Origin of the sequence: Marinitoga sp. 1138 (genome assembly GCF_013363265.1) — a bacterium.
Taxonomy (GTDB): domain Bacteria; phylum Thermotogota; class Thermotogae; order Petrotogales; family Petrotogaceae; genus Marinitoga; species Marinitoga piezophila.
On the sequence record NZ_LBFA01000016.1, the window covers coordinates 1 to 57,671 of the forward strand.

Genomic DNA, 57,671 nt, shown 5'->3' on the forward strand with positions numbered 1-57,671 from the left:
TCTTCTGCACTTACTGGTGTTTTTACTAAATCCTCATATTCTATCTTTTTGCCTTTTATATACTCATACAAAAAACTCGGTGAGCCACTTTCAAACCAGAAGTTTTGGAATTCTTTTTCTGAAAAAAATCTCAATATTGAATATGGATTATATACTGTATGTTCTCCGTCAAATGAAAAACCATTATAATATCTCTTCATTTCTTCAAGCAATTCTTTTTCTGTTATTCCCATTTCTTCTGATAATTCTTTTATGTAATCTTTGAAATAATATTCCAATTCTTCCTGCGTATATCCAAACATCTGTCCATATTTCCTGTTTAAAGATATATCGCTTAAATTATTTAATGCTGAGAATACTCCTGTTTTTGTGAATTTTGTTATTCCGGTTATGAATACAAATTTTACATATGCATCCTTTGTTTTTATCTTTTTATAGAATTCCCTTAAAAATCCTCTAAACTTTTCAGCTTTTTTCTTATCGTTTATATGCTCTAATATTGGTGATTCATATTCATCTATTAAGATTACCACTTTTTCTTCATATTTTTTATTTAGTGCCCTTATCAAATTTCCAAATTTCGTTGGTAAATTATTTTCTATCTTTGGTATTTCATAATCTTCATATATATCCTCTATCATTTTATTTAATGATTCTATAAACTCTTCATATGTTGTAAGCGTATTATCAGACATATCCAGTTTTATTATTGGATATTCCTTAAAATCCCATTTGTCATATATATATGTTCCCTTAAATAATTCCTTCTCTCCTTTGAATAAGTAATAAAATGTTGATACTGTTAAACTTTTTCCGAATCTCCTAGGCCTTGACATAAAATAAAATTTTCCACTATTTATTAAATCATATAAATATTTGGTTTTATCCACATATATATAATTTTCTTCTATTATTTCCTTATAATCCGCTATCCCTACCGGCAGTTTTTTCATCACTTCCACCTCCACAATTGAATTATATCACAATTCAATTGTTGCTCCCCTTCCTTTCCAACAAAAAAACCAGGGCAAAAATTTGACCCCTCTACTTTAAAAATAATCTATCGTATTATTTTCAAAATTTGTGCATTTTTATTTTCCCATTTTTTATCATTTTTATGTTAACTTTTACAGTAACTCCCACAGACTAAGCTGCGGGAGTCACTAAAATAACATATTCTATTTAAGAATTTTTGAATATAACTCATTAAATTTATCAAGTTCTTCCCAACTTATTTGTTTCATTTTTTCTGTCAATTTATCAAGACTCCATTCTGGAGATAAAATCGATAAAATACATCCAAGTTTCGCTTTATCTTTAAGTCTTTCATTATAATCAAATTCATGACTTTTATTATTTATATTATCAACACAAAATTCTACATCATTTACAATATAGTCATATTTATCTTTTAAAGAGTCTATAACAAACCGCTCTATTGCCCCATTTGAATTTGGAGGAATACCGAGGATAAAAAAATCCACAAATACTTCTTCAAACATTTGATTAAAGATTTTAATTTTTTGCCAAGTGTTAATACTATCAATTTCATTATTAAATATACTCAACAAATCATTTTCCGAATCTTCATCTCTATCAAGCATAATGATTACTTTATTAATTAAACTTTCTTCACTTCTAATTTGGGATATATATTCTTTTATTTTTTCAAAAAAACTATAAATTCTTGTTTTTCCACCAACAGAAACTATTGTAATATTATTCCCTTCATTAGATAAATTAATTTGAAATTGATTATTTCCTAATTGAATATTAAAAAATTTAGATTTTCTTTGAATTTTATAATTTTCCTTTCTTTCTAAATAAAAACCTATAAGATGCATATCGGTATTTCCTTCGCAAATAATAAGTGTATTCATCATCTCAACTCCAGATGAAATTCTTTAATATTTCTAAGTGCCTCTATTCCATTTAATTTTAATATTTTCAACTTTCCTTTATACTCTTTTAAAGTAAAAACACGTATATTATTTTTCATCATTTCTTCTTCATCACTTATTGAAGATAAAAATATTTCAAGAAATTCTTGATTATGAGAGGTTATAAATATCTGATTATTATATTCCATACAATAATTATTAAGAGCCTTTGTTAAAATCGGTATGGATTCAGGATGAAACATTGAATCTATTTCTTCAATCAAATGTATAGAATTTTGAAACATTACCATATTTCCTAATAAATAATATAATCTTCTAAATCCATCTCCAAATAAAGATAATGGTATTTTTTCTTTACCTGTATCTATATATATTTTTGATGTTCCATCAGGTAAAGGAATATTATCAATATTTTTGATTTCTGGAAATATTTCCCTTATTTTTTCAACAAATTCAGAAAGTTTATCAAATCTTTTAAGAATGCCATATATTTTTACTTCATTAAATGGTTCCCTATGATTTAAAATATCATGAAATACCGCTGACTTTAAAGAAGGAACATTTTCATATTGGGGCGGAAGACCTACATTAAAACTTTTTTCTATTTTTCCATCATCATTAATCAATTCAACTTTAAATTCTCCAAAAAAAGGATTATTTAAAGTTTTTTCATCTAAATTCAGATTCTTCTCATCAAATTGTCCTCCAAAAAAAGGAGAAAGAAGCGTAGAATGCTTAAAACTAAAAATTGTTTTATTTCTTATTTCATTATTATCTACTGAAAACACTTCAAATTTTAAAATTTTATTTTTTTTAAACATTTCATGATAATTATGAAAGAGATTTAATATATTTTCTCCATAATCATAAGTGCCTGAAAAATTGCCACTTTGTCTTTTTGGTAAAATCACTCCTAAAAAAGCTCCCAGGTTTAATCCTGCAGAATGTGCAAATATCGCCTCAAGTATCGATGTCTTTCCTGAATTATTACTTCCAAATATTATATTAATATCACCTAAATCATCAATAATCAAATTATCTATACCTCTATAATTTTTTATTTCAATCTTTTTAAAGTTTTGAGTACTCAAATTACCCATCTCCTTTTAAATTTACATGTCTTTATTTTAATTATAGCATAAAAAATAGTTTTTCAATTTTATTTTAAAAAAACCAGGGCAAAAATTTGACCCCTCTATTTGAAAATAATCTATTGCATTATTCTCAAAATTTGTACATTTTTATTTTCCGTTTTAGACTCTTTTTCAATTTTATCCCTGGTTTACTTTTAGTATCCAATATACATTCTAGGGGAGCAATTTATTTTATCATAGACAAATTTCTATAACTCATCTAACATTTTACTAAATTCTTTTATGAAATTTTCAAAATTTCCTCTCTCTGTTTCATTCAAAACTTTAAGTTTAAAAAGGTTATCATATAAAGAAGATAAAATCTCTTTAACATTAATATATCTATATGTTTTTTCTTTAAAATACTTTATTATTCGATCTTTTTCTAAAATGTCATAATTTTTATATATAAATAGTAACAATATTTCGAGAGTGTAATCTTTAATATAATCAAGATATATTTTACCGGGAATCATATCTTCATTTGTGAGAGTTCTACTTTCGTATATACTATCTATTGGGCTAGTTCCATTTTCAATATAATCAAAAAAACTCTCTATAATAAAAATCTCATTTTCTATATTTTCTGAAATAATTACATCTACCACTTTAAATATATCGTCAATATTTAGATCATATTTTTCTATTGGAGATATTAAAACTAAATTTATAAACTTAGCTATAGATAAAAAAAATAATTTCTTGAAATACATCACACTACCTTTTTTTAAAACATGTGATATAAGATTATATACATGTTTATATAAACTCCCTTCAACATCTAATATATAATTATAAAAAATTTTTGTTCTTTTACTTTGATATAAATCAATAACAAAAATTGATATAGATTTTATATATTCATCTATCAAATTTTTCTGTTTTTTTTCTTCATAATTCTTAAATATTTTTTCAAATTTTGAAATTAGAAAATATTGATTTTCATAAAAAGTACGTATATAATGTTCTACTTCCATAAATATTATATTGTAATTTACAACTACTTCTAAAATAAATTTAATAGAATAATAACTTTCTATTTCGGTATTAATAAGAATTTTTCTAAACCTTCTTATTGCATTTTCTTTGTCTATTATTTCATCTTTAATCATCTTAATAATTTTTCTAACTATGCTGTCTAAGCTAATAAAAAAGTTAGCTATTTTATTTTCATCTTCTATATTTTGATTCTTCTCAAAAACATTTTTTAATATTTCCTCTATAAAGTCAAAATTCCATATTTTCATAAATTTTAAATTTTCGGAATATAAAAAAATATCCATAATTTTAGTTAAAAAATCATAATCATTTTTGAGAGATACTTCATAAAAAAATTTATACAAATTTTCCAAAAATATTCTATAAAACCGTCTATTTTCCGGATCTATTATTCGCAAAACTTCTTCAACAAAATTAATCATTTCTTTCTTAACTTTTTTGTTTTCAATTTCATCTATAAAAAATTCAAAAATTTGTTCTATTAAATTCTCCAAAATTTCAATTTCACCTTTTTCGTTTAATAAACTCATATATCTTACAAATTCATTGGTATTTATATACTCATTCATCTTCATCCCTCATTTTAATTGTTTTTATATACTCTTTATAGCTTTCAAGTACCTTTTCTGAAATAGTTTCCTGAACAATTACTATTTCTATGATATTCCATATTATCTCTCCTGAATACAAAATAAACAAAATACCTATTCCATATAATACAAAATAATACTTGTTTATATCATAAAAAATAAATATTGCTGATAAAGTATAGTATGCAACTATAAAAATTACAATATTTGTAATTTCCTTCTTTAAAATTTTAAACACTGAAAAGGGTAAATACAAAAATTTATCTATCAAAAGCAAAAAAATTGGAATAATAAACCCTATAATAGTGGCTATCATATCAAGTAATTCAAAAAATTTATATTTACCACCATCAAAAATTTTATGTATTTCATTATATGAAATTTCAGGATAAATATAATATACTTCAAAAGCTATTACTATAATACTTACAATTATTACTTTTATAGAAAAAGAATCAAAAAATTTATAATAAATTTTTTTCCACATTCAAATCCCCCATAACAATTTGATATATATTTTAGTATACAAAATTTCTTTTTATTTATATATTTCAAATAATTCCCCTTCGAAATTGCCTCTTAAAGATTCTGAATATTTTAACATTCCAATTTACATTTAGAAATTTCACTTATTAGTTTTTCAAAAAATTCTTTATAATCAAATTGTATCATTTTTAACTTTTCAAAACAAAAAGATTTATAAAATATTACAACTTAGAAATATAGGATTAATTAATCACTGATATATTAAAATAAAGAAATAATTCATAAATATTGATTGGAAAATTACATGAGGATTTTGTGGAACGAGATAGAGTATGTAGAGGCTTAGGAGATTATAATGAGTTGTGGATTAAGAGAGGGATTTTAAAGAAATGGCTACAACTTCTGATCATGAAAATTCTAATGACTAAAGAACATTTTCACAAATTTAATTTCAAATAACCCCACAGCAGAAGCTGTGGGAGCGATTTATATTAAAGTCTAACTTTTAAATAATTCCATAAATATTTACAATTAAATGTTTTGACTATTTTTTATTTGAAATAATGGTAGTTGGTCTACATAATTTTTTTCAAAATATGATTTGTCAAGTTTTTTTGTAATTGTTTTAATAAGAGCTTTCTGAGTTCGTGGATTATTGAGATTTTTTTCTGGATTTATCTTATATGAATTTAATAATATATCTATATCTCCAACTTTAATTGCCTTTTCTTCACATCTTTTCAGGTATTTTGATTTCACAAGAATTTCATCAACCTGCTTATCAATAAACCTCAAAAACTTCCCACTTTGATATGAAGCTTTTATTATTTCCCAAGATGGACTTCTATTTTCTTCTAAAACATCAACAATATTAAATTCTTTATTCTCATTCCACCAGCTTAATTTAAATAAATATCCTACCAGCAAAGAAAAAAAGATTGAGGCATTTTCTTTTTTATATGCATCAAACCCCATTTTAAAATTAAAATAACACATAGGGGTATAAAAAAATTTATTTTTTTTATCAAAAAACTCGTTAATAACTTCGTATTTTGATTCATTAAAAATTTCTAATTTGATCAAAGGATTATTATATTTATAATTTAATTTAAATACGCCAAAATTTTCATTTTCTTCCACTATATCGTTTATTTTATTTTTTATTTCTTCAAAGCTTAAATTACCACTTCTTATAATCAATAAAAATTCCCACTCTTCTACATTTTTCGTAATCCTTATTCCTGCACTTTTTAGTTTTTCATAACTAATAGAAAAATAACCATTAAGCTGTTCATTTTTAAATATATTTTCAATATTACCAGAGTCTTTATATTCAATTGGAAAAAGTATATATTTACCCTTTTCTTTAATTTTTAATGCTGCATCTGGATTTATCTTTGAAAATTTTGGTTCATATGCAAGAAAATATTTTATTCCTTTATTTTCTAAAAAAGAAGTTAGCTTTTTTAACATTGTATAAAAAGCATTCATACTCCTTAATTCTTTAAAAAATTTTTCTTCTTGAAAATCGTTATTCGTATTTATAATCATAATCTAAAATATTAAAAACCTCCTTTTCGCTAATATATAATTTACATAATGGATCATAATTTTTTCTAATAAAATTCAGTATTCGCTTAACAGTATTAGAACAAGTACCCGGCCTTATTAAAATTTGAAGACCAAATCTATAAACATTTATTGCTAAACTTCCACCAACATGCATATCTGAAAATACACCATATGCTTCGTCTTCATCAGAAAATATTTGAAAAGATACTACTTTTAATTCATTATTATCATTCAATCTTTTCAAAAAATTCTCCGGTTTTTCTTTTAATTTCTTTTCTTTGTCAAAAATTATATAAACTCCTTCATAGTTATACGCCAGCTTTTCTATTTCAAACAATTCATCCGAATATTTTTTCGTTTTAACTTTAAAAAATTCTTTAACTTCTTCAAAATCATTGCCATAAAAAGTTATCTTTCCATTATTATAAGCTATTATATGTGTTGATTCGGGATTTGAAAGAAAATATTTTATTTTAACCTTATTCAACGGTAATTGCTTAACAATCTTTTTGTAATTATTTATAAAAGCTTTGCTAGAATTTGATTCCAATGAAAAACTTACATTCTCTTCATTTGCAATTAGTTCTCCAGGAAAAGAACTGGATATCCCAACAATAAATTCATCATATTCATCATCAGATTCATTGAAATCAAGCCATTGATAATCAAAGAAAAATGACTTCTTTATTAAACTCCCAATAATGGAATCCGAAACTTGCGAATGCGCCAAAGTAAAAATCGGAACAAATCTAAACCTTGCATTTTCCAAATCATAAAACAAATATGGATCTGCATAAAAATACGTGTCTCCTATTTTTATTTCTATTAACTCATTATCATCAAAATAGCTTAAATTAGCATCCATTCTATTTACAAATTCTTTTTTCATATAATCAAAAAATATATTTTCATTTAAATTACTGCTTGTTTCCAATACATATACTTTTGGAATCGCCGATTCCAAATTTTCATATCTTCGCCCTTTTAAAGATTTTACCATCTTTTCATTTATTATTTCATAAAGTTGTTCTCTGGTATTTATTTCCAACTTCATATGTACACCTCTATTTGATTTATTCTTTTTTATTTATTATATCATAATAAATACTAAACCAAATATTTATAAAAATATTAAATTTACTTTACTATATACAGTCTTTTATAATGTTACATTTATCATTTGATAAATCGGTTTCTTCCTCATCAATAAATAATTTCAAAGACATATCCCCTTCAAACACACTAAACAAATCTAAAATATTATTATCAGATTCAACTTCAATTTTCTTTTCTTTACTTAAAAAAAGCAATTTCTTTCCCATAAAACCACTCCTATAATATTCACAAATTAAAGCTAATTTAGTCTCCATAAAACAATTTTTCATACATTAAAATTCTACCACCAAATTCAATAAAAAATTTACCTAAACTTAAAATTTAATTTTTTAGTTGCAGGAAATTAATTAATCACTGATATATTAAAATAAAGAAATAATTCACACATTTAATATAAATAATCCCCACAGCAATTACTGTGAGGATTATTTATACTTCAAAATTTTGATTTTTATAAATTTTATAAAATGTTAGGATCAAATGTTGGAAATTCACATAATTCCTCAAAAACTGTTGTATTTTCACCATTATCATTTTTACCACATCTAGGGCATTTAACATACCATGGATATTTTTTATCTGTATCTGGAGTATGATAATTAAACAAATGTTTAATTAATGAATGGCCTTCTTTTTCACAATGGTTTTTTACCCAAAACTCTCCACACGATTTACACGTATAATGATATTTATTAAATCCCCCCATTGTTTTTTCAACTTTTATTTCTATATTATCTATTTCTCCACAATTCCAACAATAATTATAAAGTTCTAAATGATATTCAAGAATCATTTTTATAAAATTTTTAAAATATTGAATATTATTAGGTGTAAATGCAAATATTCCAAACTTGTGTTCCGGTGGAATTCCTTCCATATCAAATTTTTTTTCTAATTTATTATCAAGATATCCACCATAAAAAGTCCATTCATTATTAGTATCTGGATGTACAATAAAAGATGCTATTGGTTCATTTTCAGTATCTCTAAATTTTTTTGTATATTTATCTATTGCAACATCTTTTATATCTTTAAACCATTGCTCTTTTCCTTGTTCTCTATAATTCCTATATTTTGCATCAAGATAAACAATACAATTCCTATTATCCTTTCTAAATTCAAAAGTAAAATCTGGTCTAAGTATTTTTCCATCATTACTTTTTATATTTTTATTAAAATATATTACAAGGTCTATTTTCTCATTGTTTTTTAAATCATGTTCTAATTTCGCTTTTAAATTTCCCTGAAAATAATCCCATTGTATATATTTATTTAAATTATTTAAAACTTCATTTTTATTTTTTAATCTCCATTTTAATTCAGAAATAAGCACATCTATCATTTTGAAAAAAGTCCAATATTCATAAATTTCATGAGTACTCTTTATTAAATAACTTTTTTCATTTAACAACATATTTGAATCAATAAAATTATGTATAAAATAAATCTTCTTGTTTAGTACATTAAAATATTGCCAAATTTTCTTATAATTATTATCATTCGTAAATATCTGTGTTGGTTTTAAAATTAATTTCTCTTCTTTTACTTCTTTAAATAAATCTAAATTCAATATCTCATCAAGACGACTTTTTGCTTTTTTTAATTCATTTATTTTATCATCATAACACCTAAGACTATTTTCTCTTTTCTTATACAATTCTAAAAATCTTTTATTTTCCACAATAGACTCATAATTATCATTTAAATATGGAGCTAATTTTTCTACTATTTCTTCTTCACTATATTCAGGCACTTCTTTCTCATTTAGAGAATATATTTTTTTTATATTAATATAATATTCTGAAGTATTTCTGTATTTATAATCTAAAGATCCCATACATAATGGGTCATTTATATCATGATCTTCTCGTTTAGCTAAAGCTTCTATTTTTATCAGATTTTCTAAATTATCACTTTCAATAACTTCCTCTATAAAGAAAATTAATTCATTCAAATTTGTTATTTCAATTTTCAACTTAAAAGTTTCAGCATTAAATTTTGAAAATTGAAAATTTTCAAATGGTGAAAATGCATAAAAATAAAATCCTCTCTCTAAGGAAATAAATCTATTTTCTCTTGTTGTAATAAAATCACAATCTAAAATTATTTTATTATCTTCTATCTTACCATTTATTCTACTCTTAGGAATGGAAGCTTTCTTATATATATCAAAAGATATTTTAATATCTTTATCCTTATCTATATTTTCCAAATTCTTATTATTTTTTATAATATTCAAAATATTTTTTTTGTTATCTATTAAAATTTTTTCAAGCTTCTCCAATTCACTATCAAAATCTATTTCTTGTTTATTTTGTTCTCTTATTATCTCAATTTCTCTCTTCTTTTGTTCCTTATAATTGTTCAACGACTGAATATATAATTCGATCTTTTTCTTTAATAAATTCAATAAATATTTAATAATTTTATTTTCATAAATGTCAACACTTTCTACTTTCATTTGACCTTTGAATTTATTTTTAAATGGATACATCTTCTTTTCTACTAAAATTTTTGGGCTTATTGCTTTCTTTGGATCATATTTAATCTTTGCAGGTATTGCCTTCAAAGACGCTGCAGGATTAACATTTATTTTTTCTAATACCTTTTTCATATCATCCAAGGTTTTTCCTATTTCCACTAAATTTTGTATCCCTTTACCTGCTAAAAAAACTTTTGACTTATTATCCTCTATCAAATGCTCATTTATTTGTATCAAATCATTTATCATTTCCAAGTAATCATTATAACTTAAAGAGGAAGGTAAAACATATATAGGAGGTGAAACATAAATCCTTTCCCCATTTTCAAAAACTCCCACATAAAAAACTCCAGATGCATTGCTTCCAACATCTGGGTCATTATTATCATTACTATCATAAAATATCTTAATTCCTTTACCAGATATTGATGTTAATTTATTAATAGGTTCTTTTTCTGAATCAAGAATATACACTTCATAATCTTTGTCGCTTAAATCTACAATACTAAATCCTAATCTATACCTCTTATTATTAACCCTATAATGGGTATAGGTCACCCAAAATTCTTTATTATCTTCCCCCAATATCGTCCCCTTTTTATAATTTCCCTTATCCAAAAATTCAATCCTTTTTAAATTTTTATCAACATTCATCATAAAACTTATTAACTTCATCTAATTACCTCCAGAAGGTAAGTATATACTCTGTTTCTGCAAATTCCTTCATCTCATCAAAAATAACTTTTGATACTTTAGTTTTTTCCAACAATTTAGATATTTCATCGATTATTTGTTCATTTCTTTCATTAATGCTTATATTTATTTTAGGTAAAATCATGCTTGAAATTATATAATCTAACAAATCATCTTTATCAATATAATCATTTCCTAAAATCTGTTTTACTTGACTATCAAATCTATTATTTAAATAAACCCTCATTTTTTTAAATATTAATTTTATTTCCTCCAACTCTTCTTTTATTTCGTCCGAAATATCTTTAGATTCCATTTTAAAATCTGATTCTTTTAAATATAACCGTTTTTGATAATCTTCCTTTTCTAATTTGGAAAATTCAGAAACTAAATTTTCATCGTATTTCTTAACTTCTATAACAAAACTTCTATCTATAACCTTAGGACTTAAACTCTTTGTAGTCTCATCCTTATTCACAGTTCCAACAAATCTTATATTATCAGGTATCTCTAATTGAGCTCTATATTTTATTAACAAATTATATCTTCTTTTAAGAGCTAAAAATTCATTGAATTCTTCATTTGAAAGTTCTTCCTTTAAAGATTCCTTATTTTCATATTTTAAATATTTTTCCCATTTCATATTTAACTCTTTCAAATTCTCATCATAAATCTTTTTACTATATAAATCCAATATTTTATCTGATTGAATTTTACTTAAAAATTCAGAAAAATAATACTCAACATGAGATAAATTCATTTCATCTAAACATAATATATACAATCTATCCTGATTTTCCTTAGCTTCAATAATAGCATCTAAAAAAGGTGTTGGAACATAAACATTTTCTATTGGATTATAAAACCCTAATAAATCCTGATTATCAGTCCAATTAGGCTGAACAGATATTATCTTATGTTTTGCAGAAATTGCTTCTGAAAATCCTCTAACTAAACTTGTTTTACCAGTTCCGGGCTCACCACTTAAAATTATTATTTGATTAGTATGAAGAGCCAAAAAGAAACGTTTTAAAATATGATCATCATAATACAATCCTTTATTTAACGCTAAATATTTTTGTATATAATCAATTTGTTCTTTTTTATCTTCAATATCTATATATTCTTCTTTAATAATCTCCTCTTTTTTTTCATTAACATTATCCTCATTCAAAATACCCAACTCAATATATTTATTTCTTAAAATTTCAAGCTCTTTAATTTCAAATTCTTTTTCAACAACTATATTTTCAAGTTCTTTTAATCTTTCTTCTTGAGTATAAATTTTATTTTTTATTTTTTCCAAATAATTATCTATATTTTTATTTACCAATAATATTCTCTCATTAATAATAGAATTTATTTTATTTCCAAAATCTTTCTCTCCTATTTGCTCTAGAAATTCTACTAAATTCACTGCGCTAAAAATTTCTTTTTCTTTAACGTTATTATCTATATTATCCAAAATCTCCATAATATTTGCAACCTTATAAACTGTCTTACTTTTTGCAATTATAAGTTTATTTTTATCTTCATGTTGAGAAAAAGGAATTGTAAATTTAAAAATTACTTCATCTCCAATCTTCAAATTTCTCTTTAATAAAAAACTATCTACATTTTCACACAAACAAATCGTATTTCTTAAAATCTCATTATTGAAAGGGTTAATAATAACATCATTTTCTATATTTCTCAAATTAGTTATCAAAAAATATTTTTCACTACTTGCAAGTTGGATAGTTCCTTTTAATATGCTATTATTAGTACCAAACTTTTCATTTAAAAAATTAATCTTATCCTTTTTTGCCCAATTTTTATAATCTTCATATTCTACAATCTCTTCAAACATCACTTCATTTTCCATAATCATCTACCTCCAAAAACAAAAAATTATCTTATTTATTTTCTTTATACATATTTCTATACAAACACCGCATATATTCTACCATCTTATTCAATAAAAAATTCATCTATCTTAAGAGTTAATTATCCCTTTACTCTGAATTAATTAATCAATGATATATTAAAATAAAGAAATAATTCACAAATATTGATTAGAAAATTACATGAGGATTTGGTGGAACGAGATAAAGTATGTAGAGATTTAGGAGATTATAATGAGTTGGTGGATTAGGAGAGAAAACTTTAAAGAAATGACTACAACTTCTGATTACGAAAATTCTAATGACTAAAGAATATTTTCACAAATTTGATTCTAGATAATCCCACAGACTAAGCTGTGGGAGGATTGACGGAGCAATTGATTTTATTTTAAATTATGTTTGAATTTTTTGTAGAGATTGATTGCGACGATGATTTCTAAAGTTCCGAAGATTAAAATTCTAGAAATTCGTTCAACTATTGAGAACATTCCAAAGTTTTTAGCAATAAAGTATTGAATAAGATTTAAAAAAATTATTAAAAAAGGCTAACCAAATATCTTTCAGATAATATTTTATCTTCTAATTATATTTTAATTTTATTATACAAAATACCGAAAATTTAACTTATTAAATTATTTAAACATTAATGGCTCACTTTAAAATACCTCCATAGATATAATTCAGAAAGAAGTGAAGAAATAACAAATACTCCAACTGTAGCAACAGCGGCACCTGTGGAACCATAATAATAAATTAATATAATATCCAATATAATATTAGCACTTCCGGAAATTATGGAAACAATTAGATTAACTTTAAGCTTTTTTATTGCAGCAATAAAATTACCATTTGGAATTCTAAAACTTCCAGCTATGAAATATCCAAAAGATAATATCTGAAACGGTAAAACAGAATCTGTATAATCACTTCTAAACATTATTTTTATAATAAATGGTGCAAATAATATCAAAAATAAACTTATTAGTGAATTAAGTAAAAGCAGATATTTTTTTAATTTAAAATAATATTTCTTTAAATATGCTTTATCTTTATTATTTTGAACAATATAAGGATATGCAAATGTCATTACAGAAAGTGGAATAAAATTTAAAGCAAAAGGAATCAATGTTGCCGCCTTATATGAGGCAGTAATTTCAGCATTTTTAATAATTAATCCAACAAGAAAAGTATCTATTAAATATAATATAGAGGATATAGAATTCGTTAAAGAAGAAACAAAAGAGTATTTAAAAAAATCAACTCTTAAATTTTTTTGTGGATATTTAATATAAAAAATATCTCTTATATCATCTTTTAAATACCATATAGAAAATAATATTGCAATAATATAAGCAAAATATCTCCCAAGAATAATACCATTAATCTTTAGATAATATGCTCCAATTATAGAAAGAATAAAATATAAAAATGTATTTAAAGAATATGTATAAGAATATATTTTATTTCTTAAGTTCACCCTATAATATGTTTGTATCAATTCATATATTATAGTTATTATTGGTATGAGAGACATGTATTTTAAAACAACAATACTGCCTTTGATTGGTAATGAAAAAAATTGTGAATATATAAAAATAGCAAAAGAGATAAGAAAATTAAAAAGTATTCCTACAGTTAAAGCATATTTAAAATATGATTTCTGCAAATTTTTATCTTTATACGATTCACTTCCAAATTGCAAAAAACCTGAAGTTACCCCTAAACCATTTAAAATTAAAAACAAGCTTAAAATATTCATCGCATATGAAAAAATACCATATTCTTCTTTGGTTAAAAACTTTACTATTACAATTGAAGTGAGAAACTGAATAATCTTATTAAAAACATTTGAGAAAAAAATATGAAAAAAACCTTTTTTAGAAAGTTTATTTATAAATGCTTTATTCATTTTGATATTCTCCCCAAAAATAATCATAAGCTTCTAATAAAGTTAATACCTGAGTTTTCTCAATAACTTTTCCACTTTCAAACATATTTTGAACATCTTTCTTTAATTCTTTGGAAACATCAAAAGTTTTAATTCTTTCATTAAATCGTTTTTCAAAAATTTTCTTTAACCTCGGATTTGTTTTATACCAATAGTTCATAGGATTCATATGTTTTCTGGTGTTTAGAGAATTTTTGTTTAAAAGTTTTGCTATAATTTTTTCAGGAATTTGGGTAATTGGTATTTTCCTTCCTAAAATAGTAATTCTTGGTGTGGTTATTTTTGTCTTTATTGATTCCCACTTATATTTTGCTGCATGAGGATATTTTTTTAAAATCCATTTTATGTAAATATTGTGATTTACTCTCAAATCAAGAGGGATTTTTAAACAATAATCAATGAATTCTTTATATAAAAATGGAGAAATTACTTCAGTATATTCTTGAAAAGGAAGATTTCCCAGAAGGATACCATTAAAACCTCTATTATATAATTTAAAAATTTCTTCATTCGGATAATCAAATTTCAATTTTATATTTTTAATCTTTTCGCTTAATTTTTCAGAATAGGCACCGGTTACTATATTAAATTCTTTATTATAAACAGATTTTTTCATATAACTTCCAATTATTACATCACCTAATTGCCCGGTATGAACAACACCAAATTTAGAAAAATTTATTACCTCAGCAAAAGATCTAACATGAGCATTTCCTGCATATAATACGTTTCCAAAATTAATTTCTATTTGTTTTTTTATTATGTTGTTTTTTATGAGATATATTCCATTATCTAAAGATTTAAACAAAAACTCATTTTTTAAATCTCTTGCTATTTCCTTTGAAATAGTTTCATCAAGATAATCAGATTCCGAGAAAGTATAATTAAGCATATTATATCCCATTTTTGTTCCAATCCAGACTGTCATTCGTGAATCCAGACCACCGCTTAAACTTGCAATGTGATTATAATTATATTCTTTATCCTTTTCAAATTCATATCTTATTGCAGTTTTGAATAAAGAGTCTATATTTTCTATTATCTCATTTTCTGATAAAGTTTTATCAGGAGTATTATCCAATTTATAATACTGTTTTATTTCAAAATTTCCATTCTCAATTTTAATATAATGTCCGGCAATTAATTTTTTTATTTCATTAATAAGAGTATGATCCTCTATCATAAAGCCATAAGTCAAAAGCATATATGCAGACTCAATGTCGGGATTATAGGAATAGTTTTTTTGTCTTAAATAATCAACAATATAATTAATCTCAGAACCTATAATAAATTCATTTTCATGTGTATAATAAAATATCTGTTTATCTCCAAAATGATTTGTAAAAATTAGATATCTATTATTCTTTTTATCATAAAAAAATCCGGAGAAACTACCGCGAAAATCATTAAAAAAAGTTTCTCCTAACCTTTTATACATTTCTATAATAGTTTTTTCAAAATTCTCTAAGTTATATTTATTAATTAACTCAACCTTATTTAAAATTACTCCTTCAATCAAAAAAACATAATCTTCACCTTTATAAAAAGGTTTATCTCTTAAAAACTTATTTATAGTTTGTCTCTCAATATATAAATTTTCATTTTTATATATTTCTTTGAGAAAATCATTTCTTCTTTGCGTTATATTAATTTTATCTATAATTCTATTATTTGATATTAAACCAAAAAAACCAGGCATTTTAAAAACCTCTTTTCTCTATTATTATAATAAATATTATATAAAACTTTAAAATGCACTTACCCAAAATCAGTAGACAGCCTAAGTTTAACTAAAAAATAGCATTTTAAGCTATGTTACTTTTTTCTAACAATTTTAGAGTTTCATCTTCTTTTTCCTGGGGAGTCAGATAATTTATTAAACTGTATATTCTTTTTTTGTTATAGAATGATTCTATATATTCAAAGATTTTTATTTTCGCTTCTTCGAAGTTTTTATAAGTACTTACATATATTTCTGCTTTTTCTATTTAATGAAAGAAAAATTATTTCATTCAATTTCACTATTTGCTCTTTAAATTTAGCACTTTATCTTTTTCCGTTTTTACTCATGTGGTCACCTTTTTTCTTTATTATATTATTTTCTTTGTTAACTTTTCGGTATCCTCTTTTAACATTCAAATACGTATGACCAATTTTTATTATCGCTCATCTAATAATTCCAAAATTCTTTTTGAAAAATCTTCATAATTTTTAATAGCATTTACTTTTTCATTCCATCTTTTTAATGCATTTTTTCGTTTTAACTCAATTTCTTCATCCGATAAATTGATAAATTCTTTAATAGATTCTGCCAAAATATCTGGAGTTAAATCTGCAGGAAGCAATTTTCCAACTTTATCATCCACAAGTTCTGGAGTCCCACCAACTGCAGTAGCCATAACTGGTATTCCAAAGCTCAAAGCTTCCATTATAGAAACAGGCAATCCCTCAGATTCACTTACATTTAAAAATAAATCTATAGGATTTTCTCTGTAATATTTTTGTACATCTTTATTTTCCATTCTTCCCGAAAATTTATAGAAAATATTAGCACTATCTAATTTTTGTGCTCTGCTTTTTAATTCTTCTTCTAACGGACCATCTCCAATATGAGTCCATATAATATTCTTTTTTATTTTTTTTGATAAAATAGATAAAGCGTCTATAACTAAATGTACCCTTTTTACTGGTTTTAAGTAAGAACAAGTAACAATTCTTAAATTTCCATCTTTACTTGGTTCATTTGTTTTATTTTGTGGCATTACACCTAACCTCGAGATTTCTATTTTCTCAGTATATTGTGGATATTTTTTTAGTAGATAATTTTTTCCATTTTCAGAAACACAAAAAACTTTATCAATATTTTTTAAGATTTTTTTTCTTAAAGGGAGATAATTCCCTTTATATAAATATTCATATAAATCAAATCGATGGGCCCTTGATATTAATATATTTCTTTGAGATAGTTTTCTTCTTAATTTTCCTAATGCATATGCAGCCTCCGTCATCCAATACGAATAAAATATTATATTTGAAGAAATATTTTTATATTGTTCAAACCACTTTTTAAAAATTTCCTCTAACCCGAAATATTTAATAGACTTATAAAAATATATATTTTTACTATCAATAAACTCTTTAATTATATATCGATTTTTCATTATTCCGTAAAATAAAATATTCTTTTTAGACTTTATTTCAGCAAAAAAATCATCTACTTTAACATTCTTTGGAATTCTTCTAATTTCTTTTCCTTTATTATAAGGTACTATTATAATATCAAAATATTTTGAAATAATAGGAATTTCATTCTCTAAAAATTCTTCTCCTTTATCGTATGGAAATTTTATTGTAAATAAAAACATTGTAGGTTTTTTCATATTTTCTCCTCACTTTTTCAAAAATTCCACAATCTTCTCTCCGCAATATCCATCGCCATAAACATTTTCAGGATATGCTGTGTTTATTACTTCAAAAGTCTTTTCGTAAAGATTATTTTCATCAGCTAAAATATTCCATTTTAATTCTATTAGCTCTCTCCATCCTGTATCAGGCATTACCACAATAGCCTGTTTCTTTGCAAAATATGCTTCTTTTTGTAGTCCGCCGCTATCTGTTATCACTTTCCATGATTTTTTTACCAATCCCATTAAATTTAAATAATCTATTGGTTCAAGCAATATAACATTCTTTAGATACTTTTCAAAATTAAATTCTTTTACTCTTTTTCTTGTTCTTGGATGTATTGGAAAAACAATAGTTTTTTCATTTGATATTTTCTCTATCTGCATTAATATCTTTTCCAATTTTTCTTTCTTATCAACATTAAAATCTCTGTGCATTGTCATAAGAATATAATCATTCTCTTTCAATTTTAACTCTTCAAATATTTCATATTTAAAATCCTTTTCCATTATCTTATATAAATCATACATTATATCTCCTACAAAATAAACACCTGAAGTTATATTTTCCTTCTTTAAATTCTCAACAGCCAATTCACTTGGACAGAATAGATAATTTGAAATTCTATCTGTTAATACCCTGTTTATCTCTTCTGGCATATCCTTTGGTTCCTGTCTTATTCCAGCCTCTACATGAGCTACAGGTATCTTTAATTTACTTGCAACCAATGCGCCTGCAAGAGTTGTATTTGTATCTCCATATACTAAAATTATATCAGGCTTTTCTTTCAAACCAATCTTTTCAAATTCTATCATTATTTTTCCAGTCATTTCACCATGATTACCAGAACCAACATTTAAATAATAATCAGGATCTTTAATATTCAATGTTTGAAAAAATATATCAGACATATTCTTATCATAATGCTGTCCAGAATGAACAAGTATTTCATCAATTCCTCTTTTTTTCAATTCATTATGCAAAACAGCTTCTTTTATAAACTGTGGTCTTGCTCCTATTAAGCTTATTATTTTCATAAACAACACCTTCTTTATAAATTTTCTATAAATGTTATATATTCTTTTAGTCTTCCTTGTTTTGAAAAGTAATTAAAATCAATTTTATACTTAATTTTTCTTCTATTTTCAAAAAGAAAATTTAATTTATTTAGAAATTCTTTTTTAGAATCAACAAAATGAACCGGCAATCCATTAAATTCTTCGAGCTGCCCCACTCTATATGAAATTATTGGTAAAGAATAATACATAAAATTCAAATATTTGCTATTTAATCCTATATATTCTATCGGAGAATACTTTAAAGAATATGGAACTATTGCAACATCTGAAAATTTTAAAAAATTATTGTACTCATATGAAGACAATATTCCATGATGATAAAAATTATCATATTTTTTAGATAACTTTTTTATTTCATTTCGAGAAAGTCCTTTACCAATTATATGAATATTTATATTTTTATTATTTTTACAAATATACTCAATAGTTTCATAATCCAAAGGAGTATATCCAATATATACAGCATTAAATGTTCCTTTAGAATATGGATTATTATAAACTATTTCTTTAGGAATATTGAATCCATTAACAATTATTGTTGTTTTAGCTTTATATTTTTCAGGAAGCATCTCCTTAAAAACTTTTCTTACAACTATAATTTTATAAGCTTCCTTTATTATTTCTTTTTCCATACTCCACAATAATCTATTTTTGCTCAGAATATATTTTAAAGAATCAGACTGTCTATATATGATCTTTGACTTATCATTAATAAATTTTGATAAAAAAATGGGTTTTCCACTTTCTAATACTATATATTTATACTCATTAAAATTTATATTTTTTACTTTCCTGGTTGATAAATTAATAAAAAATCTTGTTATATTTTTAGGAAAATTTTTCATTATTCTCTCATAATATCCCAAAATATTGTATGAACAATTTTTTAAAGTAATATTATGCTGTTTAGCTATATTTAAATATTTTAAAAATTCTTTATTTAATATGCCAGGAAAAACCAAATAATCGACTTTATATTTTTTTAATTTAAAAGCTTCTGACAAAATCTCAATTCCTCTATTAGAATTCGAATACGGTATTGAACTAACAATTAATACTTTTTTCATATATTCACCTCATAAGCTTAAACATTATTGCACTTACCCCAAATTAGTGGACAGCCTGAGTTTAACTAAAAAAATAGCATTTTAAGCTATGTTACTTTTTTCTAACAATTTTAGAGCTTCATCTTCTTTTTCCTGTGGAGTCAGATAATTTATTGAACTGTGTATTCTTTTTCTGTTGTAGAATGATTCTATATATTCAAAGATTTTTATTTTTGCTTCTTCAAAGGTTTTATAATTATTTACATATATTTCTTCTTTTTTTATTATTGAATGAAAGGAAAAATGATTTCATGTAATTTCACTATTTGCTTTTTAAATTCGGCATTGTATCTTTTCTCGTTTTCACTCATGTGGTCAAATCCATCCTTTTTTATTAATTCTATCAACTAAATTCGGTGGTTCTCCGAACATGCTATATAATATACTAATGCTAAAAATGTCCATATTGACAAGTAGGAAAATTCTGGTACAGAAAGCATATGCACAATATATAATGATAATAAAGAAGATATCAAATAATATCCATGTTTTTTTTTATATAAATAAAAAATAGGTATTAAAAATATTGCTGAGTATATAATACTTCCTACAATTCCAACATTTATTAAAAGAGTTGAAAACATGTTAGTATCTCTTATGGTTCCAAAACCAACTCCAAAAAATTGAATAACTAATTTTTGATCTTTAAAATATTCCATAGATATTTTAAAATTATTATATCTACTTATTCCGCTTACATGTTGTAATTTAAATTTAGATATATTAAATAATATAATTTCTTCAATAAAAGGATATATTAAATAAAAAGGATATATTAACAATAGAATCCATATTATATATAGTAACAATTTCTTTTTTCTAAAATTATATTTTTTTGGTTTAAGAATAAAAACACTTATAAAAAAAATAAGCATTCCAACCAAAGCCGTACCAGAGGTTGATAATATTAAAGATAAAATTATAAAAAATGACATCTTATAATTTTTTTCAAACAAATAAAAACCTAAAAACGGCAATAAAGTAAATGCATACATTGAGGGTTCGCCGGCAAAAGAATCCATTCTTCTTATTCCCATAAATGTTTGAAAAACATTAGCAGAATAATTTTCTCCAAAAATACGATTAGATAAAAAATCTACATTTGAATGATTAAATATAAAGTATCCTATTAATTCATAATACCCATAAATCATAAAAACTGTTAAAGATAGCTTTATTGTGTTTTTAATTTTTAGAAAGTTATTTTTATTTATATTTTTATATATAATAATAAAATAAAATACACCAAAAAGCAAATATATTAACTGAGTTATTTGACTTCTTCTTAGAATATTATTTGATATAACTTCCTTAGATACAAGTATTAAATCATTAGAGAGTTCTGTATCATACACAATATTTAAAATTCTTTGGAAACTTATATAAACTAACAAACTTAAAATAATAACTATAAATTTAAATGAAAAACTTTTTTCTTTTTTAAGATTAAAAAAGCTATATAATATATATACCATAAAGAAGAAAAAACTAGGTGTAATACCTTTAATCTTATTTGTTAAAACTACAGAAGTAACCGGGAAAAAAAACAGCATACAATAAAATATTTTTTGTTTCATAAATTCAATCCCTCATTTATAATTATTTTTCAATAATTTATTAAATAATTAAGAAAAATTTCAGAATTTTTTCGCCAACTGAATTTTTTTAAAAAGTTTTTTCTTTGTTCATCGGATATTTCCTTGAAATTCTTTGAAAAAGTATTAATATTCTTTGGATCAATAAACTCAGCAACATCTTTATATATTTCTTTCAACGAAGAAGTATCTGAAACAATTATATTAGTTCCACAACTTAATGCCTCTAACGGAGGTAATCCAAAGCCTTCATAAAAAGATGGAAATATAAAAGCTTTACAATTTTTATATAAAGATTTTAATTCCGAATCAGAAATATATCCCGCATATATAATATTATCTAATTTAAAATTATATTTTTCTTTTGAAAAAATTTTTTTATTAATCCCACCAACAATAACAAATTTTTCATTTTTAAACTTTTTTGCAATATTTATAATAAATTCAAAATTTTTATTTGGATTTAAACTTCCAACAGCAAGAAAAAAATCCTTTTCTTTTAATTCCAATTTCTTCATAATTTTATTATCTTCTATAATCCTATCAATATGTTCATAACCTTCATATATTACAAAAATTTTATCTTTTTCAAGTTTATAATTTTTTAATATTTCTTTTTTAGAAAAATCAGATGGTGTTATTATTTTTTTTGCATTATTCATAATAAAAGTCATAAGAAATAAATACCATACTCTAAAACTTTTTGAAAAAAAACTAGGATTTATTTTAAATGATATATCATGAATAACTACATAATCAGTTTTTAAAATAGGAGCTGTATTACATAAATTTAAAAGAATATATCCTTTTATTTTTGCATATAATGGCAATTCAATTTGTTCCCACAAATGACCTTTTAAAATACCAAACTTTTTTATTTTTATATTCTTTAATTCTATATTATTGCTTTTATAACTTCTAGGAGTTAAAACATCTATTTGTATTTTTGCTTTATATTCTTTTTTATCTAAATGTTCATCAAAAGCTTTTAACATTTCATATGCATATCTTTGAACTCCTGTTATTCTTTGAGTTAAAAATCTACCATTTATTAATACTTTTTTCATCAAATTCCTCCAATATAATTAATAAAAAGCTAACTCTTTATATATTCTTCTCTTAAATACTATTATAGAAAATTCTTCAGCTCTTTTTCTAATTTTTTCTTTATTCTTTTCTTTCATATTATTATTTATAATTTCTAATATAGCATTAGCTAATGCTTTTTCATTCATTGGCGGAACATGTAATCCAGTAACTTTATTTATATTATGATACGTAGTACCCGTTCCAAGTTCCGTTGTAATTCCAGGAATTCCACAAGCCATTGCTTCAAGTGCGACCAATCCAAAAGCTTCACCTCTGTCAATAGATGGTAAAACAAAAACATCGGCAGCAGAATAATATAAAGGTAATTCTTCATATTTTACAGGATTTAAAAATAACACTCTATTTATTAATTTAAGTTCATTAACCAATTTTCTAAGCTCTTTTTCTTTTGGTCCTTTTCCAATTAAAACAAGTTTATAATTTTTAGGTAGTTTGCTTATTGCTTTTATTAAATAATTTAAACCTTTGTATCTTCCAAATCTTCCAACATATAAAATTATTTTTATTTCTTCTTGATTTGAAATATTAAATTTTTTTATTAAATAACTACGTTTATTATTTTCTCGATAATAAAAATGTTTTGTGTCAACAAAAAGAGGTATTACTTTTATATTTTTATTATATTTTTTCAATATCTTAGATGTTTTAACAATATTTGGAGATGTTGTAATTAGCTTATCTACATATGGAAAAAATGTTTTATCAACATAATTATTATATAAATCACTTATTATACCTCTACCATCAACATCCATATGATAAAAAACTATTTTTTTTATATTTTTATTCTTTTTTATTCTTTTGTTAAACGTAAAAAATAATTCTGGTTGTCCAGATGCATAATGATACAATAAAACATCTCCATTTTTTATTATTTTATTTAAAATTCTATTATATTTAGGAGAAAACCTTACAGAAAATTTATCAAACCATATAGGAAGCCTATGAACTTCAACACCTTCTATATTTTCGACAATATATTTATTTTCTTTATTAAAAGTAATAACAATTTGTTCTTCAAAAATATCTTTAGTAATACGCTTAATTTCTCGAGCTACAACTTCCATTCCTCCAATTTCAGGAGGATATTTTTTTATTATTGATATCAACCTTTTATTCACTAATACGCTCCTTTCCTATCTAAAACAGCTTTTATTGTTTTTAAAATTATTATTATATCAAGCCATAATGACCAGTTCCTTATATAATATAAATCTAACGCTATTCTTTCATCATAATCTTCTACATCACTTCTACCATTTGCCTGCCACATTCCTGTAATTCCAGGTTTTACTGCAAAAACTCTTTTTGCCACTTCTTCACCATAATACATTTCTATTTCTTTTCGTACAACAGGACGAGGACCTACTATACTCATATCTCCTTTAATTACATTTAAAAACTGGGGAAATTCATCAAGACTGGTTTTTCTTAAAAATTTGCCTATTTTTGTAATTCTTGGATCATCTTTTAATTTGAAATTTTTATAAAATTCTTCTCTTAATTTCTCATCTTTTTCTAACATTTCTTTTAATTTTTGTTCAGCATTTGGAACCATTGTTCTAAACTTATACATTTTAAATTCTTTCAAATCTTTTCCTACTCTATTATGTTTAAATAATATCGATCCTCCATCTTCCCTTTTTATTTTCCAACCTATTATTAAAAACAACGGTAAAAATATTAATAATCCAACTATTCCAAAAATAATATCAAAAGTTCTTTTTAAAACTTTGTTAACAGGATTCAACAATCCTTGAGATGCCGAAATTGTCATAACTCCATCAAAATCCTGAATATCTGTTGAGAACGTGATTAATCCGTACATATCCGGAATAAATTTTATTCTTCTAACTTTTCCTTCAAGATGAGAAATTATTTGAGATATAGTTTGTCTATTTGCTGTTGGAATTGCAATTATCACTTCATCAATATCATTTTGGGATAATATTTTATCTATATCTTCTGTTTTTCCTAATATTTTATAATCATTTATTTTTTTTCCAACTTTTGTTTCGTCATCATCTAAAAAACCTATAATGTTATATGTTGTAAATGTATGTGCTTTTATTTTATCTGAAATTATTTTCCCCATTTCTCCAGCACCAATTATTAATACATTTGTTTTGAAGATATTTAGTTTATACAATACTTTTCTATAAAAATATCTTATGACCATATCTAAAATAACAAATAAAGTTATACCATATATCACAACAAATCTTGAGTAATATGTTTTATTGATAAATGAAAAAAGCAATAATAAAACCAAAGAAAAGAATGAAGCTTTTACTATATTTCTCATTTCATCCCAAAAAAGATAGGTTTTAAATGAATAAAGCTTATTAAACAAAAACGAAAGAATGAAGATAGTTGAGGTTAAATATATAGAAGGTATGTCTTTTAGAGAAAAAAGATTTTTCAAAAAATTTCCATCATATTTTAAGTAAGAAACTATAAGAAATGAGAAGAACAATATTAAAATATCAATTGAGGCTAAAATTATAGCTAAAAAAGTTTTCTTAATTCCTCTTAAAAATATTTTTTTTTCTATATTTTTAGAATTTATCGTTTCATTTGTCATGTTTTTTTCCTTCCTTTACTTGATGTATTTATATTATATCATATTTTTTTATTTGAGTGAATATTCAGTAGTCAGTAAAAGAAAAATTCACAAAGGTAACTTTGTGAGGATTTACGAGAATATTAAAATAAAACACGGAGTTTTTTGCTCCGTGTTTTATTTTATCATTAATCTATTGAATTTTCAATAGTTGGAAGAAGGTTTTCTTTGTTTTTTAATATCTTATTAATATATCAGGTGATAGATTAATTTTAATCGATTGTGAATGTTGTGCCATTTGGTGTGTCTTTGAGGGTAATGCCAATGTTTTTGAGCGTGTCTCTGATGTAATCACTAAGCTGGAAATTCTTTTCTTTTCTGAGCATATTTCTTACATCTATTAAGACATTTATTAATTCTTCTGCTTTTGCTGATTTTTCTTCTTTTGTTGGAAGTTCAAAGATTCCAAGCACTGGACCAAATTCGTTTCTGATTAGATGATAGTTTTCAAGGATTTTTTGTTCGTTGTTTTCTGTTAATGCTTTGTTGAGTTCGTTGGTTATTTCAAAGATTAAAGCTATTGCTTTTGGTGTGTTGAAATCTGTTGAGAGGTAATCAATGAATTCATTTATTTTTTCTTTCATGTATTCTGATTTTGGAATATATGGAACATTGCCTTCGTATTTTTCTTCTACTGCTTTTAATGCTTCATTTACTCTCTTTGTTGATTTTTTCTGGGCGTTTAATCCTTCTTCGGTGAAGTCTAAAGGTGTTCTGTAATGTTTTGAGAGTATAAATGTTTTTATGGTATCTGGATCATATGCTTTTACAAGTTCTCTTACTAACCAGATGTTTCCAATGGATTTTGACATTTTTTCGCCTGAGAATTTTATCATTCCGTTGTGCATCCAGTATTTTGCAAATGTTTTTCCGTGTCTTGCTTCTGATTGTGCTTTTTCATTTTCGTGATGTGGGAAGATTAAATCGTTCCCTCCAGCATGAATGTCAAATGATTCTCCAAGAAGGCAGTTTGACATTACTGAACATTCAATGTGCCAACCTGGTCTGCCTTTTCCCCATGGGCTTTCCCAATATGGTTCTCCTTCTTTTGTTTTTTTCCAGAGAGTGAAGTCCAGAGGGTTTTGCTTTTTGTCTGAGATTTCTATTCTTGATCCTGCGATCATGTCTTCTGGGTTTCTGTGTGAGAGTTCGCCGTATTTTTCGAATTTTGATACGTTGAAATATACATCTCCGTCTGATTCATATGCAAAGCCTTTGTCTATTAAATCCTGAATGAATTCTATTATTTCATCAACGTAATTTGATGTTTTTGGGTGGAAGTTTGCTGCTCGGATTCTGAGATTGTATGAATCTTTCCAGTATTCTACTATATATCTTTCTGCTATTTCTTTAAAAGGAACGCCTTCTTCATTTGCTTTGTTGATGATTTTGTCGTCTATGTCTGTGAAGTTTTGTACCATTGTTACTTTGTAACCTATATATTCAAGAAATCTCCTGAATGCGTCGAATACAATCATTGGTCTTGCGTTACCAATGTGGATAAGATTGTATATGGTTGGACCACAGACATACATTCTTACATGATTTTTTTCTATAGGCTCAAAATCAACTAATTCGCCTTTTAATGTGTCAAAGATTTTTATTTTTTTTACCATTGTGCCACCACTCTTTCCAATCTTTGAAGGACTCTTGTTCTTCCAATTAAGTGTATTGTTTTTACAAGGTCTGGTCCTTCAAAGGAGTTTGTGAGTATTTTTCTTAATGACATATAGAATGGTTTTTTGGCTGGTTTTGCTTCTTTCATTGCTTCTTTTATGTTTTTGAGTATTGTTTCAACTTTCCAGTCTGGATCGTTGAGTATTTTTTCGTGTATTATTTTTATTGTTTCTTTTACGCCTTTTGCTTCCAAGAATTCTTTGAGTTCTTCGTCTGCTTCGTCGAGCTCAAATTCTTTGAGGAAGATTTCGAGTTTTTCTGGAACTTGTGATAAGTCGTCAACTGATTCTCTTACTATATCTACCGCTTCTGTTACCCATTTTTTGTTGTTTTCAAATTGTTCTTCTGTAAGCAATCCTGCTTCGAGAATAAATGGTTTTGAGAGTTTTACTATTCTGTCGAGGTTTGCTTCTCTGATGTAAACGCCGTTCATCCATTTGAGTTTTTCGTTGTCAAATATTGCAGGGCTTGAGTTTACTCTATTTAAGTCAAATGTTTCTATCATTTCTTTTAATGGGATTATTTCTTTTCCATCTGGATGTGACCAGCCAAGTAATGCAAGGTAGTTTACCAATGCTTCTGGTAAGTAACCCTTGTTTCTAAATTCTTCTACTGATGTTGCTCCATGTCTTTTTGAGAGTTTTTTACCGTCTGGTCCAAGTATCATTGATACGTGGGCAAATTGTGGCATTGGTGCGTTGAATGCTTCGTATAATGCTACCTGTCTTAATGTATTTGAGAGGTGGTCGTCTCCTCTGATTACATGTGTGATTTCCATTGTGATGTCATCTACTACAACTGCGAAGTTGTATGTTGGTAAACTATTGCTTCTCATGATTATGAAGTCGCCAATTGCGCCTTCGCCAAAGGTTACAGGTCCTTTGATTAAATCGTTTATTGAGAATGGTTTTCTTGGCATTTTGAAGAATACTACTGGTTTTAATCCTTTTTCTTGAAATTCTTTTTTTCTTTCTTCTGTGTTGTATGGTTCTAAGAGTTCGTATGAGTAGTGAGGTGGTTTTCCTTCTTTTGCGAGTTTTTCTTTGATTTCTTCCATTTCTTCTGGATACACGTAGGAGTAATATGCTTTTCCTTCGTTGATTAATTGTTCTGCCATTTGTTTGTAGATGTGTGTTCTTTCGCTTTGTCTGTATGGGCCGTATTCACCTTTTACGTCTGGACCTTCGTCCCAGTCTAATCCTAACCATGTTAATGCTTCGATGAGCTGATTTTCTGATTCTTTTGTGGAACGTTCTACGTCTGTGTCTTCTATTCTTAATACGAATACACCATTGTGTTTTTTGGCGTATAGGTAGTTGTATAATGCTGTTCTTGCTCCACCTACGTGGAGGAAGCCTGTGGGGCTTGGGGCGAATCTTACTCTAACACTCATTGTAGTTACCTCCTTATTGTTGTTTGTTATCACTCAGCAGAGGAATATTCTGAAGATATTCCTCTGCTGAGTGATAACAGAAAATAAAAGTGGTGGTGGATGATTGGAAAAAATAAAAGTTTTTGCTTCGTAAAAAACACTCCTAAAAAGGTTCATTCATGCGGGTGAAATTTCTTATAATTGTGAAAAATAAAAACTTATTCAGACGACTCGAACGCTGATCCTCAAAAACTTTTTTCGAAAATAGAAATAATAATAATCGCTCAAACGGTAGAAAATTCTAATCCTCAAAAATTCTCGTTCCCGCCGGTCGTTGCAGACTCACGTCCATGTTCGTCTTCACTCAAAATCACATCCGTGTGATTTTGACCCCTTCCACTCACAATTTTCTCAGGCACTCTGCGAGCCTTCACTCGTTTTTATTTTTTCCAACTATCCTGTAATCCCCACTGCGGGAAATTCTTAGTCTTCGTTCATATTATTTTTCTACTTTCTTTTATATAATCAGGCACTCTGCGAGTTTTCGTTCGTTTTTATTTTTCTCAATCATATTTATTTCTTTTCGGGAATTTTCAAGTTTTCATTCACATTATTTTTCTTTTTTCTTTCTGTTTAATATTTCCACTGTTTCTTCGTAATTAATTCCAAATATGTTTTCTGTTATGTATTCTATTGTTTCTATGTTGAGTTTATCTATGTTATCTATATATGGCGTTATTTTTTTTCCGAATTTTTTTAGTAATAAATTTTTTAATACTTTTTTTTCTCCTTCGTATAACCCTTCTTGTAATCCTTTTTCTAATCCTTCGTGCAACCCTTTTTCGTAATTTTCTCTCATGTTTTCATCTAAGGCTTTTGCAAATCTTTCAAACATTAGACGCACCTCTTTTCAGCTGGATTGTTTCCAGGATAGTATTAGAAATGTGATGTCGTCTGGGGGGCGGGGGGGGTTGAGGTTGGTTTTTATTGCGTTTTCTATTTCCGGTATTATTTGTTCCGGTGTTTTTAGGTTCTGGGTTATTATTTTGTATAGTTTTTCTGTTGTGAATTTTTCGCTGAATTCCACCAGCCCGTCTGTGTATAATGCTATTTTTGTGTCTGGAGTGATTTTTTGTTCTTTTAATGTTATCTGTTCTGGCGATGTAACCAGTCCAATTCCCAATGGGAAGTTGGTGAATTCGTCTGTTGTTATTTCATTGTTTGTTATAAATATTATTTCTCTATGTGCAAAGTTGGCATATTGGATTTTTTCTTTTGATAATATTGCAAATATGCCTGTGAAATACATATCGTCACCAAAGTAATTTGTTACTGATTTTTCTAAGGCTAATATTACTTTTTTTAGATTTTTTTCTTTTTTTTCTACTACTATTTTTTCAAGTTCTTCTTTTACTATTATTGATAGTAATGATGAGGTTAGTCCGTGGCCTGAGATGTCGTATATATATACGAAGTTTTCATTATCTGATAATGGGATTATTCCCGCCATATCACCTGAGGTGCTATGGGATGGGATATATAGATAATCGAATTTTATGTTTTTGTATTGTGCAGGTGTTGGTAATAATCGTTTTTGTAGATTTCTTGCCAGGTTCAGGTCTTTTTCGTGAATTTCAAAGGTTCTTTGCAATTCTAATTGCAGATGATATAGTTCTATGTGTCTTTTTATTTTCATTAGTAATTCATATGGTTGAACAGGTTTTTCCAGATAATCTGATGCCCCCATTTGAAATGCTTTTTCTTTTTGTTCTGGATCCTGTATTGCTGTGTGAAATATTATTGGGATTTTTTCAAGTCCTTTTAAAGCTTTAAATGCTTTACATATTTCAAGTCCTGACATTCCCTTTAATTTTTGTTCTAAAATAACAACATCTGGCTCATGTAACTGAGCCATTTTTATTCCTTCGATACCAGTTGAAGCTTTGTATATTTTAAACGGTTCATCGAATTTTAATTTTTTTATTATGTTTCTTTTTTCTGTGAATATTTGTTTTAAGAAATATACATGATCCTGATTGTCATCGATTATCAGAATTTTGATCATTTAAATCTTTCCCTGAAAAACCGTATGGAAGTAATTCCTCTACTGTCATTATTTTCAGGTCTTTTTTGAGGTTTGTGAGTATTATGTTTTCAACACCAAATTCCGCAATTACCTGTCTGCATGCACCACAAGGGCTAATTGGTTCATCGGTTTCTCCTATTACTACTAATGCTTCAAAGTTTTTTTCGCCTTCTGATACAGCTTTGAATATTGCTGTTCTTTCTGCACACATTGAAAGGCCATATGACGCATTTTCAATGTTTGTACCGGTATATATTTTTCCGTCTTTTGTGAGCAATGCAGCACCAACTTTGAAGTTTGAGTATGGTGAATATGAGTTTTGCATTGCATCTTTTGCTTTTTGGTATAACAGGTCAATCTTCTTTTGGTCTAATTTCATTAAAATCCTCCTTAACTGTTATTTTTACTTTGTCTATTTTGTTTTTCGAGACTGAGACTATTTCAAATGTAACTCCATCGAGGGTTAATTTTTCACCTGCTCTTGGGAATCTTTCGAATTCTTCGAGTAAAAGCCCGCCTATTGTTTCGAAATCTGTTTCTGGAAGTTCTAAGTCGAGCTCTCTTTCTATGTCGTTTATTGGTGTTGTTCCGTTTACGAGATAATTATTTTTGCCGAGTTTTACTATGTTTATTTCTTCGGAAACAACATCGTATTCATCGAGTATTTCACCTGTTAATTCTTCAAGTACGTCTTCGAGGGTTACTATTCCTGCTGTTCCACCGTATTCGTCCACAACCACGGCAAGATGTGTTCTTTTTTCAAGGAATAGTTTCATTACGTCTCTGAGTTTCATTGTCAATGGAATAAATTCCACTTTATGCATTATGTGTTTTATGTTTAGTTCTAATGTTTCTTCGTTGAGTCCTTCTTTTTCTATGATTTTAAATACGTCTTTGGCATAACATACGCCTATTATGTTGTCTATTGAGTCTTTGTAAACGGGAATTCTTGAGTATCCTTCTTCGTTGATTATTGTGATTAAGTCTCTTATTGATTCTTCTTCTGATATTGCAATTATATCAACTCTTGGTGTCATTATTTCTTTTACAGATATTTCTTTTAGTTCGAGTCCTCTTTTCATTATGAATTTTTCGTCTTTTTCTATTACCCCTTCTTCATGCCCTATATCAAGGTAATTTATGAGTTCATCTTCGGTAATAAACGGAGCCTCGCTTATTTTTTCTCCACCAAAAAGTCTTATGAAAAAGTTTGAAATGCTTACAAGTAACCATATTATTGGTTTTAATATATATGTGAGAAATGAAATCACAGGAAATACAAAATTAAAGAATTTTTCGGTGTTTTCTCTGGCGTATACTTTTGGTGTGATTTCACCAAATATGAGTATTGCCAATGTGAGTATTCCTGTTACTATTCCAACAACTTTTCCGGTGTTTCCTGGAATCATTTCAATTACAAATGCAGTGGTAATGGATGATACGAGTATGTTTACCAGATTGTTCATTACAAGGATTGTGGTGAGCAATTGGTTTGGATGTTGTAAGAAATGATGTAATTTGTCTCTTGCATGTTCGTCTTCTTCGTTTTCTATCATGTCTTTTACTTTAAGCCTGCTCATGGATGTTAATGCTGTTTCTGATGCTGAAAAAAATGCTGATAGTGATAATAATCCCACAATCTCGAGTAACATTATTATGATGCTCTTATAACTGGTAGGGTCGTCCACTTTGCTTTTTCCTCCTCTGTTATCTTATTTTTTTGAATCCATACCCTAATGCTTCGGAGTTCTGGAGTATGGAAATGAATGCATTGCTGTCTTCTTCTCTGATTATTCTTCTGAAATCTCCAATTTCACGACGTGAAAGAACTATCATTAATACGTTTTTGTCCTGATATGTGTATCCGCCTTTTCCCTGAAGTATTGTTACTCCACGGTCGAGTTCTTTTAATACTCTTTCTTTTATTTTATCATATTTTTCGCTGATTACAAATACTGTTCTGGTTGATTCGAAACCTTCTACCACTGTGTCTATCATTTTTGAGGTTACAAAGATGGTGATTATACCATACATTGGAACCAATGGGTTTATTAAAAATGCTGAAGCGGTAACCATTGTATCCACTATTAATAGCCCTTTTCCTGTTGATATATGGAAGTATTTGTTTATTATTAATGCAAGTATATCTGTTCCTCCTGTTGATGCGTTTCGCCAGATTACAAGCCCCAATCCTATTCCTGATAGAACCCCACCGTATATTGCACTCAATAGGTATGGATCTATTGCCATTTGTGAATTGAGCATTATTTCTTTCATCATTGAGTCTAAATGCAATGCCTGTTCAAAGAAGTCTATTTGAAACGATAATAGTGTTGCTGCATATATGCTTTTGAAACCAAAGCCAATTCCAAGTAGCCAGAATCCAAGCGCAAAGAGGAATATGTTGTAAATGAACATTTGAAGACCGAGCCACCAGCCAAATAGGTTTTTGAGAACAATGGCAAGACCGCTAACTCCACCAGCAACTATTGCAAATGGGTCAAGGAATAATACTATTCCCAATGCTGTTAATGTTGTTCCTGCTGTGATGATGATGTAATTCACTGTTTCTTTTTTGATGTCGATTTTTGTTTTCAACCCTATACCTCCAATCCCTTAAGTTTTGCTATTTGTTTTAGCAATCTTTTTTCCCTGAGTCCAGGTTTTTTTAATTCTACGTCTATTTTAACATATAGGTCGCCATATTTTCCAGTTCTGAAATCTGGAAGTCCGTGGCCTTTTAAGACGATTATTGTGCCTGGGTTTGTTCCTTCTGGGATTTTCAGGGTTGTACTACCGTTTAAGAGTTCGAGGTTTATTGTTGTGCCGAGTAATGCCTGGATATAATCGATTTTTACTGTTGTTTCAAGATGATTACCTTTTCGTTTAAAATTAGGGTGTGGTCTTACATTTACTTTTATGATTAAGTCTCCTGCTGGACCGCCATTTTTACCGTCGTTACCTTTTCCAGGAATTTTAAATGTGTAGCCATCTTCAACGCCAGCTGGAATTGTGATTTCAATGCTTTCTCTTTTTAGTTGTTTTCCTGAGCCATGACAAACGTCACATCTTTCGTTTATTATCCTTCCTTCGCCATTACATGTTGGACATGGATATGTTCTTACGAATACACCAAAGAATGTTCTTTCTTCTTCCTGAACTTTTCCTGTTCCGTTACAACGAGGACATGTTGTGAAGCTAGTTCCATTTTTTGCTCCTGTTCCGTTACAAGCATAACAGGTTACATATCTATCGTATTCTATTCGCTTTTTTACGTCTTTTAATATGTCTTTGAGGTCAACTGTTATTGCAAAGTATTTGTCTTCTCCTTTTACAGGAGGTCTTGATGTTCTGGTTTTTTTTCTTGATGTTGTTCCGCCGCCCATGAACATGTCAAAGATGTCGGAGAATGTTCCACCAAAGTCTCCTATGTTGCCAAAGAGGTCTTCAAATAAATCTTCGAAACCTCCACCTGCTCTCTGGCCGCCGTTTGGTGGCATTCCTCCTTCGGGAACAAAGCCGAATTTATCGTAAAGTGCTTTTTTCTGTGGATCGCTAAGCACTTCATATGCTTCCTGGATTTCTTTGAATTTTTCTTCTGCGTATTGTTTGTTTTCCTGATGTCTATCTGGATGCCATTGTTTTACTAATTTTCTATATGCTTTTTTTATTTCTTCTGGTGTTGCGTTTTTGCTGACACCTAGTATGCCGTAATAGTCTTTTTTCTGGTTCATGTTTATTCACCTCCATTTGTTTCTTCGTTTTCTGTTTTGTCTTCCTGTTTTGTTTCTGGTTTTTCCTGTTTTACCGGTTTTATTGCAACTTTTACTTTTGCGGGTTCTATTATTTTTCCTTCGAGTTTTATTCCTGGTGATACGAGTTCGTATACGTGATATTCTTCTACTTCGTCTGTTTCTACTCTTTCTATTGCGTCGTGTTCAAATGGGTCGAATTTTTGATTTTTTTCTGGTTTTATGAATTCTACTCCTACGTTTTCTATTGTTGAGACGAATGATTTGTATATCATTTCAACTCCTTTGGCAAAGCTTTCAAGGTTTTCCTGGTTTGCCATGACTATTGAGAAGTTTTTGTATAATGGAATTAGTTGTTTGATGACGCTTTCTTTTGCTTCTTTTTTGATTCTGTTTTTTTCTTTTTGGACTAAGTCTTTGTAGTTTTCGAAATCGACTTTGAGGTTTATTGCGTAGGATTTGATTTTGTCGTATTCTTCCATGAGTTTTTTGTTTTCGGATTCTTTGGTTTCGAGGTCTTTTTTGAGTTGTTCTATTTCATTTTTTAATTGTTCCATTTCTTTGGTGATTTTTTGTTCTTTTTTCCTGGATGTTGTTGTTTTTTTTGTGTTTTTTTCTGCCATGTTGATCCCTCCTTGAGGCTATTGTTGTTGTTATTGTTGTTGATTGAGAAAACATTCATAAAAAGGTTCGTTCATGTGGTTTGAGTATCGTTTTTTGAAAGTAGAAAAATAATATTCTCTCAGACGGCAAGAATTTCTAATCCTTGCTCCATTTGAAAATTCGGGCACGCTCAGATTCCCCTTCCCTGGGGAAGCTTCGCTTTCCAAAACTTCCTGTTTTTCCAACCCGAATTTTCTGCATTCCGCTTCGGGAAATTCTTAGTCTTCGTTCATATTATTTTTCTACTTTCTTTCATATAATCCGACACTCTGCGAGTATTCATTCACTTTTATTTTTTAAATCGTTTGTAATTTTACCTTGGGCACTCTGCGAGCCTTCACTCGCTTTTATTTTTTCCAACTGTTATAATACCTGCTTCTTGAACTTTTTATTACCCTTCGCTCACATTATTCTATCTATTTTTTTATCTGTATTTATAAATCCCTGTTTTGGGAATTTCTTAGTTTTCATTCACATTATTTTCCGCATTACATCCAAGAAAAAAGTTTTTATAAGTTCTTGGATATAATTTCTGATAATCGGGAGGTGTATTCACCGAGGATTGAGTAGATTTGCTTGTAATCCGAATATTTGAATGTTAGCAATGCCACTTTGCCAAGTGGGTTTGAGTTGTAGCTATATGCTGTTTCGAACATTATGAAATTTTTGAGTTCTGGAATTTCAAAGTCACTTCCTATTGTTGCTTTTATTTCTGATGTGAATGGTTTTTTTGAGAGCAATTCTACTTTTAATTTGTCTTCTTCTACGATTTTTGACAGATATAGTATTTCTTCTGGTGTGTGATATCCTGTTGATATTATTTTTGCCAGACCACTGATTATGAATTTGTTTCTAAAGAATTCTTCAACCAGGAGATATACAAGTTTATATAGGTTTATGAGCCTTATGTCTCTTTCCTGTTCGATTTTATTTGTTTTTATGATGTTTATTATTTCATGCATGGATTTTCCAACAAGTCCTGTTTCCAGGATTTTTTCCAGTTCTTTTGGTGACGGGAATCCATAATTTTCAACGGTTCTTGTTATTGATAATCCCAGATTTGTCATTAATGTGATTTGATAGAAATCATTTGTCAGGTCGGATACAACTGCCCTGGTTATGTATATGTATTTTGAGTCTGGGAGCTCCAGAATTACAAGGCTGTTTGTTGTTTCTGAGAGCATTTTTGAGAATTTGTCGAACATTATGTTTATGTCATAGAATTTATATTCATGAGGTAATTCTATGTTTTTGCTTTTTACAGAAAAGCTTTCTTTTATGGCTTCAAAATATAATCTTAAAGCCATATCAGTTGGAATTCTTCCGGCGCTGGAATGTGGCTGGAAGATGAGTTTTAGGTGCTGTAATTTTTGCATGTCGTTTCTAATGGTTGCTGAGCTAACATTCAGGTTTGATTTTTTTAAAATTTCCGATGAACTTACCGGTTTTTTTTCTTTTATAAAATTTTCTATGATTGAGAAAAGTACTTTTTTTTGCCTATTGCTCAGTTCTCTGGGCATTTTATCACTCCTTTTTTTTGAGTGCTAATTATATGATAACATAAAAAAAGGGTTGTAAAAAATTAAATATTAGTGTAAAATTAGTTAAGAAATGAAATAATATAAGGGGTGTGGTTAAATGCTGGGACATGAGATTGTTGAGATTTTAGACGACCTGATTATTGAGTATAATTTTCCGCTTGATAAGAACTATACGTTTTTTACCAACAATACAAACAAGATTAAGCCTGGATCGGTTTTCGTTTGTATTAAAGGTACTTTTTTTGATGGGCATGATTTTATCAAGACCGCTATTGAATTTAATGCATCTTTAATTATTTCTGAGGATGCTAAGAAAACACAATTTGATTTTCCTTATATTCTTGTAAGCGATACTAAACAGGCTTATGCCCTGCTTAATTATGCATATTATAACATAGACTTTAATGATTTTAACTTTATTGGCGTTACCGGAACTAATGGAAAAACTACTGTTATTTCTTTAATCCATTATGTTCTGACGCAAGCTGAAAAAAATAGTTCTCTTATTAGCACTGTGGGTATTAAATTGAATAATGAATTATTGTATGAACCGTATAATACTACACCAGGAGTTGATGAGATTGCCAGAATCTTAAATCTATCAAAGGAACGGAATATTGAAAATATCTGTCTTGAGGTTTCTTCTCATGCTCTTGCACAGAATAGGGTTTATAAGATTCCGTTTTCTATTGCTATTTTAACCAATATTACCAGGGACCATCTGGATTATCATAAGGATTTTGAAGAGTACAAAGAAATTAAGATGTCTTTATTCAGACATCTTAAGGATGATGGTATTGGAATCATTAATTTAGACTGCAATAATGTAGATGAAGTTCCATTAGAAAGAGACAGAATTGTTACATATGGGTTTACTAATGTTGCAGATTATGTTATTTCTGATGTGGAATATAATAATTCGCAAATGGTGTTTACCATTAAGGAGCCTGATGGAACTGAGAATAAGATACACACACATTTAATAGGAGAATATAATGCTCAGAATCTTACAGCAGCTTTTGTTGCTTTGAGAAATATGGGAATAGATAGAGAAATAATTCGTCATGGTTTTCTTGAATTTCCCGGTGTTCCAGGAAGGTTTCAGCTTGTTGAGAATACCCGCGATGTGGAGTATAAGGTTTATATTGATTTTGCTCACACTCCTGATGCTCTTGAAAAGGTTTTGACAAGTGCCAGGAAGATTACAAAGGGAAGAATTATTCTGGTATTTGGTGCAGGTGGCGCTGCGGATATTGGAAAACGAAAGATTATGGGTGAAATTGCCTCTAAATATAGTGATTTAATTGTTATTACAGATGATGATCCCAAGAATGATGATCCTGATGAGATTATTGAACATATTCTTGAAGGAATTGATAAGAGTAAGCCGTATATTGTGATAAGGAATAGACGCACTGCTATTAAGGCTGCTGTTAGTTTTGCTTCAAGGGATGATATTGTGATTATTGCCGGAAGAGGGCATGAGAAGTTCCAGTTGTATGAAAATGGTAAGAAGATACCTTTTAATGATTATGAGGTGGCTTATGAGATTGTGCAAAAGTTTAGAAAGGTGATGAAGCGATGAGCAAATTTGTTTTTGATTCTCGCCAGGTTGAAGATGGGGATATTTTTGTGGCTATTAAAGGCGAAAGGAATAATGGCCATGATTTTGTCAATGAAGCTTTTAAAAAAGGTGCCGTTAAGGCTATTGTTGAGGAAGAAAGGGATTATAATGGCGAGGTTTTGCTTGTTGATAATGTAATTGATTTTTTAAATAGAGAGGCTTCTAAGATTCTCGTTGATAATTCAAAGATTCGTATAGGTATTACCGGTTCAAATGGAAAGACTACCACAAAGAATTTTCTTGCTCATTTGCTGGCCTATGGATTTAAGGTTTTTAAAACAGAGAAGAATTATAATACAGAGATTGGAATTCCTTTAAGTATTTTGAATAATTATTCAGGCGAACCTGTTTCCATTGTTGAGATGGGGTTGAGAAAAGAGGATGATATAGGCTTTTTGACGAAATTGTATAAGCCCAATGTTTCTATTTTGTTGAATATAGGCACTGCACATCTTCAATTTTTTGAAAAGCGAGAAAAAATTGCTTCTGAAAAGTTGAAAATTGTTTTTGAGATGGAGAAACCCGGCATTGTTTTTGTTAATGGCGATGAAGAGTTGCTCAATATTGATTATCCTGAAGATGTAAAGGTTTTTAGATTTGGAGAAAATGAAAATAATGATGGCGTTTTAATTGATTTTGATTATTTAAACGGCAATACACGTGTTTTTTATAATATTTATAATGAAGATGTGATGCTCACATTACAGGGAATCTGGAGTAAAGGGCAATTAATTGACGCACTTGCAGCTTTACTGGTTTCCCTTTATTTTGAGATTCCTTTAGATCCATTTTATATTTTTTCTTTTAAATTGCCTGAAAAACGATTTGAGTTGAAGGAATATAATGGTAAAATTGTTATTAATGATGCTTATAATGCTTCAAAGGAATCTTTTTTCAGTGCTTTTGAGAGTATTGAAAAGATGGATGTTGATAGGAAGGTTTTGATTATGGGTAGGGTTTTAGAAATTACTGATGAAGTTGAGTATCACATGGAAATTATTAATGAGGCTAAAAAGGTTTTTGATAAGATTTATTTTTATGATCCTGAAGAGTTTTTTGATTTTGAGGGTATTGAATATTTGAGAAATAGCGATGATGTGTTAAATGTTTTAAATGCAGAAAGCGGTTTGATTTATGTGAAGGCGTCTAATGGCACAGGTTTAGGAGCTATTGTGGAAAAGATTTTAAATGAAAAGAATAATAAGCAGTAATGGAGGTTGTTATGGAGATTTTTTATGGAATTTTAATACTTGGAATTGAGTTTTTCTTATTTCCAATTTTTATAGTCTGGGCAAGAAGAAAACAATTTGGTCAGTATATCAGACCAGAAGGTCCTGATTTGCATGGTTATAAGCAAGGAACCCCTACTGCAGGGGGTATTATTTTTGTTCCCACTATTGCTGTTTTGAATTTAGTGGGATTTCTGTTTTTAAGGGATTTTGTTTTTGTTTATGTTGCCATAGCTGCTTTGCTTTTTGGTTTAATAGGTTTTTTTGATGATTTTAGCTCTATTTTGAAGAAGGAGGCTATGGGATTAACTGCAAAGAGGAAGTTTATGTTACAGTTGTTGCTTTCTGTGGTTTTGCTTTTGTTTTTTGAGAATGCTGTTAATGGCAATTTTTTCTGGTATGTTCCGGGAAGCGATTTTATTTTAAGATTTAATAGATATTTTTATTTTTTTGTATATATTTTTCTTTTTACAGGATTTTCAAATGCAACTAATTTAACCGATGGGCTTGATGGGCTTGCTGGTGGGAATTTTATTGTTTCTGCAGCTTTTACTATTTTAATTGCTGTTTTGAAGTTTAATGCGCCTGTTTATTTGATTTTTGCTGTTGTTTTGCCTGTTGTTGTTTTTTTGTTTTTTAATGCAAAACCGGCGCAGGTGTTTATGGGAGATACTGGTTCTTTAGCGCTTGGAGGGATTTTAAGTGCTATTGCAACTTATTATCATATTGAGTTGTTTTTGATTTTTACTGGAATTGTGTTTATTGTTGAGACGTTGAGTGTTATTATTCAGGTTTCCTCATTTAAATTGAGAGGAAAAAGGGTGTTTTTGATGTCGCCGATTCATCATCATTTTGAGTTGAAGAAGTGGCCGGAGGAGAATATTACTTTCAGGTTTATACTGGTGGGCTTTTTTTTCTCTGTTGTTGCATTAATGTTGTGAGCCCGGTTTAATTGACATTAAATTATTATCATGATATACTAATAATGGTACAACAAAAAGTACTATTATTAGTACTAAAAAGAGGTGATTTTAATGTATAATAACCTGGTTAGTGCAACAGAAATAAAAAAGAGTGGAGTTTCTATTTTAGCTAAGATAATAAAAAAAACAGGTGAAGCTGTAATAAGTGTCAGAGGAAAAGGAAAGTATGTTGTTCTGCCAATAGAAACATATAATTATTTAAGAGAATGTGAGTTAGAAGCTGCTTTGTTAGAAGTAAATAATGATATAAAAAACAAGAAATATCATACATCAATAGATAAGCACATTGAAGAAATTAAAAATGCTCTTCATGAGGACGATGAAAATGTATGAAATAGTATTTACAGATTCATACGTGAAACGAGCAAAAAAATTTTTCAAAAAACATTCGGATTTAATATCTCGATATGAAAAAGTGCTAAGATTAATGGAGTATAATCCTTTTCATCCTTCATTAAGACTCCACAAATTAGAAGGTAAATTATCCCATTTTTACTCAGTTTCTATAAATATGAATTATAGAATAATCATTGAATTAATTATTGATAATGAAAAAATAATTTTAATAAATATAGGTTCTCATGATGAGATATATTAATAAGAATTTATTTTTTTAGAAAAAAAAGCTTTATGATGGTGCCGCGGCCTTTGATGGAGTTGACTGAGAGCTGGGCGTTTTGGAAGATGATGAATCTTTCGAGGAAGATGCTTCCAAGTCCTGTACCGTTTTCTTTTGTGGTAAAGAATGGTTTTAAAAATCTGGCTTTTTCTTCTTCTGTCATGCCAATTCCATTATCACAGAACAACAATTTATAACCGTCTTTTTTTTCGTAAATGCCGACGGTTATATTTTTTTTGCTTTTTTTCATGAGAACGGCATCAACAGAGTTTTGAATTATATTCGCTACTGCTGATTTAAATAAGGCTATATCGCTCTGTATATATATATCAGCTTTTTCTTTAATGGTAAAGGTTATTTCTGGATAGGTATTTTGAAAGATTTTTAAGGTATCTTTTATTATTTTGTTTATGTTTATTTCTTCTATAACTTCTTCCATTTTAAATAATTCCAGCGTTTCTTTTATGATGTTTTGTATGTTGTTTATTTCGTTTTCGAGTTTTTTTAGATATTTTTCGTCTTTTGTAATTTCATACATTTGAAAGACCATTTTTAGTCTGGCTATAGGTGTTTTTAAGCCGTGCGAAGCATCTGCTAATATTTCACCAAATCTCGCAAAGTGTCTGGAGTCTTCAAGGGTTTTTTTCATTTTTTTGTAATCTGTTATGTCATTAATTACAAGGATTATAAAATTGTTTTTTTTGCTGACGATAATTTGAAGGTTTTTCTTTAGCTTTTTTGAATATACGTCATATATTCCTGTTATTGCTGGAATTTTTATTCCTGATTTTATTAATATTTTTGATAATGGCATTCCATATTTTAGGGTTACACTATGAAATATTTCCCTGGCTTTTAGATTTGTTTTTTGAAGAATTGCTTCGTTATCAAATACGAGAATTCCTGCCCCCATTGTGTCGAATATGGCATTGAATTTGTCATAATACTCTTTCAACCCTTCTCTTTCTTTGGTTAATAGTATTGAATATGTTCTAACCATTTCATCAAGCTCTCTGAATATTCCTGAATACTGGAGATTATAATTTTTGTAATTATATGCATTTCCTTTGTGAAGTATTCTTAACAGGCGTTTTTCAACGAATATTGCGATAAGCACATATAACGCAAAAAAGCTTATTGGTATTAAATACCAATAAGCCATTAATTTAAATATATACATGAATATTATTAATATTACTGTATGAATAACAGAGATTTTTTCGGCTATATCCCAGCCAAGCAGTTTACGGTATTTTATTCTTCTTTTCTTTTTAATGTTATTTCTACCCCTTCTGTGTCAAGTTTCATGTATTCTTTAGCATTTCCCTGATTTATTGCTATTTCGAGATGACCTGAGCTTTCCGGGTGTATTAATAATTCCCCTGGCAATACATCTGAGAATACTCTTTCATAATATGCTTCGAATTTCTGATCTTCTATCTGTATTATTATTTTATCGTCTTTTTTGAATAATGTATCGCCCATTTCTGCTGGAATATTTGTTTGAACGTTTCCAAATGTGTCCCAGAATACTATTTCGCCTTCAAGATAATCATTTTTTATTTCTGGCTTTTTGTATCTAAATAGATTGATGTCTTCAAGTTCTGGACCGAATTCTTCTATTGGCACACCTTTTGATAGATATGCAGCTGCCGGTGAGAATATGTCTCTTCCGTGGAATGTTGTAGAATAGTTTTTTCTAAAGAAATATTTTTCGTTGCTAATTTCCACAAGTTTGTCTATTCCATATTCCTGAGCTACTAATGTGAGTAATCCGTTGTCCGGTGCTACAAAGTAATAGTTTCTTTCTTTTGTTTTCATGATTACCGGTTTTCTGCTGCCGCCAACGCCAGCATCTATTACACAGAGAAATATTGTTCCTTCAGGAAAATCTCCGGCAAATCTATGTAAGATATGAGCATTTACTTTTGGATCGAATTTTTTTGTGTCATGCAAAACATCTATTATTTCCGCTTTTCTGTTTATTGTTTTTATTACGCCTTTGCACACTCCCACGTAATAACTGTCATTTCCCCAATCTGTAAAAAAGGCTATCATTATTTAGATTCCTCCCCCTAAGCCAAACTCCCTTCTATTTCCAATGCTTAACAATTTTGAATCTCCCTCTGTTGATTTAAGTCTTATTGTTTTGTGTTGTAAATCGTGGAATGTTGTGATTCTTCTTATTGTCCTTGTTTTTGTTCTCATTACTATACTTTCTGTTATGGCTTTTCCTTTGTGGAATTTTACTCCTTTCAGGAATTCGCCATTTGTAACACCTGTTGCTGAGAATATTACATTTTCTCCACCTGCAAGGTCTTCGGTAAAGTAGACTTTTTCAAGATCCCAGCCTTCTTCTATTAATTTTTCTTTTTCTTCTTCTGTTTGTGGCCAGAGTTGTACCTGCAATTCACCGCCTAATGTTCTTAATGCACCTGCTGCAAGTACTGCTTCTGGGGAACCACCTATACCGATATAGATATCAACGCCGCTTTCTGGCATTGCTGTTGCTATTGCTGCTGCAATATCGCCATCGCCTATTAATTTTATTCTTGCCCCAACTTCCCTTATTTCTTCAATTATTTTTTTGTGCCTGTCTCTGTTTAAGACTACTACTGTTATTTCGCTTACAGGCACTTTTAATGCTGCTGCTGCTACTCTTAAGTTTTCCCTTATTGAGCTTCTTATATCCAAAATTCCTTTTAATTCTGGCCCTACTGCTAATTTGTATGAATAGAATGTTGGGAGATATGCTAATTTTCCCTTTTCAGCAAGAAGCATTACACTTATTGCGTTTGGAAGACCGTATGCTACAAGTCGTGTTCCGTCTATTGGGTCTACTGCTATATCAAATTCTTCATCGTCTTCATTCCATGTTCCAACTTTTTCACCAATGTAAAGCATAGGAGCTTCGTCTTTTTCACCTTCTCCGATTATAACGGTTCCTTTTATTTCTATGTAATCGAGCATTCCTCTCATTGCGTCAACTGCAGCCTGGTCTACTGCGTTTTTGTCTCCTCTACCGAGGTATAAACTGCTGGTTAATGCTGCTGCTTCTGTTACTCTTACGAGGTCTAGTGTTATTTCTCTGTCGAAATTGTTTTCTGGCAACGCAATTCCCCCTTTTCTCTTTGTTATTTTAATTATACTAAATTTTGCAAAATTTTAAAACTTTGAATATTTGTTGTATTTGTTGAATAATTGTTTTTAGCGATTGTGAAACTGATTAAAAGAGAGTATATTCAGTGAGGTAATACAATACGAAGATATTTAAATTTTATCTTAGAAAATAGAAATAATAATATTCGCTCAACAGGTAGAAAATTCTAATCCTCAAAAATTTTCTACTTTCTTCTATACAACAGATAATTTATGAGTTTTTATTTTTTCAATCATCATTGTTTCTCCTTGGAAATTTTCAAGCCTTCGCTCACATTATTATTTCTATTTTCTTTTATTTTTTCCATTCTAAACAATTATTCATAATTTTTGGGGTTATTTCCCCGGGAAAATTGATGAGCATTGCTAACTATTTGGTTTGGGTTTTGCTTTTTTGCAATAGGTATGATAAAATTTAAATAGAAAATATAATATCGGAGGTGTGGATGGCGATGGAATTAAAGGATTTAAAGGAAAAATTAACCAGAAAAAAGGTTTCTGTGTGGGAAAAAAGGGATAGAAAGGTTATAGATGAGTATTCAAAGGGTTATAAGAAGTTTATAGACTATGCAAAGACAGAAAGAAGAGCTGTTGAATATGCTGTTAAGGAACTTGAAAAAGAAGGATTTAAACCTCTTTCTTATTATCTTGAAAAAGGTAAAATAGAAGATGGCGATAAGGTTTATTATGTTAATAATTTTAAATCATTGTTTGCCATAAAGATTAAAGGAGATTTGACTAATGGTATAAATATTGTAGGAGCGCATGTTGATGCTCCAAGATTGGATTTAAAACCTGAGCCAATTGTTGAAGACAGCGGCGTTGCTATGGCTAAAACTCATTACTATGGCGGAGTTAAAAAATACCAATGGTTGAATATTCCTCTTGAATTACATGGTGTTGTTATTAAAAATGATGGAACTAAAGTTAATGTTTCTATTGGAGATTCAGAAGATGACCCTGTTTTTGTTATTTCAGACCTTTTACCTCATTTAGATAGGAGAAAAGGTGATGTTGCAGAAGTATTTAAAGGAGAAGCTTTAAACTTATTATTAGGAACAATTTCTATTTCATATGATGAAGAAATAAAAGATTCTGTAAAATTAAATGTACTTAATATATTATATGAAAAATACGGTATTGTGGAAGAAGATTTTATTTCTGCTGAACTTGAGGTTGTTCCTTCATTACCAGCAAGAGATGTTGGTCTTGATAGATCATTGATAGCAGCATATGGCCATGATGATAGAATTTGTTCATATACAGGTTTAACTGCATTAATTGAAGCTGAACCAGAAAATAAGAGTGCTGCTTTGTTATTAACAGATAAGGAAGAGATCGGTAGTGACGGAAATACCGGCGCAAAACATCATTTCTGGATTACTGTAATGAAGAAGTTATTAAAATTACAGGGAAGCACTAATATTGAACTTGATATAGACGATTTATTATTAAATTCCACATTATTGTCAGCAGATGTTTCAGCTGCATATGATCCAAACTTTAAGGATGTTCATGATCCAGCAAATGCTCCAAGATTAGGTTATGGCGTGGCTATTTCTAAATATACTGGTGCAAGAGGTAAGTCTGCAACAAATGATGCAAATGCTGAATTCTTTGGAAAATTAAGAAAGGTATTTAATGAAAATGGTGTTATCTGGCAATCTGGTGAATTGGGTAAGGTTGACCAGGGTGGTGGAGGAACTATTGCTAAGTTCTTCGCCGAAAAAGGTTTAAATGTTATTGATGCCGGAGTTGCATTATATGGAATGCATTCACCATATGAAATTGCTTCAAAAGGCGATTTATATGAAACATATTATGCTTACAAGGTGTATTTGAATAAAATGTAGGGAGTGAAAATTTGAAGGTTTTTGCCGGTAGCCCTATACATTTAATGGAATTTGAAAATGATAATATAAATATTAATATTACAACCCACTCATGGTCCTTTTTGGGCCAGAGTGGTTTTTCTGTTATTTTGAATAAGGATAGTTTAACGATGTATAATGGGCTGGTGGAAGATACTGTTGTTTCTTTTGAAAGAAGAATGATAAATATTGAAGATAAGAGCAGAATTATGTTTATGCTTCAACAGGAAGGTTTTAAATTTGAAAATTATTTTTATGCCAAAATTCAAAAGAGTGATTTAATTGTTTTGCGAGTTGATTTGTTGAATAAATCTTCCTATGATTATTTATTAAATATCATTTTATCTAATATGTTTCTGGTGAAAATTCCCGTGTTATTTTTTAAGGTTTATAATGATTCACATGAGATTTCGTATTTTTATCCTGATAAAAAGGATTACGTTATTTTCAAGGATTCACCTTATGCGTATTTTAATGTGGTTGAGAAAAACGAGCATGTTATTATGCTTCATGGAAAATACAGAGATAAAGTAAAGAATAAGCTGGTTTCTTTTTTGAAAAAAGTTGGTGATTTTAAATGAAAAAGATTCTTGACTTTATTTCAAAGAAGATTTTGTTTGAAAGTTTAAAACGTATTTTTTATTCTATTCCTTCAAAAAAAGGATATGCAGATAATAAGAAGTTTTATGTTATAAACTTTGGGTTTGTTCATTTTGGTTTTTTTAAACTGGGCGGATATATTCATTTAATGGAACAGTTTAAAGATGTTCAAAAGTTTAATAATAAGATTGGGATTGTTTCTGTTAATAATATTTCAAAAACCGGAATTCGATATATTTCTGAAATTGCAGAGATTTTTGGAATACCATTGATTATGCGTTATGAAGGAAATTGTTATTATTTTAAAGAAAATACTATTACTCCGCTTGATAATGGAAGCACTTTTAGAATTAAGAACTTTAAGTTTTATTTTTTTAATCAATCAAGTGAATTTTTATTCCAGATTTTAGATTCTCGAATTGAAAATCCAGAATTTATTATTGTTGATAATTTTAATGCTAAAATACCAGATATTGAGCTAAATTCTTTATCTACAGTTATATCTTCATATCTTTTGTCTGTTGATCAATCTGTTTTGAAATTGTATAAACCTGAAAATAATAGAAGTTATGATTATAAATTAAGAGATCATTTTGTTTTAAAGTTTGATATGCAGATTCTTGAAAAATTGAAAAATGGAATTACTAAAATTGATCCCAGAAAGCTGGAAAATCTTGTGAAATATATATAACTCTGTTACTAAAAATTAAACTAAGTGTTGTTATATTTCATTTTTAATGTATTGACATTTTATGAAATTATAGTAAAATATAAAATGCGTATGCCATTTTGGTATGGCATTTTTTGTTATATAATAACAAAAAATAAACATATGAATGGAGGAAGAAAATGGAACCAGAAATGTATGAAGATGAATTGACGTTATCTGATATTCTAAGGATTTTCAAACGAAGAAAAATAACTTTTTTTGTAATTTTAATTCTGACTATCTTATTAACAGGTTTATATTTGTTAAAAACACCTGCAACATATGAAGCTTCTCTTACTTTTGAAATGAAGGATGTTTCTTCAACTTCCTCTTTACTTTCACAATATGGAAGTCTGGCTTCAATGGTTGGAATTAACCTTGGTGGAAGTAAGGGAAATTCAATTAGTAATACCATTGAAAAGATGAAGTCTGATAAGATCCTAACAGCTGTTATTGAAAAAAATAATCTGGTGGAGTTGTATAATTCTGAAAAAAGCCCTTCTTTTATTGATAAATTGTTAAATAGAAATAAAGAGATAAAATTGAGAGATATTATTGAAAAATTAAGGGAAGATATTTCTATTCAACAACAAAAGGATACGTCTTTTATTAAAATCTCTTATAAATCAACAAAGCCAACTCTCGCTGCATCTATTGTAAAATCTATATATACAGAATATCTTAAATACGATAAAGAGGAATATCTCAATGATTCTGAATATTACCTTTCTAACTTAAAAAAATTATTTGGCCCTGTTGAAAAAAAATATATGGAAATACAGAAAAAATTGCTTGATTTCCAGGTTAATAATAAGATTTTTGATGAACAATCATTTGAACCTTATATTGATAAATATTCTCAACTTTACTTTTCTTTAATCGAAATTGAATCACAAAAAAAAGAATTAGAAGCTGCTATAAAATCTGTGGAGGATTCTATTTCCGCTTTAAATCCTGATATGAAAAAATTCTTTCTTGAAAATAATGGAAATATTGGTAGCTTGAAAAATCAGCTTGTTTCTTTAAAGATTGAATATGAAACTTTAAAACTCACTTCTTCACAAAATCCAAAATTATTGGAATTGGAATCAAAAATAAAGGTTATTGAAGAAAATTTAAAGGCTCAGATGAATGATATTTTAAATAATAATCTGAAATTTCTGGCTTCAACTGATCCAGATGCGTATAAGCAATATGTTTCAAATAAAATTAAACTTGAGTTGCTTGATGTAATGAAGGCTTCAACTGTTGCTGTTCTTAATAAAATTGATGCTGATATAAAAGAAAAATCTCCATTATTGTATGAATATTTTCAGTTGAAAAAGGATTCAAAGATTTTGCAGGAAAAATACGAAAGATTAAAAGCTTCTATAGAAACTGAAGAATTCAAAAAGAATTTTTATAAACCAAGCTTGAGTATTATAAATGATGTTTATATTCCTTATAAACCTGTTGCTCCTAATAAGAAATTAACTCTGGCTATAGGTATTGTTCTGGGATTTTTCCTTGGAATACTTGGTGTGTTTATTAAGGATTATAACGATAAGAGAATTAAGGATTGTTCTGAACTTTCACGTATTTTAAAAAGCCCTGAGTTTATTATTACCAGAAAAAATAGACGAAATGAAATTAAAAAACTCGCTAATTATATTTATGTAAAAGGGTATCATAATAAAACTTTGGGATTTACTGCTGTTGATTATAATGAATTTCTTGATATAGTTGAAGAGGTTAAACTGGATCTTTCTCAACTTGTTAATAAAAGAGATTTAAGAATTAATATTTTACCTGATATTGATAATCCAGATTTTATACTTCACGAAGATGATGTTGATTATACATTTGTGTTTATTTATAGAGAAAAATCAACTTTAGAAAATATTGAAAAATATAAGGATTATTTGAAGAATAATTATATTGTTTTTGTTGAATAAATAAAAAAATCACCGTGGATTGTTCTAATAAGAATTAGAAACTAATCCACGGTTTTTTAATCCCCATCCTGTATTTGTTTGATTATTGTTGTGAGTTTTTGGGGAATGTGTTTATAAATGTGTTGTAAATATGGAATAGGTCTTTTTCATTGTAAAAGCGCATGCCGCGTGTTTGAAGGTCTCCTGTTATAGGTTGAACATTAAGGTATTTTACAAGCTTTCTAAGTAGATCAGGATCAAAATTATATTTTTGACAAAAATAGGGTATGGTTATCACTATCCCCATCCTCCTTTTTCTACTTTTTTGTTTTTTTACAGATATATTTTACTACAAAATAGAGCTGATGTAAAGAGGTGTTTTTTAATTTTTTGAGTCAATTTTTTGAATGTTATTTTTAATTTTTATGATTTTAATTTTCAATTTCTTCTATTTCATCTTTTATTTCTTCTAATTTTTCGTCAAGTTCTGCAGATAGTAATTTTAGCTGTTTATCGAGCTCTTTGTTGAAATTTTTCTGTAATTCTTTTAATTCCTGAATTTTTTCTTTATCCTTTTCTTTTGATATTTCTGTTAGCATTTTAAAAAATTGATCCATTATGTTCAGGAGTAATATTTTTAAAAAATCCCACATAACATATCCCCTTTCATGGTATTTTTTAAAACAACCGGGCTTTTAATGCCCGGTTGTATGTTATTGAATTAAATCAAAGAGTTCATTGGTTGTTGTATCAACTATTGTTGCGCTGTCTTTTTCGTATCCTGAAGGAATAAATACTCCAACAAATGAGTCCATTGCATTTTGTACTTCTGTATCTGTTAAGTCTGCTTTTGGATCATTGAGATAAATTGTTTTTCTTTTTCCGTCTGTGCTATTTACAAATGACATTCTTAATTTTTTTGCCATGCCACATCACCTCCATTAAGCCTGTAATTCGTAATTTTCTATTTTTTCAATTTTAAGTAATGGTTTTTCACATAATGATGCAAAGTTGTTTGATGCTGTGTAAACCTGATCATCTGTTGCTCCTGGCATTATGGTAAATGATTTTCTTTTAATAATCTTTTTTCCGTTTGCGTCTAATCCATAGTCAAACCCTATTCTAACTTTTTCCCCTGCACTTAATTTTGTTGCCATACTTTCATCTCCTTTCATTTTTTTGTTTTTATTTTTTCTCTGTCAGCGCTGACGATTGTAGTATATCCCATTGTTTTTGCAGGGGAATATTCAGCAATTTATTGGCAAATTTCGTTACTAACGCGTAACATTATCCGGTGTAAAAAAAGAAATTTTTCATTTAATTTCAAAATATTGATTGCTAATTTTAATTTTAGGAGAATGTTTGTTAATACTATTTATTCAAGAATATGTTATAATTTATACAAGAAATAAAAACCTGGAGGATTATGATGAAGATAAATTCTAATAGTTTAAAGCTGTTTGATATAGTTATTTTATTTGCTTTCAATATTTATATATCTAAAAACATATTTATTTCTTTGCTGTTTTCGATTTTCATATATCTCGGAATTTATGCATTTAAAACGTATGATTTTGAAAATATTGAAAGCTGGAATGATACCATAATACGTGTTTTTTCAGGAACTATGCTGGGATTTATTGTTATTCTCAGCATTTATCCATTTTTTAAAGACTATATTTTAGAAAGTTATTTTTATGATAACTTTCTTTTTGTCGTTTTGTTATTCCCAATTGTTCATAAAATAAATTATCGTATTTTATTAAAAAACTTACCAACAAAGAAGTATATTGTAATTGGAAAAAAAGATGAATGGAAGAATTTAATGGATGAAATAGAAAAAAAAAGTCTGGGAAAACTGAAGTTTGTTGAATATATGAATCCTTCACCTGTAAAGTTAAAAGAAAAAATTAGATTATATGATGGAGTTCTTGTCGCAGATCCAGAATTAGAAGAGTTAGTAAAGAACGAAATTAAAGAATTTAAAAAGATGAAAATTCACGTAGAATATTTGCCGGTTATCGCAGAACGATTTTTAAAAAGAATTCCTATTGAGGTTGCTGTTAAATTTAAGTCACATTATGAAGTTGCTTTTAGTGAAGTAAAGGATTCTCCTGCTAAAAGGATTGTTGATGTCTTTCTTTCCCTAATTTTATTGATTTTATTCTTACCAATAATATTAATATCTTCTGTATTAATTTTTTTGGAAGATGGATTACCTATAATATTTAAACAGGTTAGAATAGGACAAAATGAAATACCTTTTATTTTATTAAAATTTAGAACCTTGCAAAATAAAAATGAAAGTTTCTCTAACCCAAACGAAAAAATTGATAAACATGTATTATTATTCGGAAAGGCTTTACGAAAAACCAGATTAGATGAAGTTTTACAGTTTTTTAATGTTTTAAAAGGAGAGATGAGTATAGTTGGACCAAGACCTGAAATGGAACATTTTCACAATATGAGTAAAAAACACATTCCTATGTATACATATAGATTAAAATTAAAACCAGGAATTACTGGATGGGCTCAAATAAATTATAAACATACAACAACTCTTGAAGATTACATAAAAAAAACAGAATATGACCTTTATTATATAAAAAACAGGAACTGGTTACTTGATATGAAAATAATGCTTCAAACAATTGAAACTATATTTGGATTAAAAGGTTCGAAATAATGGAGGATTCTATATGTGGAAAATTTTCTTAGTATTATCTATACTTCATATAATTTTTGTGTTTATAGCAATAATATCTAATATTTTTCTTAAAAAAAGAGAAAATTTAAAAGATATTACTATTTGGCCAAAAATAAGTATTTTAATACCAGCTTATAACGAAGAAAAAAATATTGAAAATAAAATTAATAATATTTTTTTACAGGACTATCCAAAGGAATGTATCGAAATATTAGTAGGTTCTGATGGTTCCACAGATAAAACAGTTGAAAAAGCAAAAAAGTTTGAAAATGTTAAAGTATTTGATTTTGATAGAATGGGAAAAGCTTCTGTTTTAAATAAATTATTTTCACAATCATCTGGTGATTATATTTTAGTATCTGATGCAGATACTGAATTTATTTTAAAAGATTCCCTTAAAAAAGCTGTTTTAAGTAATGCTGACATGGTTACAGGAATTGTTGGACATAATGAATTACCCGGTTTAAAAAAATATTGGAATTTAGAATTTAATATACGAAATTTTGAATCTAAATTTGGAAAATGTGTTGTTTCTAGTGGTACTTTTATTTTCGTAAAAAGAGAATTTTTCCCACAATTACCTAAAGAAATTATAGCTGATGATTTATTTATTCCTTTATCTGTTATAAAAAATGGTGGAAAAACTATTCAAAATGATGAAATAATTTGTAAAACAGAAGAAGAAGTATATACGTTCAAAAAGTATTTTAAAAAGAAAATTCGTATCGTTAGAGGTGGAATTCAAACCTTCTTTTTCTTTTTAAACCATAAACTGGATTTTTTAACTATAACCTTTTTCTTTTTACATAAAATTGCAAGATGGTATATGGCTTTATTTTTTTCATTGTTTTTACTTTTATTTAATTTAAATTGGTTTTTTTATATTTTTGTATTGTCTTTAATTTTGTTTATTTTTTCTAAAAAATTTAGAATTCTAATTATTGATTTATTCGTTCCTGTAATCGCTACTATTATTGAAATAATTAATCCTACTAAATTTGGTGGTTGGGATGATTAAAAAAGCTACTTGGTACTCTAAAAGTTTTTTTGAATTTTTGATTTTCGGTTTTTTTTGGATACCTGTTATTTTTTTAGGCGATGATTTAATATATATTTCAGAAATTATTATTACCTTTATTTTTTTTAAACTATTACGTACAGAAAGAATATATATTAGAAATTATTGGTATTTTTCTCTTCCAATAATTTTGTTTTTATATAGAATAATTTTTTCTGGACTAGTTAGTGTACCTTTAATATCAAAAGAATATATATTATTTTTTAAGCAAATTGAATATTTTATTATTTTGATAAGTTTCTACGTTTTTTTTGAAAAATCAAATTATAATGAAAATTCCTTTTTTAATTTTATGAATATATTATTTTTGTCATATGTTATATATATTTTTTTTGATGGTATTTTACATTTGGGAGAATTTTATAGAGCAACAATTCCTTTTAAAAAAGGAGTTAGTAGTAGTTTATCTGGACTATTTTCTTCCGTTGGAATATATTTTTCATATTTAAATATAATAAATAACAGAAAGAGAATTTTTAATATCTTTTTATTATTAATTAGTCTTGGGGCTTTAGTACTAACTTTCTCTAGGACTTCTTTATTAGCTTTGTTTATAGTATTTTTCATATTTTATATTTTTGAATTTATTTATTCTAAAAATAAAAAAAAGATTATTTTAAGTTTATTAATACTCTTGATAATTATAGGAATAATCGGGGTTATATTTAACTCTTTAGATTATAAATACGGATTAACTTCTTTTGATATAAAAAGCATAATACGAATGTTAAAATATGATAGATCATTTTATATTAGAATACATTATATAGCTAAGCCAGCTATAAGAGAAGATATTGGAGAAGATACTTTTAATACTTTTATAAATGCTTTATTTGGAAATATTCATAATTCTAAAAATATATGGGATAATCAGTATTTAATGCTTTTTAATAATTTTGGATTTGTGGGCATATTTGTATATTTATTAATGTACTCTGTAATATACAAGTTAATTCTAAAAAATTATGATAAAATTTTTAATAAATTATTGTTTTTAATAACTACACATATTATTATTTCCGGAATAACCTTAGAATCCATGACGAATATCTATGTTTTCTTAAATATTTATTATATATTAATAGCTTATTTATTATATCAATCTGGAGGGTATGAAGATGGACACATTTACTATAATTAAAAATATGTATAAACGTTGGAAGGTTTATTACTGGTTGTTTTTTGTTATTACAATTATTATTGGTGTTTTTTATATTAAATATTCTGATAAAAAATTTACTTCAAAAATGCTTATTGAATTAAGAGATTCACAACAAACATCATTTTTAGCTTCTGAATTTATTGATATAAGTTCTTTTATTGGTGAAAATAATATTAATAATATTGAATCTGAAAAAATTAAATTACTTTCCGATCCTGTAATAGAAAAAGTAGTTGACAACTTAAATATGGTAAATTATTATAATGAACATCTAAGTTTCTTTAGAAAAATTTTAAAAACCAAAATTGAAAAAAGAAGCGCTATGAATATTTTAAAAAAACAAATTAACCTTGAAGAGATTCCTTCAACAAATTACATATATATTAGTTTTACTTCTACTGACCCAACATTATCTGCTTCTGTCGTACAAAAACTTTATGATTCTTATATTGAATTTACAAAAAGCAAAGAAAAAAAACTCATTGATATTTATAAATCAAAATTTGAAAATATACAAAAAATATTATCTGAAGAATTAGATAACAAAACCAAGAAATTAATAGAATTTGAATTTAAAAATAAGGTTTCTTCTACCACTTTGCCTGAAAATTTGATTAATAAATATTATGAACTATATAATAATCTAATTGAGCTTGATAATGAAAAAAATGATTTAAAAAATAAAATTGATCTATTTGAAAATAATTATTTAAATATAGATAAATCGCTAAAAAAAGAACTTATTATTTCCACAAATAAAAATATATCTAATTTAAAATCCCTATTATTAAACGAAAAATTACAATTAGAAACTTTAAAATCAACCAATCCAAATTCTCCTAAATTATATGAATTAGAAACGCACATTAAATTATTAGAAAAAGAATTAGATAATGAAATTGAAAAAATTTTATCCAATGAATATTTATATTTAGACACTGTTTCTAAAGAGGATTTTAAAAATTATATTTCTTTAAAAGCTCAGTATGAAAAAATTGATGTTTACAAATCTTATTTAGAAAAAAAATTAAAAGATATTGATAACAAAATTTATTCTCAATCACCAATATATTATGAATATTTTAAATTAAAAAATGAAGTAGAAATTCTTTCTATGAAATTATCTAATATCAATAATTTAATTAATCAAATAAATCTTAAAGATTTTTCTATACAACCTAAATTTGATATTATTGAAATGCCATATTCTTCAAAAAATCCATCATTTCCAAATAAAAATTTAATTTTAGCTTCAACTATTTTTTTAGGTTTTATCATTGGATTTTTTGGAATATATATAAAAGAATTTTTAAATAATAAAATTATTGATATTAATCAATTTAAACAATATTTTGGAGAACCTGATATTTATGATGATTATAATTTGATTAATCTAAAAAAATATCTTTATGATAATAGTATAAACAAAGCTATAATTTACCCTCTTGAGTTTAATATTGCTCATCTTTTTGATGAATATAAAATTTATACAATTGATAAATCTTCAACTTTAGATGAAATAAAAACTATAAAGACTTCTATAAACAAAAATGAAAATATACTTATTATTATTTCATCAAATCAAAAAACTGACTTGGAATTATTTAAGGAAATTAATTATAGATTTACAATTATAACTGAAAGAAAATCTTTTATTAAGGATATTCATCAAATTAGTGCTGTTCAAAAAGATATTAAGTATGTTTATATAACTAAATAATATTACATAAAATTTTTAGAATTGGAGGATATTTGATGTATGAAATATTGCATGTAGTGTATGCACCTTCTTTTATGATAGGAGGAATCAATTCATATGTAAATGAAATTTTTAAATTTACTAAATCGAAAAATCATAATATAGGAATTGTATATATAGATAAGATAGTAAATTCTAATAGTGATTTAATCATTAGAGATAAGAAAAAAATTAAAAAAATTTATCGTATATATAAATCTTTTTATGATTTATTACCATTAAAAATTAAAGAATATATAAAACTAAAATCTATAGAAAAAAACTTATTAAAAATTAAGGACAAAATAAATAAAGATACTATTTTTCATATTCATTCTGTCTTATTATACGATATCATCAGAAAAAATTTTAAAGATAATAAAATAATTTTGACACTACATGGATATTATACTTATGAACATTTATCTGACGGAGATATTAAAGTTAATTCAAAACAATTTTATAATATGTTGAATTTAGAAAAAAATATTTATACAAAAGTTGATGCTGTTATAGCTGTTGATAAAAATTTATTCGAGCATTGTAAAAAACTATCTCCAAATGCAAATGTTTTTATGAAACCAAATTTTGTAGATAATTTAAAATTCAAACCTATTTCAAAAGATAAGAAAATAAAATTAAAAAAACAGTTTAATGTTGAACATAAACTTGTATTTCTTACAACAAGAAGGTTAGAACTCAAAAATGGTGTTCATATACTCGCTAAAGCTATTACTCTATTAAGTGATGAGATAATTAAAAATTCTGTATTTTTTATTGTTGGTGATGGAAGCGAACGAACAAAAATTGAAAAAATATTAAGTAACACAAATGCTTCTATTAAATTATTAGGAAGTATTCCTCATGAAGGAATTGTTACTTATTATCAATTATCAGATGTATTCATTATACCTTCTATTAATACTGAAGGGGTTGAAGAAGCTACTTCAATCTCAACTTTAGAAGCTATGGCTTGTGGAAATATTGTTATTGCTTCAAATATCGGTGGTTTGAAGATTCTTATTGAAGATAATAAAAATGGATTTTTAGTAGAACAAAATAATGCTCTACAACTTAAAGAAAAAATAGAATATGTATATAATAATTATAAAAATTTGGAAAATATAAAATTGGAAGCCAGAAATACTATTGAAAAAAAATTTAGTATTGAAAATTATTATGTTTTTTTAAATAATCTGTATAATAAAGTTAGGGTGAATTAAATTGAAAAAGGATTATGAGATTTCTGTTGTCATATTAAATTATAAACAAAAGAACTTAACTAAAAAAGCTGCTTTAAATTTATTAACCCAAAAAGGTATTAATTTATCTATAATTATTGTTGATAATAATTCACTTGATGGTTCTTATGAATACTTACATAAAACATTTGAAAATTATGATAACATAAAAGTTATTTATAATAATGAAAATTCTGGTTATGCCCAAGGTAATAATTTTGGAGTA

51 protein-coding genes and 1 pseudogene (1 of these 52 running past the window's edge) are annotated in these 57,671 nt (G+C 27.2%); 15 read left to right on the plus strand and 37 right to left on the minus strand.

Annotated elements, in window-relative coordinates:
* The 31 genes and pseudogenes from XO11_RS05810 to XO11_RS05960 form a co-directional block, all read right to left on the minus strand.
* On the minus strand, positions 1-953 hold a 953-nt coding region (locus tag XO11_RS05810; RefSeq protein ID WP_175418320.1), incomplete at its 3' end, for an AAA family ATPase.
* A gap of 225 nt (positions 954-1,178) precedes the next feature.
* Positions 1,179-1,880, minus strand: coding sequence for a DUF3226 domain-containing protein (locus XO11_RS05815; RefSeq protein WP_175418321.1), 702 nt, complete (start codon positions 1,878-1,880; stop codon positions 1,179-1,181).
* The gene (locus tag XO11_RS05820) at positions 1,880-2,992 is read right to left on the minus strand and encodes an ATP/GTP-binding protein (protein WP_175418322.1); all 1,113 of its coding nucleotides are present in this window, start codon (positions 2,990-2,992) and stop codon (positions 1,880-1,882) included. Before XO11_RS05820 ends, XO11_RS05815 begins: the two co-directional genes overlap by 1 nt.
* Before the next feature lie 251 nt (positions 2,993-3,243).
* Complete coding sequence (locus XO11_RS05825; RefSeq protein WP_175418323.1) at positions 3,244-4,602, minus strand: hypothetical protein; 1,359 nt, start codon at positions 4,600-4,602, stop codon at positions 3,244-3,246.
* On the minus strand, positions 4,595-5,110 hold the full coding sequence (locus tag XO11_RS05830; RefSeq protein WP_175418324.1) for a hypothetical protein: 516 nt from the start codon (positions 5,108-5,110) through the stop codon (positions 4,595-4,597). Before XO11_RS05830 ends, XO11_RS05825 begins: the two co-directional genes overlap by 8 nt.
* Positions 5,111-5,640: 530 nt before the next feature.
* On the minus strand, positions 5,641-6,660 hold the full coding sequence (locus XO11_RS05835) for a hypothetical protein (protein ID WP_217671858.1): 1,020 nt from the start codon (positions 6,658-6,660) through the stop codon (positions 5,641-5,643).
* Positions 6,641-7,735: a hypothetical protein gene (locus XO11_RS05840; RefSeq protein ID WP_175418326.1), complete on the minus strand. Its 1,095-nt coding sequence runs from the start codon at positions 7,733-7,735 to the stop codon at positions 6,641-6,643. The genes XO11_RS05835 and XO11_RS05840 overlap by 20 nt, the downstream gene beginning before the upstream one ends.
* A gap of 91 nt (positions 7,736-7,826) precedes the next feature.
* Positions 7,827-8,003, minus strand: a complete 177-nt coding sequence (locus XO11_RS05845; protein ID WP_175418327.1) for a hypothetical protein — start codon at positions 8,001-8,003, stop codon at positions 7,827-7,829.
* A gap of 254 nt (positions 8,004-8,257) precedes the next feature.
* Positions 8,258-10,954, minus strand: a complete 2,697-nt coding sequence (locus XO11_RS05850) for a nuclease domain-containing protein (RefSeq protein ID WP_175418328.1) — start codon at positions 10,952-10,954, stop codon at positions 8,258-8,260.
* Between the two features lie 4 nt (positions 10,955-10,958).
* Positions 10,959-12,836, minus strand: a complete 1,878-nt coding sequence (locus tag XO11_RS05855; RefSeq protein ID WP_175418329.1) for an McrB family protein — start codon at positions 12,834-12,836, stop codon at positions 10,959-10,961.
* 662 nt (positions 12,837-13,498) lie between these two features.
* Positions 13,499-14,764 (minus strand): oligosaccharide flippase family protein, encoded by a 1,266-nt coding sequence (locus tag XO11_RS05860; protein ID WP_175418330.1) that lies wholly within the window; start codon positions 14,762-14,764, stop codon positions 13,499-13,501.
* Positions 14,757-16,502: an asparagine synthase gene (locus XO11_RS05865; protein WP_175418331.1), complete on the minus strand. Its 1,746-nt coding sequence runs from the start codon at positions 16,500-16,502 to the stop codon at positions 14,757-14,759. The genes XO11_RS05860 and XO11_RS05865 overlap by 8 nt, the downstream gene beginning before the upstream one ends.
* Positions 16,503-16,608: 106 nt before the next feature.
* Positions 16,609-16,791, minus strand: a complete 183-nt coding sequence (locus XO11_RS10735; RefSeq protein WP_175418364.1) for an IS3 family transposase — start codon at positions 16,789-16,791, stop codon at positions 16,609-16,611.
* A gap of 171 nt (positions 16,792-16,962) precedes the next feature.
* Positions 16,963-18,183 carry a glycosyltransferase gene (locus tag XO11_RS05875; RefSeq protein WP_175418332.1) on the minus strand — a complete coding sequence of 407 codons (1,221 nt, stop codon included), beginning with the start codon at positions 18,181-18,183 and terminating at the stop codon, positions 16,963-16,965.
* A gap of 9 nt (positions 18,184-18,192) precedes the next feature.
* Positions 18,193-19,245 carry a non-hydrolyzing UDP-N-acetylglucosamine 2-epimerase gene (gene wecB / locus XO11_RS05880; protein ID WP_175418333.1) on the minus strand — a complete coding sequence of 351 codons (1,053 nt, stop codon included), beginning with the start codon at positions 19,243-19,245 and terminating at the stop codon, positions 18,193-18,195.
* Positions 19,246-19,259: 14 nt separating this feature from the next.
* On the minus strand, positions 19,260-20,354 hold the full coding sequence (locus XO11_RS05885) for a glycosyltransferase (protein ID WP_175418334.1): 1,095 nt from the start codon (positions 20,352-20,354) through the stop codon (positions 19,260-19,262).
* An 81-nt stretch (positions 20,355-20,435) separates the two neighbouring features.
* Positions 20,436-20,633, minus strand: a pseudogene (locus XO11_RS05890) (IS3 family transposase); the annotation flags it as partial.
* Positions 20,634-20,740: 107 nt separating this feature from the next.
* Entirely contained in the window at positions 20,741-21,970 is a 1,230-nt protein-coding gene (locus XO11_RS05895) for a hypothetical protein (protein ID WP_175418335.1), read from the minus strand.
* Between the two features lie 29 nt (positions 21,971-21,999).
* Entirely contained in the window at positions 22,000-23,055 is a 1,056-nt protein-coding gene (locus XO11_RS05900; protein WP_175418336.1) for a glycosyltransferase family 1 protein, read from the minus strand.
* Positions 23,056-23,073: 18 nt separating this feature from the next.
* The gene (locus tag XO11_RS05905; RefSeq protein ID WP_175418337.1) at positions 23,074-24,219 is read right to left on the minus strand and encodes a glycosyltransferase; all 1,146 of its coding nucleotides are present in this window, start codon (positions 24,217-24,219) and stop codon (positions 23,074-23,076) included.
* Positions 24,219-25,682, minus strand: coding sequence for a sugar transferase (locus XO11_RS05910; RefSeq protein ID WP_175418338.1), 1,464 nt, complete (start codon positions 25,680-25,682; stop codon positions 24,219-24,221). Before XO11_RS05910 ends, XO11_RS05905 begins: the two co-directional genes overlap by 1 nt.
* Before the next feature lie 251 nt (positions 25,683-25,933).
* On the minus strand, positions 25,934-27,325 hold the full coding sequence (cysS, locus tag XO11_RS05915; RefSeq protein ID WP_175418366.1) for a cysteine--tRNA ligase: 1,392 nt from the start codon (positions 27,323-27,325) through the stop codon (positions 25,934-25,936).
* 5 nt (positions 27,326-27,330) lie between these two features.
* On the minus strand, positions 27,331-28,791 hold the full coding sequence (gene gltX / locus XO11_RS05920) for a glutamate--tRNA ligase (protein ID WP_175418339.1): 1,461 nt from the start codon (positions 28,789-28,791) through the stop codon (positions 27,331-27,333).
* A 589-nt stretch (positions 28,792-29,380) separates the two neighbouring features.
* A complete protein-coding gene (locus XO11_RS05925; RefSeq protein WP_175418340.1) occupies positions 29,381-29,665 on the minus strand; it encodes a hypothetical protein in 285 nt (94 codons plus the stop codon).
* A 15-nt stretch (positions 29,666-29,680) separates the two neighbouring features.
* Positions 29,681-30,835 (minus strand): SpoIIE family protein phosphatase, encoded by a 1,155-nt coding sequence (locus XO11_RS05930; protein WP_175418341.1) that lies wholly within the window; start codon positions 30,833-30,835, stop codon positions 29,681-29,683.
* Complete coding sequence (locus XO11_RS05935) at positions 30,810-31,235, minus strand: cytidine deaminase (protein ID WP_014296679.1); 426 nt, start codon at positions 31,233-31,235, stop codon at positions 30,810-30,812. The genes XO11_RS05930 and XO11_RS05935 overlap by 26 nt, the downstream gene beginning before the upstream one ends.
* On the minus strand, positions 31,210-32,544 hold the full coding sequence (locus XO11_RS05940; protein ID WP_014296680.1) for a hemolysin family protein: 1,335 nt from the start codon (positions 32,542-32,544) through the stop codon (positions 31,210-31,212). Before XO11_RS05940 ends, XO11_RS05935 begins: the two co-directional genes overlap by 26 nt.
* 19 nt (positions 32,545-32,563) lie before the next feature.
* Positions 32,564-33,454 carry a YitT family protein gene (locus XO11_RS05945; RefSeq protein ID WP_014296681.1) on the minus strand — a complete coding sequence of 297 codons (891 nt, stop codon included), beginning with the start codon at positions 33,452-33,454 and terminating at the stop codon, positions 32,564-32,566.
* Between the two features lie 2 nt (positions 33,455-33,456).
* Complete coding sequence (dnaJ, locus tag XO11_RS05950) at positions 33,457-34,590, minus strand: molecular chaperone DnaJ (RefSeq protein ID WP_014296682.1); 1,134 nt, start codon at positions 34,588-34,590, stop codon at positions 33,457-33,459.
* Positions 34,591-34,592: 2 nt separating this feature from the next.
* The gene (locus tag XO11_RS05955) at positions 34,593-35,231 is read right to left on the minus strand and encodes a nucleotide exchange factor GrpE (RefSeq protein WP_175418342.1); all 639 of its coding nucleotides are present in this window, start codon (positions 35,229-35,231) and stop codon (positions 34,593-34,595) included.
* A gap of 549 nt (positions 35,232-35,780) precedes the next feature.
* Complete coding sequence (locus tag XO11_RS05960; protein ID WP_014296684.1) at positions 35,781-36,791, minus strand: heat-inducible transcriptional repressor HrcA; 1,011 nt, start codon at positions 36,789-36,791, stop codon at positions 35,781-35,783.
* A 118-nt stretch (positions 36,792-36,909) separates the two neighbouring features.
* On the opposite strand from XO11_RS05960, the gene XO11_RS05965 reads away from it, so the two are divergent.
* From XO11_RS05965 to XO11_RS05985, 5 genes are all read left to right on the plus strand, one after another.
* A complete protein-coding gene (locus tag XO11_RS05965; RefSeq protein ID WP_014296685.1) occupies positions 36,910-38,397 on the plus strand; it encodes a UDP-N-acetylmuramoyl-L-alanyl-D-glutamate--2,6-diaminopimelate ligase in 1,488 nt (495 codons plus the stop codon).
* Positions 38,394-39,647 (plus strand): UDP-N-acetylmuramoyl-tripeptide--D-alanyl-D-alanine ligase, encoded by a 1,254-nt coding sequence (gene murF, locus XO11_RS05970; RefSeq protein WP_175418343.1) that lies wholly within the window; start codon positions 38,394-38,396, stop codon positions 39,645-39,647. Before XO11_RS05965 ends, murF begins: the two co-directional genes overlap by 4 nt.
* A gap of 11 nt (positions 39,648-39,658) precedes the next feature.
* A complete protein-coding gene (gene mraY, locus XO11_RS05975) occupies positions 39,659-40,606 on the plus strand; it encodes a phospho-N-acetylmuramoyl-pentapeptide-transferase (protein WP_175418344.1) in 948 nt (315 codons plus the stop codon).
* Between the two features lie 93 nt (positions 40,607-40,699).
* On the plus strand, positions 40,700-40,981 hold the full coding sequence (locus tag XO11_RS05980) for a hypothetical protein (RefSeq protein WP_014296688.1): 282 nt from the start codon (positions 40,700-40,702) through the stop codon (positions 40,979-40,981).
* Complete coding sequence (locus XO11_RS05985) at positions 40,974-41,246, plus strand: type II toxin-antitoxin system mRNA interferase toxin, RelE/StbE family (protein WP_014296689.1); 273 nt, start codon at positions 40,974-40,976, stop codon at positions 41,244-41,246. Before XO11_RS05980 ends, XO11_RS05985 begins: the two co-directional genes overlap by 8 nt.
* 7 nt (positions 41,247-41,253) lie before the next feature.
* Here XO11_RS05985 and XO11_RS05990 read toward each other — a convergent pair whose 3' ends face one another.
* The 3 genes from XO11_RS05990 to glpX all read right to left on the minus strand — a co-directional run bounded on the left by XO11_RS05990 (position 41,254) and on the right by glpX (position 44,378).
* Positions 41,254-42,429: a HAMP domain-containing sensor histidine kinase gene (locus XO11_RS05990; RefSeq protein ID WP_175418345.1), complete on the minus strand. Its 1,176-nt coding sequence runs from the start codon at positions 42,427-42,429 to the stop codon at positions 41,254-41,256.
* A 92-nt stretch (positions 42,430-42,521) separates the two neighbouring features.
* Complete coding sequence (locus XO11_RS05995) at positions 42,522-43,325, minus strand: S-adenosyl-l-methionine hydroxide adenosyltransferase family protein (protein WP_014296691.1); 804 nt, start codon at positions 43,323-43,325, stop codon at positions 42,522-42,524.
* Between the two features lie 3 nt (positions 43,326-43,328).
* Entirely contained in the window at positions 43,329-44,378 is a 1,050-nt protein-coding gene (glpX, locus tag XO11_RS06000; RefSeq protein WP_014296692.1) for a class II fructose-bisphosphatase, read from the minus strand.
* A gap of 500 nt (positions 44,379-44,878) precedes the next feature.
* Between glpX and XO11_RS06005 the strand changes: the two genes are divergently transcribed.
* From XO11_RS06005 to XO11_RS06020, 4 genes are all read left to right on the plus strand, one after another.
* Positions 44,879-46,279: an aminopeptidase gene (locus XO11_RS06005; RefSeq protein WP_175418367.1), complete on the plus strand. Its 1,401-nt coding sequence runs from the start codon at positions 44,879-44,881 to the stop codon at positions 46,277-46,279.
* Positions 46,280-46,290: 11 nt separating this feature from the next.
* Complete coding sequence (locus XO11_RS06010) at positions 46,291-46,878, plus strand: hypothetical protein (protein WP_014296694.1); 588 nt, start codon at positions 46,291-46,293, stop codon at positions 46,876-46,878.
* Positions 46,875-47,588 (plus strand): hypothetical protein, encoded by a 714-nt coding sequence (locus XO11_RS06015; protein ID WP_075780573.1) that lies wholly within the window; start codon positions 46,875-46,877, stop codon positions 47,586-47,588. The genes XO11_RS06010 and XO11_RS06015 overlap by 4 nt, the downstream gene beginning before the upstream one ends.
* Positions 47,589-47,746: 158 nt before the next feature.
* Positions 47,747-49,540 carry a GNVR domain-containing protein gene (locus XO11_RS06020; RefSeq protein WP_175418346.1) on the plus strand — a complete coding sequence of 598 codons (1,794 nt, stop codon included), beginning with the start codon at positions 47,747-47,749 and terminating at the stop codon, positions 49,538-49,540.
* A gap of 410 nt (positions 49,541-49,950) precedes the next feature.
* On the opposite strand, the gene XO11_RS06025 is transcribed toward XO11_RS06020, so the two are convergent.
* From XO11_RS06025 to XO11_RS06035, 3 genes are read right to left on the minus strand one after another with little or no spacing between them, the layout of a single operon-like run.
* Positions 49,951-50,172 carry a hypothetical protein gene (locus XO11_RS06025; RefSeq protein WP_014296714.1) on the minus strand — a complete coding sequence of 74 codons (222 nt, stop codon included), beginning with the start codon at positions 50,170-50,172 and terminating at the stop codon, positions 49,951-49,953.
* 60 nt (positions 50,173-50,232) lie between these two features.
* Positions 50,233-50,445, minus strand: a complete 213-nt coding sequence (locus XO11_RS06030; protein WP_014296715.1) for a DUF2922 domain-containing protein — start codon at positions 50,443-50,445, stop codon at positions 50,233-50,235.
* A 15-nt stretch (positions 50,446-50,460) separates the two neighbouring features.
* Positions 50,461-50,676: a DUF1659 domain-containing protein gene (locus tag XO11_RS06035; RefSeq protein ID WP_014296716.1), complete on the minus strand. Its 216-nt coding sequence runs from the start codon at positions 50,674-50,676 to the stop codon at positions 50,461-50,463.
* 272 nt (positions 50,677-50,948) lie between these two features.
* On the opposite strand from XO11_RS06035, the gene XO11_RS06040 reads away from it, so the two are divergent.
* The 6 genes from XO11_RS06040 to XO11_RS06065 form a co-directional block, all read left to right on the plus strand.
* Positions 50,949-52,205, plus strand: coding sequence for a sugar transferase (locus tag XO11_RS06040; protein ID WP_175418347.1), 1,257 nt, complete (start codon positions 50,949-50,951; stop codon positions 52,203-52,205).
* A 13-nt stretch (positions 52,206-52,218) separates the two neighbouring features.
* Positions 52,219-53,244, plus strand: coding sequence for a glycosyltransferase (locus tag XO11_RS06045; RefSeq protein WP_175418348.1), 1,026 nt, complete (start codon positions 52,219-52,221; stop codon positions 53,242-53,244).
* 352 nt (positions 53,245-53,596) lie between these two features.
* Entirely contained in the window at positions 53,597-54,445 is an 849-nt protein-coding gene (locus XO11_RS06050; RefSeq protein WP_217671866.1) for a hypothetical protein, read from the plus strand.
* Positions 54,423-56,186, plus strand: coding sequence for a hypothetical protein (locus XO11_RS06055; protein WP_175418350.1), 1,764 nt, complete (start codon positions 54,423-54,425; stop codon positions 56,184-56,186). The genes XO11_RS06050 and XO11_RS06055 overlap by 23 nt, the downstream gene beginning before the upstream one ends.
* 35 nt (positions 56,187-56,221) lie before the next feature.
* A complete protein-coding gene (locus XO11_RS06060) occupies positions 56,222-57,427 on the plus strand; it encodes a glycosyltransferase family 4 protein (protein ID WP_175418351.1) in 1,206 nt (401 codons plus the stop codon).
* A gap of 1 nt (position 57,428) precedes the next feature.
* Positions 57,429-57,671, plus strand: partial view of a glycosyltransferase gene (locus XO11_RS06065; protein ID WP_175418352.1) — the beginning only. 669 nt of this gene lie beyond the right edge of the window; the window shows 243 of its 912 coding nt (coding positions 1-243); it begins with the start codon at positions 57,429-57,431; the stop codon falls past the right edge of the window.

Bases quoted from the DNA above. Each gene is read 5' to 3' on its own strand.
- XO11_RS05815 (WP_175418321.1), bottom strand. From the start codon at position 1,880: ATGAATACACTTATTATTTGCGAAGGAAATACCGATATGCATCTTATA.
- XO11_RS05825 (WP_175418323.1), bottom strand. From the start codon at position 4,602: ATGAATGAGTATATAAATACCAATGAATTTGTAAGATATATGAGTTTA.
- XO11_RS05830 (WP_175418324.1), bottom strand. From the start codon at position 5,110: ATGTGGAAAAAAATTTATTATAAATTTTTTGATTCTTTTTCTATAAAA.
- XO11_RS05835 (WP_217671858.1), bottom strand. From the start codon at position 6,660: ATGATTATAAATACGAATAACGATTTTCAAGAAGAAAAATTTTTTAAA.
- XO11_RS05840 (WP_175418326.1), bottom strand. From the start codon at position 7,735: ATGAAGTTGGAAATAAATACCAGAGAACAACTTTATGAAATAATAAAT.
- XO11_RS05845 (WP_175418327.1), bottom strand. From the start codon at position 8,003: ATGGGAAAGAAATTGCTTTTTTTAAGTAAAGAAAAGAAAATTGAAGTT.
- XO11_RS05850 (WP_175418328.1), bottom strand. From the start codon at position 10,954: ATGAAGTTAATAAGTTTTATGATGAATGTTGATAAAAATTTAAAAAGG.
- XO11_RS05855 (WP_175418329.1), bottom strand. From the start codon at position 12,836: ATGGAAAATGAAGTGATGTTTGAAGAGATTGTAGAATATGAAGATTAT.
- XO11_RS05860 (WP_175418330.1), bottom strand. From the start codon at position 14,764: ATGAATAAAGCATTTATAAATAAACTTTCTAAAAAAGGTTTTTTTCAT.
- XO11_RS05865 (WP_175418331.1), bottom strand. From the start codon at position 16,502: ATGCCTGGTTTTTTTGGTTTAATATCAAATAATAGAATTATAGATAAA.
- XO11_RS05875 (WP_175418332.1), bottom strand. From the start codon at position 18,183: ATGAAAAAACCTACAATGTTTTTATTTACAATAAAATTTCCATACGAT.
- wecB (WP_175418333.1), bottom strand. From the start codon at position 19,245: ATGAAAATAATAAGCTTAATAGGAGCAAGACCACAGTTTATAAAAGAA.
- XO11_RS05885 (WP_175418334.1), bottom strand. From the start codon at position 20,354: ATGAAAAAAGTATTAATTGTTAGTTCAATACCGTATTCGAATTCTAAT.
- XO11_RS05895 (WP_175418335.1), bottom strand. From the start codon at position 21,970: ATGAAACAAAAAATATTTTATTGTATGCTGTTTTTTTTCCCGGTTACT.
- XO11_RS05900 (WP_175418336.1), bottom strand. From the start codon at position 23,055: ATGAAAAAAGTATTAATAAATGGTAGATTTTTAACTCAAAGAATAACA.
- XO11_RS05910 (WP_175418338.1), bottom strand. From the start codon at position 25,682: ATGACAAATGAAACGATAAATTCTAAAAATATAGAAAAAAAAATATTT.
- gltX (WP_175418339.1), bottom strand. From the start codon at position 28,791: ATGAGTGTTAGAGTAAGATTCGCCCCAAGCCCCACAGGCTTCCTCCAC.
- XO11_RS05925 (WP_175418340.1), bottom strand. From the start codon at position 29,665: ATGTTTGAAAGATTTGCAAAAGCCTTAGATGAAAACATGAGAGAAAAT.
- XO11_RS05930 (WP_175418341.1), bottom strand. From the start codon at position 30,835: ATGATCAAAATTCTGATAATCGATGACAATCAGGATCATGTATATTTC.
- XO11_RS05935 (WP_014296679.1), bottom strand. From the start codon at position 31,235: ATGAAATTAGACCAAAAGAAGATTGACCTGTTATACCAAAAAGCAAAA.
- dnaJ (WP_014296682.1), bottom strand. From the start codon at position 34,590: ATGAACCAGAAAAAAGACTATTACGGCATACTAGGTGTCAGCAAAAAC.
- XO11_RS05955 (WP_175418342.1), bottom strand. From the start codon at position 35,231: ATGGCAGAAAAAAACACAAAAAAAACAACAACATCCAGGAAAAAAGAA.
- XO11_RS05960 (WP_014296684.1), bottom strand. From the start codon at position 36,791: ATGCCCAGAGAACTGAGCAATAGGCAAAAAAAAGTACTTTTCTCAATC.
- XO11_RS05965 (WP_014296685.1), top strand. From the start codon at position 36,910: ATGCTGGGACATGAGATTGTTGAGATTTTAGACGACCTGATTATTGAG.
- murF (WP_175418343.1), top strand. From the start codon at position 38,394: ATGAGCAAATTTGTTTTTGATTCTCGCCAGGTTGAAGATGGGGATATT.
- mraY (WP_175418344.1), top strand. From the start codon at position 39,659: ATGGAGATTTTTTATGGAATTTTAATACTTGGAATTGAGTTTTTCTTA.
- XO11_RS05980 (WP_014296688.1), top strand. From the start codon at position 40,700: ATGTATAATAACCTGGTTAGTGCAACAGAAATAAAAAAGAGTGGAGTT.
- XO11_RS05985 (WP_014296689.1), top strand. From the start codon at position 40,974: ATGTATGAAATAGTATTTACAGATTCATACGTGAAACGAGCAAAAAAA.
- XO11_RS05990 (WP_175418345.1), bottom strand. From the start codon at position 42,429: ATGGCTTATTGGTATTTAATACCAATAAGCTTTTTTGCGTTATATGTG.
- XO11_RS05995 (WP_014296691.1), bottom strand. From the start codon at position 43,325: ATGATAGCCTTTTTTACAGATTGGGGAAATGACAGTTATTACGTGGGA.
- XO11_RS06005 (WP_175418367.1), top strand. From the start codon at position 44,879: ATGGAATTAAAGGATTTAAAGGAAAAATTAACCAGAAAAAAGGTTTCT.
- XO11_RS06015 (WP_075780573.1), top strand. From the start codon at position 46,875: ATGAAAAAGATTCTTGACTTTATTTCAAAGAAGATTTTGTTTGAAAGT.
- XO11_RS06020 (WP_175418346.1), top strand. From the start codon at position 47,747: ATGGAACCAGAAATGTATGAAGATGAATTGACGTTATCTGATATTCTA.
- XO11_RS06025 (WP_014296714.1), bottom strand. From the start codon at position 50,172: ATGTGGGATTTTTTAAAAATATTACTCCTGAACATAATGGATCAATTT.
- XO11_RS06030 (WP_014296715.1), bottom strand. From the start codon at position 50,445: ATGGCAAAAAAATTAAGAATGTCATTTGTAAATAGCACAGACGGAAAA.
- XO11_RS06035 (WP_014296716.1), bottom strand. From the start codon at position 50,676: ATGGCAACAAAATTAAGTGCAGGGGAAAAAGTTAGAATAGGGTTTGAC.
- XO11_RS06040 (WP_175418347.1), top strand. From the start codon at position 50,949: ATGAAGATAAATTCTAATAGTTTAAAGCTGTTTGATATAGTTATTTTA.
- XO11_RS06045 (WP_175418348.1), top strand. From the start codon at position 52,219: ATGTGGAAAATTTTCTTAGTATTATCTATACTTCATATAATTTTTGTG.
- XO11_RS06050 (WP_217671866.1), top strand. From the start codon at position 53,597: ATGAATATATTATTTTTGTCATATGTTATATATATTTTTTTTGATGGT.
- XO11_RS06055 (WP_175418350.1), top strand. From the start codon at position 54,423: ATGGACACATTTACTATAATTAAAAATATGTATAAACGTTGGAAGGTT.
- XO11_RS06060 (WP_175418351.1), top strand. From the start codon at position 56,222: ATGTATGAAATATTGCATGTAGTGTATGCACCTTCTTTTATGATAGGA.